Annotated in this window: 55 protein-coding genes (1 of these 55 running past the window's edge); 14 read left to right on the top strand and 41 right to left on the bottom strand. The window is 37.5% G+C overall.

The window, feature by feature from the left end; all coding sequences use genetic code 11:
- The 4 genes from murA to T323_RS0107825 all read right to left on the bottom strand — a co-directional run.
- On the bottom strand, positions 1-1,190 hold the 5' portion of the coding sequence (gene murA / locus T323_RS0107840; RefSeq protein ID WP_026672777.1) for a UDP-N-acetylglucosamine 1-carboxyvinyltransferase. Its footprint begins 97 nt before the window's first position; 1,190 of the gene's 1,287 nt are visible here — the first part of the coding sequence; its start codon is at positions 1,188-1,190; the stop codon falls past the left edge of the window.
- A 234-nt stretch (positions 1,191-1,424) separates the two neighbouring features.
- On the bottom strand, positions 1,425-2,066 hold the full coding sequence (fsa, locus tag T323_RS0107835; RefSeq protein ID WP_026672776.1) for a fructose-6-phosphate aldolase: 642 nt from the start codon (positions 2,064-2,066) through the stop codon (positions 1,425-1,427).
- A gap of 86 nt (positions 2,067-2,152) precedes the next feature.
- Complete coding sequence (locus T323_RS0107830) at positions 2,153-3,016, bottom strand: class II fructose-bisphosphate aldolase (protein WP_026672775.1); 864 nt, start codon at positions 3,014-3,016, stop codon at positions 2,153-2,155.
- A gap of 243 nt (positions 3,017-3,259) precedes the next feature.
- Positions 3,260-3,625 (bottom strand): response regulator, encoded by a 366-nt coding sequence (locus T323_RS0107825; RefSeq protein ID WP_035178140.1) that lies wholly within the window; start codon positions 3,623-3,625, stop codon positions 3,260-3,262.
- Between the two features lie 183 nt (positions 3,626-3,808).
- Between T323_RS0107825 and T323_RS0107820 the strand changes: the two genes are divergently transcribed.
- Positions 3,809-4,321 carry a DUF2529 family protein gene (locus T323_RS0107820; protein WP_026672773.1) on the top strand — a complete coding sequence of 171 codons (513 nt, stop codon included), beginning with the start codon at positions 3,809-3,811 and terminating at the stop codon, positions 4,319-4,321.
- 449 nt (positions 4,322-4,770) lie between these two features.
- Here the strand turns inward: T323_RS0107820 and pyrG are convergent, their stop codons facing one another.
- From pyrG to T323_RS0107770, 9 genes are all read right to left on the bottom strand, one after another.
- Positions 4,771-6,375: a CTP synthase gene (pyrG, locus tag T323_RS0107815; protein ID WP_026672772.1), complete on the bottom strand. Its 1,605-nt coding sequence runs from the start codon at positions 6,373-6,375 to the stop codon at positions 4,771-4,773.
- A 254-nt stretch (positions 6,376-6,629) separates the two neighbouring features.
- Entirely contained in the window at positions 6,630-7,151 is a 522-nt protein-coding gene (gene rpoE, locus T323_RS0107810; RefSeq protein ID WP_308417645.1) for a DNA-directed RNA polymerase subunit delta, read from the bottom strand.
- Between the two features lie 138 nt (positions 7,152-7,289).
- On the bottom strand, positions 7,290-10,553 hold the full coding sequence (icmF, locus tag T323_RS0107800) for a fused isobutyryl-CoA mutase/GTPase IcmF (protein ID WP_026672770.1): 3,264 nt from the start codon (positions 10,551-10,553) through the stop codon (positions 7,290-7,292).
- 94 nt (positions 10,554-10,647) lie between these two features.
- On the bottom strand, positions 10,648-11,268 hold the full coding sequence (locus tag T323_RS0107795) for a TetR/AcrR family transcriptional regulator (protein ID WP_026672769.1): 621 nt from the start codon (positions 11,266-11,268) through the stop codon (positions 10,648-10,650).
- A gap of 161 nt (positions 11,269-11,429) precedes the next feature.
- Positions 11,430-12,572 (bottom strand): acyl-CoA dehydrogenase, encoded by a 1,143-nt coding sequence (locus tag T323_RS0107790; RefSeq protein WP_026672768.1) that lies wholly within the window; start codon positions 12,570-12,572, stop codon positions 11,430-11,432.
- A gap of 13 nt (positions 12,573-12,585) precedes the next feature.
- A complete protein-coding gene (locus tag T323_RS0107785; RefSeq protein ID WP_026672767.1) occupies positions 12,586-13,725 on the bottom strand; it encodes an acyl-CoA dehydrogenase in 1,140 nt (379 codons plus the stop codon).
- A gap of 20 nt (positions 13,726-13,745) precedes the next feature.
- Positions 13,746-14,597: a 3-hydroxybutyryl-CoA dehydrogenase gene (locus T323_RS0107780; protein ID WP_026672766.1), complete on the bottom strand. Its 852-nt coding sequence runs from the start codon at positions 14,595-14,597 to the stop codon at positions 13,746-13,748.
- Positions 14,598-14,610: 13 nt separating this feature from the next.
- A complete protein-coding gene (locus T323_RS0107775) occupies positions 14,611-15,795 on the bottom strand; it encodes an acetyl-CoA C-acetyltransferase (RefSeq protein WP_026672765.1) in 1,185 nt (394 codons plus the stop codon).
- Positions 15,796-15,972: 177 nt separating this feature from the next.
- The gene (locus tag T323_RS0107770) at positions 15,973-18,075 is read right to left on the bottom strand and encodes a (Fe-S)-binding protein (RefSeq protein WP_026672764.1); all 2,103 of its coding nucleotides are present in this window, start codon (positions 18,073-18,075) and stop codon (positions 15,973-15,975) included.
- 251 nt (positions 18,076-18,326) lie between these two features.
- Here T323_RS0107770 and cls point away from each other — a divergent pair, with 251 nt between their 5' ends.
- Positions 18,327-19,523 carry a cardiolipin synthase gene (gene cls, locus T323_RS0107765; RefSeq protein WP_051556440.1) on the top strand — a complete coding sequence of 399 codons (1,197 nt, stop codon included), beginning with the start codon at positions 18,327-18,329 and terminating at the stop codon, positions 19,521-19,523.
- Positions 19,524-19,849: 326 nt separating this feature from the next.
- On the opposite strand, the gene T323_RS0107760 is transcribed toward cls, so the two are convergent.
- The 5 genes from T323_RS0107760 to speE all read right to left on the bottom strand — a co-directional run bounded on the left by T323_RS0107760 (position 19,850) and on the right by speE (position 24,107).
- A complete protein-coding gene (locus T323_RS0107760; RefSeq protein WP_026672762.1) occupies positions 19,850-20,644 on the bottom strand; it encodes an alpha/beta fold hydrolase in 795 nt (264 codons plus the stop codon).
- Between the two features lie 17 nt (positions 20,645-20,661).
- The gene (locus T323_RS26295) at positions 20,662-20,835 is read right to left on the bottom strand and encodes a XapX domain-containing protein (RefSeq protein WP_035178136.1); all 174 of its coding nucleotides are present in this window, start codon (positions 20,833-20,835) and stop codon (positions 20,662-20,664) included.
- A gap of 93 nt (positions 20,836-20,928) precedes the next feature.
- On the bottom strand, positions 20,929-22,599 hold the full coding sequence (gene argS / locus T323_RS0107750; protein ID WP_026672761.1) for an arginine--tRNA ligase: 1,671 nt from the start codon (positions 22,597-22,599) through the stop codon (positions 20,929-20,931).
- Entirely contained in the window at positions 22,592-23,023 is a 432-nt protein-coding gene (locus T323_RS27880) for a YwiB family protein (RefSeq protein WP_051556439.1), read from the bottom strand. The genes argS and T323_RS27880 overlap by 8 nt, the downstream gene beginning before the upstream one ends.
- A 253-nt stretch (positions 23,024-23,276) precedes the next feature.
- Entirely contained in the window at positions 23,277-24,107 is an 831-nt protein-coding gene (gene speE, locus T323_RS0107740) for a spermidine synthase (protein WP_026672760.1), read from the bottom strand.
- Positions 24,108-24,309: 202 nt separating this feature from the next.
- On the opposite strand from speE, the gene T323_RS0107735 reads away from it, so the two are divergent.
- On the top strand, positions 24,310-26,370 hold the full coding sequence (locus T323_RS0107735; protein ID WP_026672759.1) for a transglycosylase domain-containing protein: 2,061 nt from the start codon (positions 24,310-24,312) through the stop codon (positions 26,368-26,370).
- 361 nt (positions 26,371-26,731) lie between these two features.
- Here T323_RS0107735 and T323_RS0107730 read toward each other — a convergent pair whose 3' ends face one another.
- The 4 genes from T323_RS0107730 to T323_RS0107715 form a co-directional block, all read right to left on the bottom strand.
- A complete protein-coding gene (locus tag T323_RS0107730; protein ID WP_026672758.1) occupies positions 26,732-27,259 on the bottom strand; it encodes a YwhD family protein in 528 nt (175 codons plus the stop codon).
- Between the two features lie 124 nt (positions 27,260-27,383).
- Positions 27,384-27,887: a YwgA family protein gene (locus T323_RS0107725; RefSeq protein ID WP_026672757.1), complete on the bottom strand. Its 504-nt coding sequence runs from the start codon at positions 27,885-27,887 to the stop codon at positions 27,384-27,386.
- Positions 27,888-27,899: 12 nt separating this feature from the next.
- A complete protein-coding gene (locus T323_RS0107720) occupies positions 27,900-29,195 on the bottom strand; it encodes an HD domain-containing protein (RefSeq protein WP_026672756.1) in 1,296 nt (431 codons plus the stop codon).
- A 124-nt stretch (positions 29,196-29,319) separates the two neighbouring features.
- Complete coding sequence (locus tag T323_RS0107715) at positions 29,320-29,541, bottom strand: DUF1450 domain-containing protein (RefSeq protein ID WP_026672755.1); 222 nt, start codon at positions 29,539-29,541, stop codon at positions 29,320-29,322.
- 152 nt (positions 29,542-29,693) lie between these two features.
- On the opposite strand from T323_RS0107715, the gene lipL reads away from it, so the two are divergent.
- On the top strand, positions 29,694-30,533 hold the full coding sequence (lipL, locus tag T323_RS0107710) for an octanoyl-[GcvH]:protein N-octanoyltransferase (RefSeq protein ID WP_026672754.1): 840 nt from the start codon (positions 29,694-29,696) through the stop codon (positions 30,531-30,533).
- Between the two features lie 88 nt (positions 30,534-30,621).
- Here the strand turns inward: lipL and pta are convergent, their stop codons facing one another.
- Positions 30,622-31,611 carry a phosphate acetyltransferase gene (gene pta / locus T323_RS0107705; protein ID WP_026672753.1) on the bottom strand — a complete coding sequence of 330 codons (990 nt, stop codon included), beginning with the start codon at positions 31,609-31,611 and terminating at the stop codon, positions 30,622-30,624.
- A 340-nt stretch (positions 31,612-31,951) separates the two neighbouring features.
- Between pta and T323_RS0107700 the strand changes: the two genes are divergently transcribed.
- From T323_RS0107700 to gerQ, 5 genes are all read left to right on the top strand, one after another.
- Positions 31,952-33,877 carry an oxidoreductase gene (locus T323_RS0107700; RefSeq protein ID WP_026672752.1) on the top strand — a complete coding sequence of 642 codons (1,926 nt, stop codon included), beginning with the start codon at positions 31,952-31,954 and terminating at the stop codon, positions 33,875-33,877.
- A 20-nt stretch (positions 33,878-33,897) separates the two neighbouring features.
- Positions 33,898-34,641 carry an enoyl-CoA hydratase/isomerase family protein gene (locus T323_RS0107695; RefSeq protein WP_026672751.1) on the top strand — a complete coding sequence of 248 codons (744 nt, stop codon included), beginning with the start codon at positions 33,898-33,900 and terminating at the stop codon, positions 34,639-34,641.
- Positions 34,642-34,967: 326 nt separating this feature from the next.
- Positions 34,968-35,717, top strand: a complete 750-nt coding sequence (hemQ, locus tag T323_RS0107690) for a hydrogen peroxide-dependent heme synthase (RefSeq protein WP_026672750.1) — start codon at positions 34,968-34,970, stop codon at positions 35,715-35,717.
- A gap of 205 nt (positions 35,718-35,922) precedes the next feature.
- Positions 35,923-36,354 carry a cell wall hydrolase gene (locus tag T323_RS0107685; protein ID WP_026672749.1) on the top strand — a complete coding sequence of 144 codons (432 nt, stop codon included), beginning with the start codon at positions 35,923-35,925 and terminating at the stop codon, positions 36,352-36,354.
- Between the two features lie 30 nt (positions 36,355-36,384).
- Positions 36,385-36,879, top strand: coding sequence for a spore coat protein GerQ (gene gerQ / locus T323_RS0107680; protein ID WP_035178132.1), 495 nt, complete (start codon positions 36,385-36,387; stop codon positions 36,877-36,879).
- Positions 36,880-36,937: 58 nt separating this feature from the next.
- Here the strand turns inward: gerQ and T323_RS0107675 are convergent, their stop codons facing one another.
- The 13 genes from T323_RS0107675 to T323_RS0107615 form a co-directional block, all read right to left on the bottom strand.
- Positions 36,938-37,306 carry a DUF423 domain-containing protein gene (locus T323_RS0107675; RefSeq protein ID WP_026672747.1) on the bottom strand — a complete coding sequence of 123 codons (369 nt, stop codon included), beginning with the start codon at positions 37,304-37,306 and terminating at the stop codon, positions 36,938-36,940.
- Positions 37,307-37,326: 20 nt separating this feature from the next.
- The gene (locus tag T323_RS0107670; RefSeq protein ID WP_026672746.1) at positions 37,327-37,581 is read right to left on the bottom strand and encodes a DUF5327 family protein; all 255 of its coding nucleotides are present in this window, start codon (positions 37,579-37,581) and stop codon (positions 37,327-37,329) included.
- Between the two features lie 30 nt (positions 37,582-37,611).
- Complete coding sequence (locus tag T323_RS26285) at positions 37,612-39,189, bottom strand: ATP-binding protein (RefSeq protein WP_051556438.1); 1,578 nt, start codon at positions 39,187-39,189, stop codon at positions 37,612-37,614.
- A gap of 252 nt (positions 39,190-39,441) precedes the next feature.
- A complete protein-coding gene (locus T323_RS0107660; protein ID WP_373279330.1) occupies positions 39,442-41,226 on the bottom strand; it encodes a M3 family oligoendopeptidase in 1,785 nt (594 codons plus the stop codon).
- 583 nt (positions 41,227-41,809) lie between these two features.
- Complete coding sequence (locus T323_RS26280; protein WP_180320840.1) at positions 41,810-42,169, bottom strand: MerR family transcriptional regulator; 360 nt, start codon at positions 42,167-42,169, stop codon at positions 41,810-41,812.
- Positions 42,170-42,218: 49 nt separating this feature from the next.
- Positions 42,219-42,950, bottom strand: coding sequence for an exonuclease domain-containing protein (locus T323_RS0107650; RefSeq protein ID WP_026672744.1), 732 nt, complete (start codon positions 42,948-42,950; stop codon positions 42,219-42,221).
- Positions 42,941-43,915, bottom strand: a complete 975-nt coding sequence (locus T323_RS0107645; protein WP_026672743.1) for a DUF294 nucleotidyltransferase-like domain-containing protein — start codon at positions 43,913-43,915, stop codon at positions 42,941-42,943. The genes T323_RS0107650 and T323_RS0107645 overlap by 10 nt, the downstream gene beginning before the upstream one ends.
- A 40-nt stretch (positions 43,916-43,955) precedes the next feature.
- Positions 43,956-45,218: an ammonium transporter gene (locus T323_RS0107640; protein ID WP_026672742.1), complete on the bottom strand. Its 1,263-nt coding sequence runs from the start codon at positions 45,216-45,218 to the stop codon at positions 43,956-43,958.
- A 324-nt stretch (positions 45,219-45,542) separates the two neighbouring features.
- Positions 45,543-46,220 carry a uracil-DNA glycosylase gene (gene ung, locus T323_RS0107635; RefSeq protein WP_026672741.1) on the bottom strand — a complete coding sequence of 226 codons (678 nt, stop codon included), beginning with the start codon at positions 46,218-46,220 and terminating at the stop codon, positions 45,543-45,545.
- A gap of 37 nt (positions 46,221-46,257) precedes the next feature.
- On the bottom strand, positions 46,258-46,956 hold the full coding sequence (locus tag T323_RS0107630) for an endonuclease/exonuclease/phosphatase family protein (protein WP_084309184.1): 699 nt from the start codon (positions 46,954-46,956) through the stop codon (positions 46,258-46,260).
- A gap of 5 nt (positions 46,957-46,961) precedes the next feature.
- Positions 46,962-47,462, bottom strand: a complete 501-nt coding sequence (locus T323_RS0107625; RefSeq protein WP_026672739.1) for a hypothetical protein — start codon at positions 47,460-47,462, stop codon at positions 46,962-46,964.
- A 293-nt stretch (positions 47,463-47,755) separates the two neighbouring features.
- Positions 47,756-48,439 carry a Na-translocating system protein MpsC family protein gene (locus T323_RS0107620; protein ID WP_035178125.1) on the bottom strand — a complete coding sequence of 228 codons (684 nt, stop codon included), beginning with the start codon at positions 48,437-48,439 and terminating at the stop codon, positions 47,756-47,758.
- Positions 48,440-48,502: 63 nt separating this feature from the next.
- Positions 48,503-49,183 (bottom strand): Na-translocating system protein MpsC family protein, encoded by a 681-nt coding sequence (locus T323_RS0107615; protein ID WP_026672737.1) that lies wholly within the window; start codon positions 49,181-49,183, stop codon positions 48,503-48,505.
- A 272-nt stretch (positions 49,184-49,455) separates the two neighbouring features.
- Between T323_RS0107615 and T323_RS0107610 the strand changes: the two genes are divergently transcribed.
- The 4 genes from T323_RS0107610 to bshB2 are packed head-to-tail and all read left to right on the top strand — an operon-like array spanning position 49,456 to position 52,502.
- Positions 49,456-50,973 carry a GGDEF domain-containing protein gene (locus T323_RS0107610; RefSeq protein WP_026672736.1) on the top strand — a complete coding sequence of 506 codons (1,518 nt, stop codon included), beginning with the start codon at positions 49,456-49,458 and terminating at the stop codon, positions 50,971-50,973.
- On the top strand, positions 50,970-51,452 hold the full coding sequence (locus T323_RS0107605) for a hypothetical protein (protein ID WP_026672735.1): 483 nt from the start codon (positions 50,970-50,972) through the stop codon (positions 51,450-51,452). The genes T323_RS0107610 and T323_RS0107605 overlap by 4 nt, the downstream gene beginning before the upstream one ends.
- A gap of 23 nt (positions 51,453-51,475) precedes the next feature.
- Complete coding sequence (locus T323_RS0107600) at positions 51,476-51,823, top strand: DUF1806 family protein (protein ID WP_026672734.1); 348 nt, start codon at positions 51,476-51,478, stop codon at positions 51,821-51,823.
- A 19-nt stretch (positions 51,824-51,842) separates the two neighbouring features.
- Positions 51,843-52,502, top strand: a complete 660-nt coding sequence (bshB2, locus tag T323_RS0107595; RefSeq protein WP_026672733.1) for a bacillithiol biosynthesis deacetylase BshB2 — start codon at positions 51,843-51,845, stop codon at positions 52,500-52,502.
- A gap of 267 nt (positions 52,503-52,769) precedes the next feature.
- On the opposite strand, the gene T323_RS0107590 is transcribed toward bshB2, so the two are convergent.
- The 5 genes from T323_RS0107590 to T323_RS0107570 form a co-directional block, all read right to left on the bottom strand.
- Positions 52,770-54,194, bottom strand: coding sequence for an amidohydrolase family protein (locus tag T323_RS0107590; RefSeq protein ID WP_035178120.1), 1,425 nt, complete (start codon positions 54,192-54,194; stop codon positions 52,770-52,772).
- A 101-nt stretch (positions 54,195-54,295) separates the two neighbouring features.
- Positions 54,296-54,835 carry an LOG family protein gene (locus T323_RS0107585; protein WP_026672731.1) on the bottom strand — a complete coding sequence of 180 codons (540 nt, stop codon included), beginning with the start codon at positions 54,833-54,835 and terminating at the stop codon, positions 54,296-54,298.
- A 106-nt stretch (positions 54,836-54,941) separates the two neighbouring features.
- Positions 54,942-55,256: a DUF5634 family protein gene (locus T323_RS0107580; protein ID WP_026672730.1), complete on the bottom strand. Its 315-nt coding sequence runs from the start codon at positions 55,254-55,256 to the stop codon at positions 54,942-54,944.
- A 24-nt stretch (positions 55,257-55,280) separates the two neighbouring features.
- Positions 55,281-55,940: a beta-phosphoglucomutase gene (gene pgmB, locus T323_RS0107575; RefSeq protein WP_026672729.1), complete on the bottom strand. Its 660-nt coding sequence runs from the start codon at positions 55,938-55,940 to the stop codon at positions 55,281-55,283.
- Positions 55,941-55,988: 48 nt separating this feature from the next.
- The gene (locus T323_RS0107570) at positions 55,989-56,858 is read right to left on the bottom strand and encodes an SDR family oxidoreductase (RefSeq protein WP_026672728.1); all 870 of its coding nucleotides are present in this window, start codon (positions 56,856-56,858) and stop codon (positions 55,989-55,991) included.
- 392 nt (positions 56,859-57,250) lie between these two features.
- On the opposite strand from T323_RS0107570, the gene T323_RS0107565 reads away from it, so the two are divergent.
- The gene (locus T323_RS0107565) at positions 57,251-57,562 is read left to right on the top strand and encodes a transposase (RefSeq protein ID WP_026672727.1); all 312 of its coding nucleotides are present in this window, start codon (positions 57,251-57,253) and stop codon (positions 57,560-57,562) included.
- Positions 57,563-57,671: the final 109 nt, after the last annotated feature.

Genomic DNA, 57,671 nt, shown 5'->3' with positions numbered 1-57,671 from the left:
CCTCTGTCAATATGCTCTAGGCCTGAGATTTCGGTTACACCTTCTGCTAACAAGCCAGCAATGACTAAGGCCGCACCTGCCCGTAAGTCACTTGCTTTCACTTTTGCCCCTTGTAACTTCGTTGGTCCAGAAATAATAGCAGAGCGCCCTTCAACTTTAACATTCGCACCCATTCGTCTTAATTCATCAATATGTTTAAAACGGGCATTATAAATCGTATCGGTCACAATACTCGTCCCTTTGGATTGTGTTAGTAATGTTGAAAATGGTTGTTGCAAATCTGTTGGAAACCCGGGATAAACAAGTGTTTTAATATCAACCCCTGTTTTGTCGCCTTGGTTATGTATCAATAGTTTGTCATCATACTCTTCGATTTTCACACCCATTTCGCGAAGCTTTGCAATTAGAGACTCAACATGGTACGGTATGACGTTATCGATAATCATTTTTTGACCAATCGCTGCTGCCATAATCATATACGTTCCCGCTTCGATTCGATCTGGGATAATCGTATGTCGACATCCATGAAGTGTTTCTACTCCTTCAATACGAATGACGTTAGTACCCGCACCTTTAATTTTTGCACCCATGCTTGATAATAACGTTGCAACATCAATGATTTCAGGCTCTTTTGCCGCATTTTCAATAATTGTTCTTCCCTTTGCTTTTACTGCAGCAAGCATAATGTTAATCGTTGCCCCAACACTTACGACGTCTAAGTATATTTTTGCACCCCGAAGCTCGTCTGCCCGTAAGTATATCGCACCTTGTTCATTTGTTACTTTAGCACCTAATGCTTCAAACCCTTTTATATGTTGGTCAATCGGTCTTGGCCCTAAATTACATCCGCCAGGTAACCCGATGACGGCTTTTTTGAATTTCCCAAGCATAGCACCCATCATATAATAAGATGCTCGCAATTTTTTTACTCTACCATTAGGAAGAGGCATTGCAATCATGTCACTTGGATCAATAACCATTTCTTGATTGTCTAGTGTTACTTTTCCACCAATTTCAGTTAGAAGTTCACCTAATAATTGAACATCAGAAATTCTCGGTAAATTATCAATTGTTACTGTTGAATCTGCTAATATAGCCGCAGGAATGAGAGCAACTGCACTATTTTTCGCACCGCTAATTTGTACAGTACCCTCAAGTGGGTATCCGCCTTCTATTAATAATTTTTCCATTCTGCTCACTTCCTCTTCCATTCCATCACAAGAAGTAATGTAAATGTGAATAGTTATCCATCATTATAACCAATATTATAAAAGTTTAAATGATAGAACGTAGAAAGTATAACATTATTCGAACGTTTTTTTAAGATTGTTTTTCTTTCAATAATTTCATTTTCAAATCATTCTCTTATAAGGGATAACTTTCCAAAGGAAAACAACTTTCACAAAGCAAATGGAATTTTGTCCTTATTTTTTATTCCAATCTGCTAAAAACTTTTCAATTCCTTGATCCGTAAGTGGATGTTTCACAAGCTGTGTAATGACATTGTATGGGATCGTTGCAATATGGGCACCGCGAGCAGCTGACTCAAATACATGGAGAGGGTGTCTAATCGAAGCAGCAATAATTTCTGTTTGAATCTCATGAACATTGAAAATTTCAGCGATATCTGAAATTAAGTCGAGTCCATTATGGCCGATATCATCCAATCTTCCTAAAAACGGTGATACATATGTAGCTCCAGCTCTAGCCGCTAATAAGGCTTGAACAGCAGAAAATACTAACGTTACATTCGTTTTAATGCCATGTTCAGCAAAATAATGAACCGCTTTCAATCCTTCAATTGTTAAAGGAACTTTCACTGTAATATTATCTGCGATTGAAGCTAGTTGTTTTCCTTCTTCAATCATTCCTTTTGCGTCTAATGCAATCACTTCGGCACTTACTGACCCTTTTACTATAGCTGTAATTTCACGCAAACGTTCATGAAAATCAACGCCTTCTTCTTTTGCAACTAATGAAGGGTTTGTCGTCACTCCAGCTAAAATTCCAATTTCATTTGCTTCACGAATTTCATCAATATTGGCTGTATCAATAAAAAATTTCATTAGGTACACCTCTCCTTAATTATGAGCAAATTTTTTACAAAAGGAAGAGTTAAAAGTACTAGACTTTTAACCCTTTCCCCTTATTATTACGCTTTGTTAGAAGAACCAAATTCACGCATTTTGCCTTTTACTGTTTCTTTAATAGCATCACGAGCTGGTCCTAAGTATTTACGTGGGTCATATTCATTTGGTTTTGCTGCTAACGTTTCACGAACTGCTTTTGCCGAAGAAATCTGGCTTTCAGTGTTAACGTTAATTTTTGCATGACCAAACTCAATGGCTTTCTGGATATCTTTTGTTGGGATTCCTGTTCCACCGTGTAATACTAATGGAATTCCTACTAACTCATCAATTTCTTTCATACGGTCAAACCCTAAGTTCGGTTCACCTTTGTAAGGACCATGAACAGATCCAAGTGCTGGTGCAAAACAATCTACGCCTGTTTCACGAACTAATTGCTCACATTCAGATGGAATCGCATAGGCTGCATCTGCATCGTCTACGATTAAATCATCTTCTTGTCCACCGATACGACCAAGTTCAGCCTCAACTGATACTCCAAGTGTATGAGCAACAGCGACAACTTGCTTTGTAATCGCGATATTTTCTTCAAGCGGGTGGTGAGAACCATCAATCATGACAGATGTAAATCCAGCATGAATCGCTTCCACACATTTCTCAAAGCTTGAACCATGGTCTAAATGGATCGCAACAGGAACAGTAATGTTGTAATCATCCATTAGTGCTTTTACGATTGCAACAACTGTTTTAAATCCTCCCATATAACGTGCTGCACCTTCTGACACACCACAAATTACAGGTGATTTCTCTTCCTCTGCTGCTTGAAGAATAGCTTGTGTAAACTCAAGGTTGTTTAAGTTAAATTGACCCACTGCATAACCTTCTGCTTTTGCTTTTTGTAACATTTCTTTCATTGAAACTAAAGGCATTTTTGTTCCTCCTTTTACAAAAATAACAGATATTATCATCAATAAATGGAAATTGTATCATTCACTTAAAAGATTCCCTAACAAAAACGGAAATATCCTTTTTTCTTTTGTGATATGTATCTCTCCAACTCTACCCATTTTGATGACCATGTTCATTATAGCACAAAGAAACGTAAAAACACTTGAAAATCCTATGAATTCTCATGTTTTTACGTGCAAGCGCTTTCTATCTCTCTGTTTTGCTTATTGTGTTACTTCAAAATTTTCTTTTATGACTTTTCTCACATCGTCTATATCAAACGGTTTCGCAAAATGTGTAATCGCTCCTAAGTTCATTGCTTCATTGATCATATTTAATTCTCCGTAAGCTGTCATCATAATAACTTGGACTTCAGGTTTAATTTCTTTTATTCTGCGTAAAATTTCCAGTCCATCCATACCAGGAATTTTCATGTCAAGTAAGACTAAATCAGGTACTTCCTTTTCTACAATAGTTAATGCTTGTACACCATTTGCTGCTTGAAACATTTTATACCCATCTTTTTGCAAAATCTCATTTAATAAAACACGAATTCCATACTGGTCATCTACTACTAATATCTTTTTCACGTTAGAACCTCTTTTCCATTTTTTGTGTATAATAGGCCATTTTGGCTATGAGCTTGTTTCGTCACACGTAACACTATTCGATGTTATCCTTAGTTTTCCTGCTTTTTCTTCCAATTTTATATTCCTTTTCAGACGAGTAATTTCTCGGTATAATCGACAGAAATGAGAGAAAGAGGTAAAGCTATGTTACAAATTTTCCAAACTCAGTTTATTGGCGTATTAAAACAAATCAAAGATCAAGAAGAAACAATCGAAGAATGTGGCCGTGCTTTGGCCCAAGCCGTTGTTGGGGAAGGCACGATTTATATTATTGCAGACAAAGAAATGACCCCGATTGCTTCTGCAATTGTTCATGCTGACAAAACGAATCAAATGGAAGCTCTTGATAAAGAAAATATCGCTATTATTACACCGGCAGACCGAGTTGTTTATTTTACCTCTTATAGTTCGGCTGGGGATATGGCTATGATTGAATCTTTACTCGAACGTCATATTACCGTTATTGGAATCGCAGGCAAAGACCATCCTGGTATCGATCAGATATGTGACTTTTTTATTAATATGTTTCTTGTTCATGGGCTTGTGCCAACCGATGAGGGAGAACGAATTGGTCAACCTTTTGTTAGTGTTGGTTTGTATGTGTTTGAGCTATTATCTTTGGCATTAACAGATATATTGTCGGAGTATGAAGAATAAAAGGATAAATATGGCCAAATAGATTGTAGAAAATCGTTCGCTCCCAGATTCGGTGAGGGGTGCTGAACTTCACAACGGACATATATTCCGCTATTTCATGAAATATAAGGTGTTTTCATTTGTTATCGGACATACGTTCCGCTATTTGCCCAAATCAACAGAGAATCTTGCTAGTTTTACTGATTTAACGGAACAGATGTCCGATAGCTTGTAATAAACTTCATTTTTTCAGCAATTAGCGGAACCTATGTCCGTTAGAATGAAGATTTCAATTAAGAAAAACGCGGAGCGTCTTTTCTTTCAAGCGAAGTGCGGAGCATTCGCTCTTCTTGAAATAGCTTTCAAAGCTTCACTGCTTATCAAAATTTTTCATATCTTATCTTACAAAAGAGTGCACGACAACATACGAAAGGGAGCGAAAAGAATATTCTTTTCGCTCCCTTCTCTTTTTATTTTTGTTCTTTTAAAGAAGCTTGAATGAAATCACGGAATAACGGTTGTGGTCTTGTTGGTCTCGAGACAAACTCTGGGTGGAACTGTGATGCCACAAAATATGGATGGTCAGCGACTTCGATAATTTCTACAAGTCTGCCATCAGGGCTTGTCCCAGAGAAGATGAATCCTGCTTCTTCCATTTGTTGACGATATTCATTGTTAAATTCATAACGATGACGATGACGCTCGTAAATGACTTGGTCATTGTATGCTTCATGAGCTACCGTCCCTGCTTGTAATTTACATGGGTATAAACCGAGTCGTAATGTTCCTCCCATATCCTCAACATCTTTTTGCTCTGGTAGCAAATCAATAATTGGGTAGTTTGTTTGTGGATTAAGCTCTGCTGAATTCGCGCCTTCTAATCCTAATACATTTCGAGCAAACTCAACGGAAGCTAATTGCATACCAAGGCAGATTCCTAAAAACGGTATTTTTTGTTCACGAGCATATTGAATCGCATGTATTTTCCCTTCAATTCCACGGTCACCAAATCCACCTGGAACAAGTATGCCGTCTACATCTTGAAGCATTTCTTCAACGTTTGCTTTTGTTACTTCTTCAGAATTGATCCATTTAATTTCAATGTCAGCATCAAACGCATATCCTGCATGGCGAAGTGCCTCAGCTACTGATAAATAAGCATCAGGTAATGCGACATATTTTCCAACTAAGCCAATCGTAACTTTTTCCGAAAGATTCTTCACTTTATCAACGAGAGAAATCCACTCGTCCATGTCTGCACCACTGCAGTTTAAATTTAAATATTCACAAACGATACTATCTAGCTTTTGTGCCTGTAAGTCTAACGGCACTTGATATAGTGTGTCTGCATCACGACACTCAATTACGGCGTTTTTGTTAATGTCACAGAACAAAGCAATTTTTTCTTTCATGTCTTGTGGTACTGGCTTTTCTGTTCGGACAACAATGACATTTGGCTGAATTCCAAGACTACGTAGCTCTTTTACACTATGTTGTGTTGGTTTTGATTTCATTTCACCAGCAGCTGATAAATAAGGAATCAGGGTACAATGGATATACATTACATTATTTACACCGATATCGCTTTTAATTTGGCGAATCGCTTCAAGAAATGGCAAACTTTCAATATCTCCAACTGTCCCACCGATTTCAGTAATGACAACATCTGCATTTGTTTCTCTACCTGCACGGAAAACACGTTCTTTAATTTCGTTTGTGACGTGTGGAATAACTTGGACTGTACCACCTAAATAGTCACCACGACGTTCTTTTTTAATAACGGTTGAGTAGATTTTTCCTGTTGTTACATTGCTATTTTGACTTAAATTAATATCGATAAAACGCTCATAGTGACCTAAGTCCAAGTCGGTTTCTGCTCCATCATCTGTTACAAACACTTCTCCATGCTGATAGGGACTCATCGTTCCTGGGTCCACATTAATATATGGGTCAAATTTTTGGATTGTCACTTTTAGCCCACTGTTTTTTAACAAGCGTCCAAGTGAGGCAGCTACTATCCCTTTACCTAAGGAAGACACTACTCCTCCTGTCACGAAAATATACTTCGTTGTCATCTCATCTACCCCTTTTATCCATTAATTTTATCTCTTTCCGCATTCCATGCAACGACCAAATATGTATGGTTTATAGTATACCCTCGTCATATGGGTGCATGTACAATTGGACGATTAAAAAAACAAAAGCAAAAGCGACACCACTCCCTAAATAGGGGGCGCACTTTTGCTTGTACGTTATCTGTTGTTGGCATTTTTTAAAGAAGCCCAAAAATGATTTTACCTATTTCGACATCAAAAGTCAATATGAAGGTTTATAAATCATCCTCTTCTTCAAATTCTTCTTCGTCTTCTAAATCATCCTCTTCGGTGTCTTCTTCACTATCATCAAATCCGTCTAAGTCTTCTTCAAACTCTTCTTGATCCTCTTCACCGGAGATTTCATCGAGTTCATCTTCTAAATCTTCGAACTCATCTTCGTAGTCTTCAAATTCTTCCTCATCCTCAAACTCATCTGCTGCTTTCGCTTTTGCTTTTTTACGAGTTTTCGGTACCACTGTAAAGTCTTCCTCCATCTTTTCAACTGGATACCAGCTTCTAAGACCCCATGTGTTTTCACCAACACAAATAAAACGACCGTCTATATTCAAGTCAGTATACAGAGAAGAGATACGTCTGTTTACTTCTTCTTCTGTCATACCTTTAATGTCCGCAACTTGCTTTAATAAATCATGGTAGGTGAAAGGGTTTTTATTTTCTTTCATAACCGCATATGCAATTTCAACCATTGATGTTTCTGCTAACTCTTCTTTATTAAGATTTTTAATACTAATCACTTCACGCACTTCCTTTCACAATCGTCCGCTGTTTGTCTAAAATCATACTTTTCATTATAAACATATTTCTCTCAATTATGCCAGAATTGTTCAGAATTTCATCTAATATCATTCGTTCTTTCTCTTAAATATTCCTTCTTACATATTCCGACGATATTGACCACCGACTTCATACAAAGCAGCAGTAATTTGTCCAAGGCTTGCTACCTTAACAGTTTCCATCAATTCAGCAAAAACATTACCACCTGACAAAGCGGTTTGTTGTAACTGCTGTAATGCTTGTTGTGCCACATCTTTATGTCGTTCTTGAAAAGCGCGAAGGTGTTTAATTTGTTGTTCTTTTTCCTCTTTTGTTGCTCGAGCTAGCTCAATTGTAAATTCCTCATCTTCTTTGACATTTGGATTAATATACGTATTCACACCAATGATCGGAAGTTCTCCACTATGCTTTTTCATTTCATAATGCATCGATTCTTCTTGAATTTTTCCTCGTTGATATTGGGTTTCCATTGCCCCGAGGACGCCACCACGGTCATTAATTCGCTCAAGCTCTTCTAACACCGCATGTTCTACTAATGCCGTTAACTCTTCAATAATAAATGAGCCTTGCAACGAGTTTTCATTTTTAGCTAACCCTAATTCTTTCGTAATAATCATTTGAATCGCCATCGCACGACGTACCGATTCTTCTGTCGGTGTTGTTATTGCTTCATCATACGCATTTGTATGCAAGGAATTACAGTTATCGTAAATAGCCATTAATGCTTGAAGGGTCGTACGAATATCGTTAAAATCAATTTCTTGAGCATGAAGAGACCGCCCAGAAGTTTGAATATGATATTTCAACTTTTGACTGCGCTCATTAGCCCCATACTTATTACGTAACACCGTAGACCAAATTCGACGTGCTACTCTTCCAATAACAGTGTATTCTGGGTCTAAGCCATTACTAAAGAAGAAAGACAGATTAGGTGCAAAAGCGTCGATATCCATGCCTCGGCTTAAATAATATTCAATATACGTAAAGCCATTTGCTAATGTAAACGCAAGTTGGCTGATTGGATTTGCACCTGCTTCTGCAATATGATAGCCAGATATTGAAACGGAATAATAATTTCTTACCGAATGGTCAATGAAATATTGTTGAATATCACCCATCATCCGAAGCGCAAACTCTGTTGAAAAAATACATGTGTTTTGTCCTTGATCTTCTTTTAAAATATCTGCTTGAACCGTTCCCCGGACAGAAGCCAATGTTTTTTGTTTAATTTGTTCATACTCTTCTGTCGTTGGCTCCTTCCCTGTCTTCTCTTTGAAAAATTCGACTTGTTGTTCAATGGCAGTATTCATAAACATCGCTAGAATGATTGGAGCTGGACCATTAATTGTCATCGATACCGAAGTTGAAGGGGCGCAAAGGTCAAACCCGGCGTATAATTTTTTCATATCATCTAACGTACAAATGCTTACGCCACTTTCTCCAATTTTTCCGTAAATATCTGGACGATAATCTGGATCTTCTCCGTATAGCGTTACTGAATCGAATGCTGTACTTAAGCGCTTTGCTTCATCATCCTTTGATAAATAGTGGAATCGACGGTTTGTCCGTTCTGGTGTCCCTTCCCCTGCAAACTGACGTTTCGGATCTTCACCTTTGCGTTTAAACGGAAAAACACCAGCAGTATATGGAAACACACCAGGTACATTTTCTTCATAGGACCAACGGACGATATCACCCCAGTCTGAATACTTCGGTAGCACTACTTTTGGAATCTTTAATCCAGACAAACTTTCCGTTACAAGCTCTGTTACGATTTCTTTATCTCTAATTTTGGTTGTAAATGATGTTTGCGAATATTTTTCTTTCACGGTTTCCCATTGGTCTAACATTTTCTTTGTTTCCGGATGAAGAGTTGATTCTATATATTGCTTTGTTTTTTCAAGTTGCTCTAGTACATTGGCTTCCGTTTCAACCCCTTGCTGTAACACCTCGATTGTTCCCGTTACTTGAAATAATTTTCTGGCTTTTGTTGCTTCTTCATCTGTATATTTTTTATAGTCTTTAATCGTTTGAGCAATTTCTCTTAAATAGTGTGTCCGATCCGGCGGAATAATGAGATTTTGGACAGTGACCGTTTCATCACTAGGTTTTTCAACTTCCCATTCCACACCACACTTGTCATTCAAAGTTTTAATTAATGCATGAAACAATCGATTTGTTCCACTGTCATTAAATTGGCTGGCGATCGTACCATACACAGGCATCGACTCTAATGGTTCTGTAAATAACATATGACTTCGTTGATATTGTTTTCTTACATGCTGAAGGGCATCTTCAGACCCTTTCCGTTCAAACTTATTAATGACGATTAAATCTGCGTAATCAATCATATCAATTTTTTCTAGTTGAGTTGGGGCTCCGTACTCACTCGTCATGACATACATAGACACGTCCGATACTTCTGTAATTTCAGCATCACCTTGGCCAATCCCACTCGTTTCAACAATGACCAAATCAAAGCCGGCTGCTTTTACAATTTGGATCGCATCTTTTATACTTGCTGAAATCTCTGTTTTTGATCCTCTTGTTGCTAAACTTCTCATAAAAACACGTGGATGATGAATTGCATTCATTCGAATCCGGTCTCCTAGTAACGCTCCCCCGGTTTTTTGTTTAGTCGGGTCTATCGACAAGATCGCAACCGATTTATTCTCAAACTGCATTAAGAATCTCCGAACAAGCTCATCCGTTAATGAACTTTTTCCTGCTCCTCCTGTTCCTGTAATCCCTAGGACAGGGACGTCCTTTGCATATTCGGCTATCTTTTGTAACACATCATTTGCATTTTCTACTTGTTCTATATGAGTGGCGACTTGTTGCTCGGCTAACGAAATTAACCTTGCAATCGCTCTTGTCTTTTGTTCTTTCGCTTCTTCCATTTCTGTTGTTACACTTTTTACTGTTGGAACATCACATTCTTGCAACATTTGATTAATCATGCCTTGAAGCCCATATTGTCGTCCGTCTTCAGGAGAAAAAATACGTGCAATTCCATACTCATGTAGCTCTTTAATTTCGGCAGGGATAATGACACCACCTCCACCACCATATAGACGAATATGACCTGCTCCTTTTTCATGAAGTAGGTCATACATATATTTAAAATATTCGACATGACCTCCTTGATAAGATGAAATCGCAATGCCTTGAACATCCTCTTGTATGGCAGCGCTTACAACTTCTTCAACAGAGCGATTATGTCCTAAATGAATAACCTCTGCTCCACTCGCTTGCAAAATTCTCCTCATAATATTTATCGATGCATCATGACCATCAAATAAACTACTTGCTGTAACAAAACGAACAGGGTGTTTCGGACGGTAGATATCATGTAAATCCATCTTAACTCCTCCTTTATTAAATCGTATTGACAAGAATCTGAACGACCGCTCAGTTTTTGGTTGAAAGCTTATCTATTCTTTAAATTGGTTATTTTTACCTCTTTAATCCAGTTAGAAGAAACTTAAGTTGTAATTGTGTATATTGCTCTAATGTAAATTCTTTTTGCAATGCCCAACGGCGAAACGTCCACATTTGCCCTTTTACTAATATATTATGAGCGAGCATTTTTATTTCTTCATTCGTTAATGCAATTGCATCTTCTTCCACACAATCACGAACGATTTGTTCAATCATATCATTCATTTCCATTTCTTTTTGAAGCACATATTTTAATGCTTCTTTAGGCAAAGATTTTGTTTCTTGGTACATGACAAGAACTTCATCTTCCATTTCGTCAATGACTTTAAAATAAGCAGCAACAGCTTCTTTTAAGCGTTCCACTCCTGATGTATTTGTGCCTAAATATTGCTTTAGTCTGTCTCGTACTTCTTCATAAATTGCATCACAAACAAGGTATAATACATCTTCTTTTGCACCGATGTATTCATATAATGTTCCGATACTAAAACCTGATTGTTTAGCAATTTCTCTTGTTGTCGTTCGATGAAATCCTTTTTCTGTAAAAAGAGAAACGGCCCCTTTAATCATTTGTTCCCGGCGTTTTTTAATTAATTGCTCGTCTTTCACCATAGAAGGAACTTTTTTCTTTTGAATCAACGAAAATTCCTCACTTTCTTGTCAATAGATTCATTTCTAATCACGTGGCTAAAAAGAGGAGAAAGACTCTCCTCTATGCCATTACGTGAACAAAGCAAGTTTGACCTCACCTTAATTCTCTATTGTAACTGAACATATGAAAATCGTGAATGAATTTTTTAGTCAGCTAATAACATTTTTGCAATAACGAGACGTTGAATTTCATTTGTTCCTTCGTAAATTTGGGTGATTTTTGCATCGCGCATATACCGTTCAACTGGATAATCTTTTGTATAGCCATATCCACCAAACACTTGAACTGCTTCCACTGTTACTTCCATCGCTGTATCACCTGCAAGAAGCTTTGACATAGCTGATTCTTTCCCATATGAGAGGCCTTCACTTTCTCTCCATGCTGCTTGATATGTTAATAGTCTTGAAGCTTCAATTTTTGTAGCCATATCTGCTAGCTTAAAGCCAATTCCTTGTTGTTGTCCGATTGATTTTCCAAATTGCTTTCTCTCTTTTGCATATTGAACCGAAGCATCTAACGCTCCTTGCGCAATTCCAACCGCTTGTGCCGCGATTCCATTACGTCCACCATCAAGTGTCATCATCGCGATTTTAAAGCCTTCTCCTTCTTTTCCTAGCATGTTATCTTTTGGAACGCGAACATCTTCAAAAATAATTTCCGTTGTTGGAGACGAGCGAATTCCTAGTTTCTTTTCTTTTTTTCCTACAGAGAAGCCAGGCATATCACTTTCCACAATAAACGCTGTAACACCTTTATGCTTTAACTCTGGGTTCGTTACGGCAAAGACAATATAAATATCCGCAATGCCACCATTTGTAATAAAGATTTTCGAACCATTTAAAATATAGTCGTCACCGTCTAGCTTCGCAGTTGTTTTCATGCTTGCTGCATCAGACCCTGAACCTGGTTCTGTCAGTCCATACGCTCCAATTTTGCGTCCTTCCGCTAATGCACGTAAATACGTTTGCTTTTGTTCTTCTGTTCCAAATTTATATAAAGGCCAGCTTGCTAATGAAATATGAGCAGATAATGTTACCCCTATCGATGCACATACTCGTGATAGCTCTTCCACTGCGATGACATAACTTAAATAATCAGCACCAATCCCACCATATTCTTCTGGCCACGGAATTCCTGTTAAACCAAGTTCTGCCATCTTATCAAAAATTTCACGGTCAAAACGTTCTTCTTCATCTCGTTCTTCTGCTGTTGGTTCTACTTCATTTTTAGCAAAATCTCTGACCATTTTTCTAATCATTTCTTGTTCTTCTGTTAATTGAAAGTTCATAATTGTTCCCCCACTATTCTTGTAATGTTTTCATAATCACTAGCTTTTGAATTTCACTCGTTCCTTCGTAAATCTCGGTTACTTTTGCATCTCGGAAAAAGCGTTCAACAGGATAATCTTTTGTATACCCGTATCCACCATAGATTTGAACCGCCTCTGTTGCTACATCCATCGCAGTTTTTGATGCATATAATTTCGCCATCGCTGCCTCTTGTTTACAAGACTTTCCTTGTTGACGTAAAGATGCCGCCCGATAGGTTAATAGTTTTGCTGCTTCAATAGCAGTCGCCATATTAGCTAGCTTAAATGCAATGCCTTGTTGACTTGCAATGGAGCGACCAAATTGTTTTCGTTCTTTTGCATAGTTTGTGGCTGCTTCTAGAGCCGCTTCGGCAATACCTAATGCTTGAGCCGCAATCCCAATACGACCGACCTCCAAATTAGCCATCGCAATTTTAAAACCTTCCCCTTCTTCTCCTAGGCGGTTTTCAACTGGGACTTTCGCATCTTCAAATAATAACTGTGTCGTATTTGAACCGTGTAACCCCATTTTTCGTTCTTTTTTTCCGACGCTAAAGCCTTCAGTATGTTTATCGACAATAAAAGCTGTAACTCCTTTAGCACCCGCATTTACATCGGTTTTTGCAAAAACAATATACGTATCCGCTTCCCCACCATTTGTAATAAACGCTTTTGTTCCGTTTATTCGATAGTGGTCACCATGTAATACGGCAGTTGTCTTTAATCCCGCAGCATCCGAACCAGCATTCGGTTCTGTTAATCCAAAAGCTCCTAAATATTCACCACTCGCGAGTTTCGTCACATACTTTTGTTTCTGCTCTTCGGTACCGAAATATAAAATTGGGTTTGTGCCTACTGAAGTATGCACCGAAAGAATGACACCGACTGTTGCACTTACTTTCGATAATTCATGAATCGCTAAAATATAGGAAATGAAGTCCATACCAGAACCATTGTATTGTTCTGATATAGGAATTCCCATTAAGCCTAGTTCTCCCATTTCTCTAATTATCTCTTTTGGAAAAACATCAGATTCCTCCATTTTCTCTATAAAGGGAGCGACTTTATCTCTAGCAAAGCTTTGAACCATCTTTTGCATCATGACCTGTTCTTCTGTAAAAAGAAGATTCATTTTTCTCACGCCCAATCTTGTTAGTTATATTCGTAAAATCCTCGTCCTGTTTTCTTTCCAAGCCAACCTGCTTTAACATACTTTCTTAACAGTGGACAAGGTCTGTATTTGTCATCTCCAAACCCTTCATGAAGTGTTTCCATAATATAAAGACACGTATCAAGACCGATAAAGTCTGCTAATGTAAGTGGTCCCATTGGATGGTTCATCCCTAACTTCATCACTTCATCAACCGCTTCTTTCGTTGCAACTCCTTCATAAACGGTATAAATCGCTTCATTGATCATAGGCATTAAAATCCGATTTGAAACAAACCCAGGGAAATCATTAACTTCCACAGCTGTTTTTCCTAACGTTTCAGAAACAGCAGAAATCGCTTCATATACTACATCACTCGTTTGCAACCCACGAATAATTTCGACGAGCTTCATAACAGGAACAGGATTCATAAAGTGCATCCCAATGACTTGTTCTGGTCGTTTTGTTGCTGCAGCAATTTCCGTAATAGGCAATGATGACGTGTTTGTTGCTAAGATGGCATGGCTCGGTGCTTGTTCATCTAATTGCGTGAAAATTTTCGTTTTGATTTCCATGTTTTCAACCGCTGCTTCAATAATTAAATCAGCTTTTTTCGCGTTTGTGATGTCTATTGATCTTTCAATTCGACTTAAAATTTTTGTCTTACCCTCTTCTTCTAAGCGTCCTTTGTCCACTTGTCTTTGTAGGTTTTTCTCAATTCCAGCTATCCCTTTTGTTACGGCCTGTTCATTCACATCAAGTAAAATAACGTAAAAGCCAGCTTGAGCATGAACTTGAGCAATTCCAGAGCCCATTTGTCCAGCTCCGACAACCATCACTGTTTTTATCTCCATTTTTTCATCCTCCTTATTTCTCCACTTGTATCATGACTGCATCACCTTGACCGCCACCACTACAAATTGCAGCAATCCCAATACCGCCGCCTCTTCGTCTTAATTCATATGCTAAAGTTAAAATGATTCTTGTTCCACTAGCACCAATCGGGTGTCCTAGAGCAACAGCTCCTCCATTTACATTGATTTTCTCTGACGGTAGGTTTGCAAGTGATTGACTTGCTAGAGCTACTGCGGCAAACGCTTCATTTATTTCAAATAACTCAATGTCTTCGACTGTTTTATTCGTTTTTTCAAGAAGCTTATTAATAACAAGCCCAGGAGTTTTCGGAAAGTCTTTAGGCTCGATTGCTAGTGATGTGTGAGCTACTATCGTTGCTAATGGCTTTAATCCTCTTTCTATTGAATTTTCTTCTGAAGTTAATACAAGGGCACACGCTCCATCATTTACACCAGGAGCATTTCCCGCTGTAATCGTTCCTTCTTTTGAAAAAACAGAAGATAATTTCGCTAATCTTTCTACCGTTGTATCAGAGCGTGGAGCTTCATCTTGAGCAATGGTCGTAATATTTCCTTTTCGGTCGGTAATTTCAACCGGTTCAATTTCTTCAAGTAATCTCCCATTTTCAATCGCATCTATTGCTCGTTTATGACTTTGTAATGCCCATTCATCTTGTTTATCACGACTGATGTTTAATTCTTTTGCTACATCATTTCCGTAAATACCCATATGTTGATTTGTAAATGAGCATGTTAGACCATCATGAGTCATCGCATCTTTGATTACACCATTTCCCATTCTCAATCCAAATCGAGCTTGCTCTAAAAAGTAAGGAGCATTACTCATCGATTCCATTCCACCTGCAACAATGACCTTTGCATCACCAAGACGAATCATTTGGTCTGCGATTGTTACACTTCTTATTCCGCTCGCACAAACTTTATTAATCGTTTCTGTTTCAACGTCCCATGGTAAATCTGCATAATAGCCTGCTTGTCTGGACGGAATTTGGCCTTGACCTGCCTGCAAGACATTTCCCATTATTAAATAATCTACTTGAGTTCCATCTAAGTTCGCTCTTTGTAATGCGGCTTTAATAGCATGACCACCTAATTGTGAAGCCGTCTTTGATTGTAATCCCCCACCAAACTTACCAAAAGGCGTCCTTGCCCCTTCAATAATGACTGTTTTCTGCAACATTTTTCCCACCTTCCTTGAATAGACCGAACGGTCGCTCAGTTTTCATCTTGAAAAGCTGCTCTTTTTTGAATACGCTTACAATAAGTGTACCTGATTTTTAACATTTGTCTAGTATGTATGAAGAGTTCAGTAGCAATTGCTCTGAACTCTTCATGGTGTCGAATACATTATATTCTAGTGTACAAGCTCCTTTTCCTGTTGAACTAAAGATTTTTCTAAAATTTCAACAAGGTCAAGCGTTTGTACGTTTTCTTCAACCTCTTTTGCTTTTGTTCCATCACTTAACATCGTTAAGCAATATGGACATCCGCTTCCAATGACGCTCGGATTGACTTCTAACGCTTGCTCTGTTCGGGCAACGTTCACACGTTCTCCTGCATCTTCTTCCATCCACATTAAGCCACCACCGGCTCCACAGCACATTCCTTTTTCACGATTACGTTCCATTTCTACGAGTGTCACTCCTGGAATTGCTTTTAAAATTTCACGTGGAGCATCATAAACATCGTTGTAGCGACCTAAATAACAGGAATCATGATAAACGATTGTTTCATTCACTTCATACTTCGGTGTAATTTTACCTTCTTGAATTAATTTAAACAACAATTCAGTATGATGGTAAACTTCTACTCCTTCTAAACCAAACTCAGGATATTCATTTTTAAAAGTGTTGTATGCATGCGGGTCAATTGTCACGATTTTCTTTACATTGTGTTTTTGGAACAATTCGATATTTGCTGTTGCTAACTCTTGGAATAAAAACTCGTTTCCAATACGACGTGGTGTGTCGCCTGAGTTTTTCTCTTTGCTTCCAATAATCGCAAATTTCACGCCTGCTTCATTTAACACTTTCGCAAATGATTGAGCAATTTTTTGGCTACGCTTGTCGTAAGAACCCATTGAACCAACGAAGAATAAATATTCAAATTCTTCTCCTTTTTTCTCAAGCTCTTTAACTGTTGGTACAACAATATCTTCACGGCCATCGCGCCAGTTTTCACGTTCTTTACGGTTAATTCCCCAAGGGTTACCTTGACGCTCGATATTTGTAATGGCACGCTGTGCATCTGCGTCCATTTTTCCTTCTGTTAACACAAGATATCTTCTCATATCGATAATTTTATCTACATGCTCGTTCATAACTGGACATTGGTCTTCACAGTTACGGCACGTCGTACAGGCCCAAATTTCTTCTTCTGTAATAACATCTCCAATTAAGCTTACATCATATCCTGCAGCCACTTCTTGGTTGCCTCCTGATTGCATTGCTAGCTGGTTCGCTTTCGTATTCGAAAAGGCGTATGCAGGCATCCATGCTTGACGCGATGTAACAGCTGCCCCTTTTTCAGTTAAATGATCACGGATTTTTATAATAAGGTCCATCGGTGATAACATTTTTCCTGTTCCTGTAGCTGGACACATATTTGTACAGCGTCCGCATTCCACACAGGCATATAAATCAACGAGTTGTTTTTGATTGAAATCTTCTACTTTACCTACCCCAAACACTTCTTGTGACTCATCCTCAAAATTAATAGAAGAAAGACGACCCACTTCATGTGTACGACCTAAAAATACATTGTATGGTCCAGCAATTAAATGCGCATGCTTAGATTGTGGAACATAAACTAAAAACGTTAATAAGAATAATAAATGCATCCACCAGAACACATAAAATAATACCGCTGCTGCAGTCGGTCCAATACCGGACGCAAGCCATGCAATACTAGAAGCAATCGGCTCAAATCCTGTTAAAGATTTATCTAGCCAGATTTTTTCCATTCCTTTTGCACCAAGTTTCGATACCATTAAACCGCCAATGAACACTAGCACAAGTCCAGCTTTCCATCCTCGTTTTAATCGAACAAGTTTTTCAACATAACGACGGTAAAATGCCCAAACAACGGCGATTAAAATCATGATAACTACAAGTTCTTGGAAAAATGTAAAGTACGGATAAAGAGGTCCAAATGGTAAATGAGAGCCAGTAGCTAACCCTTTCCAAATGACATCAATCGCACTAAACTGAACAAGTAAAAATCCGTAGAAAAACATTAAATGGATGATCCCACTTTTTTTATCTTTTAATAATTTCTTTTGCCCAAATACATTAACTAATACCGCGTTCAACCGCTCTTTTAGTGAGTGATCAAATTCTACCTTTTTCCCTAATTTGATGTACGTATAACGAGTCATAACTAAAGTTACAAACAAGTATACTGCATAGCCTGTAATTGCTAAAAAAGCAATGAGGTTAATCCATCTAAGCGCTTCCATTTATAAGCATCCCCTTTCATCCTTATCCTTTTTGTGAATTTCTTTGAGGCAAACACATTCTCTCCTCTAGAAATGCATTATCAGAAAATATTTTATTTTTAGGTTGTCATCATTATAACACAATTTTTAAATGAATGAGTATTCACTCATTAATTTTTTTATTTTTTTTATCAGTAAATATTGGCTTTTGTATTTTCATTAGAAACGGAAACAATAAATAACAAGATAATATATCTAAATAGGAGGTAAATATGATACTTGCACTTACTGTATTAGCTGTTGTCATTCTAATATTAGTTTGGCTACGCCTTGATTTTATCGGTGGCATGAAAGTTCAAAAAAGTGAAGCTCACAAACGAACTCAACACACGAGGCAAGGTCATGTTTCCCTTCTTCCAACTGGGGACGAGTTATTTCGAACGATGTTTCAAGAAATCGAACAAGCAAAAAGTCACATTCATGTGTTGTTTTATATTTTTAAAGACGATAGCATCTCCACAAAAATGGCCAATTTATTAAAAGAAAAAGCAAAACAAGGGGTCGAAGTCCGACTACTTGTTGATCGAATGGGGTCAAAACTGTCGAAAAAGTCGATTCAACAATTGAAAAAAGCCGGTGTCTCCTTTGCTTACTCTCATCCGATTCAATGGCCGTATTTGTTCTTTACTTTCAACCGAAGAAACCATCGGAAAATTACAATTATCGATGGGAAAATCGGCTTTGTTGGTGGGTATAATGTTGGTGACGAATATCTCGGACGCGATCCGAAATTTGGCCCTTGGCGAGACTTCCATTTACGAATTGAAGGGGATGGAGTCCAAGATTTACAAGAACAGTTTCTTGAAGATTGGCGCGTCGCTACGAACAAAGAACTTAAAAGCGACCGGTATTATCCTAACTTAAAACAAGGTCCTATTTCGCTTCGAATTTTACCAACTGATGGTGTATTTCTTGAAGAAGCGTTTATCGATTTAATTCGCCAAGCTAAAACAACAATAACGATTGGAACCCCTTATTTTATTCCTGGTAAAGCGTTACAAGGTGAATTAATGGCTGCTGCCAAGCGCGGTGTTGCTGTCCGCTTACTCGTTCCAAAGCAAGGCGATCACCCCCTTGTGAAAGAAGCGGCTTTTCCTTACTTTCAAGAACTATTAGAAGCCGGGGTTGAAATTTATCGATACTACCGTGGATTTTTCCATGCAAAAGTTGTTATTATTGACCGGCAAGTATGCGATATCGGTACAGCAAATTTTGATAAGCGCAGTTTTCATATCAACCATGAAATTAATTGTCTTATTTATGACGCTGATTTTATTAAAGGCGTCGAAAATGAAATTGAACACGATTTTTCAATCTCTGAACGATTAACAATGCAGCAACTTGAAAAACGCTCCCTTTTCCATCGGGGAAAAGAGCGTGTCGGAACAATGATTTCTGGTTTACTTTAATGCATGGGGTGGTGCTCGGCTTTTGGACATCAGTTCCGCTATTTTATAAAAATGAACTATTTTCCAAAGGCTTACGGACTTTGGTTCCGTAACATTAAAGATTAAATGTATTTTTGTCGCTGTTTTCGCCCATTAACGGAACAGATGTCCGTTAGCATTAAAAAAAGCGGTGTTTTCTATCTAATAGCGGAATAGATGTCCGTTCAGTTTGAGCGCATAATCTATATTGCGTCCTCTCCATGATGTGAGGACGTTTTTTGAATTTAACTGACCCTCTTACTATAATCGATTCTCCGTTGAAAAGCGATAACTAAAAAACCCCATCTTTATGATGAGGTTTGGACATTTACTTTTTTCTCAATAAAGCTTTTGATAATACAATTAAATTCTTGTGCATGTTTTGTCGGAACTTGGTGTGTCGCTTTTTCTACTAATACAACAGTTACATCTTCCAACCTCTTTTTAAACATGTCAATATAATGGTGGAGATAAAATGAGAGCGACCCGTATATTAACAACACAGGCACTTTAATTTCATGCAAATGTTCTGTCGAGCGATATTGTAACCCCGCTTTATACATTCTGCTTAATACATCCGGGTTTGTTCGTTTTATATGCTCTGCCAATTCATGACGGAACGCTGTCTCGTGTTTTTTACAATGGGCTGTTGCTAATACATTAGCGACAAGATTTATTGCATTTAGCTCGGTTGCCCATATCCCTAACTTAAACTCATTTCGTAGAATAAAATTATTTACTTCAGGAAAGCTTCCACTCATAATTAACGCAATAGCTCGCTCAGGATAAGATAAGACGAACTCTTGTGCAATTGACCCTCCATTGGAATACCCTAAAATAATCGCTTGATCAATTTTTAACTCATCCAACACTTGCTTTATATCTTCAGCTAATAAAGACATTGTGATTCGTTCTTTCCCTGCTTCACTTTTCCCATTCCCACGTAAATCAACAAAAATTAACTGATAATCCTTTGCTAACGGCAACTGTTTATAAAACGTTTTATACCCCATTCCAGGTGGATGAATAAAAACAAGCGGTGTTCCTTTTCCTTTGGATTCATAATAAACGGCCCGCTCATAACGACATTGAACATAAGGCATGTATATCCCTCCTATAGTTACCCTTGGTTAATCAACGGAAGAATCCATTGATACACTTTGTATCCTATATAAATCCCAACAATCCCCATGATACCGGGCAATGCTGGGGGAGCAGGGATTGGTAATTTTAAAAAACCAAATACAAGGCCTACGATTAACCCTGCTAGTAATGCGAGTGCGATTTCTTGCATACAATCACGTCCTTTTGTCTTTTTTATTTTCTCATTAAAACAACCCCACTATTTATTGTAAATAGTGGGGTTGTTGTTAACAATTCCTAAACGCTACATTTGCTCTGGTGCTTTTACACCGATTAGCTTTAATGCATTTTGTAATGTAATTTGTACAGCCTTAATTAATGCAAGTCTTGCTTTGCTCTTTTCATCATCTTCTGGGTCAATGACACGCTCAGCATTGTAAAACGAATGTAATGCTTGAGCCAACTCAAATACATAATTCGTAATGCGATGTGGAGATAGCTTTTGGGCCGCTTCAGCCACTGCTTCAGGAAATTCTCCAATTTTTTTCAGAAGCTCATATTCTTTCTCAGATTGAATCGCCTCTACTTTTGTTTGTTCATCATATTCAAAACCATGTTGCTCACCTTGACGTAATATACTCGAAATTCGAGCATGTGCATATTGTACATAATACACTGGATTTTCATTCGATTTGGAGACCGCTAAATCCATATCAAAATCCAAATGCGTGTCTGCGCTTCTCATTGCAAAGAAATATCTTGTCGCATCAATTCCAACCTCTTCCATTAAATCACGCAATGTAACAGCTTTACCTGTTCGCTTACTCATTTTCACTTTTTCACCATTTTGGAAAAGTGATACCATTTGGATGATTTCGACTTCCATCTGTTCTTTCTTATACCCTAGTGCTTGAAGAGCGGCTCTCATTCTTGGAATATACCCATGGTGGTCTGCACCCCATATATTAATGAGCTTTTCAAAACCTCTATCCATTTTATCTTTATGATAAGCGATATCAGGGGTTAAGTACGTATACGTTCCATCATTTTTAATTAAAACACGGTCTTTATCGTCTCCGTATGTCGTTGAGCGGAACCATGTTGCACCCTCTTCTTCGTACGTTTCACCTTTTTCTTCCAGTACTTGAAGCGCTTCTTCTACTTTACCTGATGTATAAAGAGAAGTTTCTGAATACCACTCATCAAACTCTACACGAAACTCCGCTAAATCAGCTTTGATTTTATCTAATTCTTTTTGCAAACCAAATTGTCTAAAGAAGTCTAGTCGCTCTTGTTCTGGCACATGAATAAATTTATCCCCATGTTCTGCAACAAGTTGTTGTGCAAATTCAATAATATCGGCACCATGATACCCATCCTCTGGCATGTCCATCTCCATGTTTAACGCTTGGAAGTAGCGTGCTTGGAGTGATAAGGCCAAGTTATGAATTTGATTTCCGGCATCATTTATGTAATATTCTCTCCCTACTTCATAGCCTGCTTTTTCTAAAATATTGCAAAGGGAATCTCCAACTGCAGCGCCACGAGCATGTCCTAAATGAAGAGTTCCTGTTGGATTTGCCGAGACAAACTCCACTTGTACCTTTTCATTTTGCCCAATATTTGTTTTTCCATATTGTTCTTTTTGTGTTAACACTTCTTTAATGATTTCAAGTAAATATGAATTGTCCATATAAAAATTAATAAACCCAGGTCCTGCAATGTCGACTTTCGATATCGATGCTTTTTCTTTGTCTAAATGAGCAACGATATCTTCTGCAATCGCACGCGGAGCTTTTTTCGCTACTTTTGCTAATCGCATCGCCATATTCGTCGCATAATCTCCATGCGCTTTATCTCTCGGCAGTTCCAGAACAACTTCAGGAATCTCGTTCCCTTTAGCTAACCCTGCTTTTTCAATGGCCGAGACGATCTCACTTTTTAATGCTTCTTTTTTTTGTTCCACACTATTCATGTGACCCCTCCTCGATTTCTAATAGTACTTCATGTGTTCTTGCCGTTTCTTCGTCAAGAATGGTCTTAAACACAGCTTCAATTTTGCCTTCTCCGTTTAATCCCCACATCACTTTTAAACGGGTTGTTTCAATGTAATGATTCAATGTTCCATACGGTGTTGAATAAGACCCTTCTGTTTTTGCATGAATATGTAACGGTTGCCTGACTGACACTTCTCCATTACGAAGAATCGTCATATGACCTGTTCCAATTTTCCAAACATTTGTCACTTGTCCAGAATCCGTTTTTTCAATATAGCGTAAGTACTTAATATCATCCTTACTCGTTAATTCTCCAACAGCCTTTCCTTTATATGTATTTCGCTGATTTTGTTCGGTTATGGAAATAACAAATGACACTTGGACTTGTTTTTTTTCAACCATGGAATCCCTCACTTTTTCTAAAAGGCTCTTTTCGATGTTGTTTTTCACTCATTTTCATTATCGGTTTCCATCACTTTATTGCCTTCCTTTACTAGCAAGCAACAATTCTTTCGAAAACAGCCTTCTAAAAACAAGTGTATAGTCAATAAGCTAGTCTTGCAAGAAATAGCAGGACCATAGCATCATTCATTGTTGATAGGAGAAGGGTGACTCAATAAATTAACACTCGCGTTTGAGTCACCCCGGTTGTGCTTTATTTATTTATAAGACGTTCGACAAATCGTGGTAACACAAAGGCAGCTTTGTGAATATCCTTTGTATAGTATTTCGTTTCAATCTCATGGAATCTAGCATCTTCTACTTGAAGCGGGTCATATTTCTTCGACCCAATTGTAAATGTCCATAACCCACTTGGATATGTTGGAATATTTGCTGTATATAACCGTGTGATTGGGAATGTTTCTTTCACATCTTGAAACACTTTTTCGATTAAATCGCTATGAAACCAAGGGTTGTCCGTTTGAGCCACAAAGACACCATCTTCTTTTAATGCTTTCGATATTCCTTCATAGAAACCTTTTGTAAATAAATTCACAGCTGGTCCAACCGGCTCTGTTGAATCAACCATAATCACATCATACTTATTTTCGCTTTTGGCGATATGCATAAAGCCATCATCAACTTGAACATCAACGCGTGCATCATCTAGCGCTCCTGCGATCGATGGTAAATATTTTTTCGAGTATTCGATTACCTTCCCATCGATTTCAACAAGCGTCGCTTTTTCTACAGAAGGATGTTTTAATACTTCGCGAATGACACCTCCATCGCCTCCACCTACAACTAAAACTTGTTTTGGATTCGGGTGTGTAAATAGCGGGACGTGGGCTACCATTTCGTGGTAAACAAATTCATCTTTCTCTGTTGTCATAACCATACCATCAAGTACAAGCATATTCCCGAACTCTTCTGTTTCAATCATATCTAGCTTTTGAAATTCGGTTTGTTCTGTATGTAATGTTTGTTTTATTTTCGCGGTAATACCAAACCGTTCTGTTTGTTTTTCTGTATACCATAATTCCATGTTCTTCACCTCTACATCGTATTCATTATCATTATTTTACCCTATTAATCCTACCTCTTATTCTTATCGAACAAAACAAAGTATAAAACATCAGCTAAAAAAAGCAAGAGATATTTTTAAAAAGTCTATTGTCTACGTTTAAAAACTTAGATTGATGACCAAAATTAGTAGAAACAAAGTCTCGTAAAAGAAGGTGACTAACATGGAGGTCATCCAACGCCGTGCAAGAAAAAAAAGACATTGGTTTCGTACATTATTTCGAATTTTCCTTATCGTTTCCATCTTAGCGATGAGTGGCGTCGTCTCGCTATTACTGTATACAAAAGCACAAGGTCCCCCACCTTTACAAGTCGCTCAAACAACACGATACTTCGGTGCAAATGATACAGTCATAGGAGAAAACCGGATGGGTCAAAACCGTTATTGGGTACCGATGGAGAATATTTCTGATGATTTAATTCATGCGACATTATCCATTGAAGATCGAAAGTTTTATCAACATTATGGTTTTGATTTCACTAGAATTGGTGGGGCCGTTGTTGCAAATGTCCGATCCGGTTCGATGGCACAAGGAGCAAGTACGATTACACAGCAATACGCACGTAATTTATATTTAGGCCACGATAAAACGTGGCAACGAAAAATTAACGAGGCATTATATGCACTGCGATTAGAAATGAACTATTCCAAAAAAGATATTCTCGAAGGTTATTTAAACACAATTTATTATGGGCATGGTGCATATGGTATTGAGGCTGCCGCTCTACATTATTTTGATAAAAATGCAAGTGAGTTATCCCTTGCAGAAGCGAGTATGCTTGCTGGAATACCAAAAGGGCCGAGCTATTATTCGCCTTTAAACGATTTAGAAAGAGCAACGAACCGGCAACATTTAATTTTACAAACGATGGTTACATCTGGTTATATTACTCAAACTGAAGCAGATGCAGCGAAAGCAGAGCCATTGGTTTTTGTTACCGATGAAGAAGATGCAACCACCAGTACAGGGTTATATTTTCAAGCGGTTGTTAAGCAAACATTAATGCAAGAATACGGACTTGATGAAGAGATTATCGAAAATGGCGGCCTACAAATATACACAACTCTAGACCCAGAACTTCAACAGTTAGCCGAAAAATGGGTAGAGAAGGAATTAGGTCCTCATGAAGAGTTACAATCGGCACTCATAGCAATGGACCCAAAAACAGGTGATGTACAAGCATTAATTGGGGGACGTAACTATTTTGAGAGTCCCTTTAATCGAGCAACACAAGCGAAACGGCACCCTGGATCTGTGTTTAAAGCTTTTTTATATTATGCTGCACTAGAAAAAGGCTTTACTCCGGCATCAACGCTGTTAAGCGAGCCGACAACCTTTTCATTTGACGATGGTCGTGTTGATTATACACCAAGTAATTTTGGTGACCGGTATGCCGAAGATTTCATTACTTTAGTTCAAGCGATGGCATTATCAGACAATATTTATGCCGTTAAAACACATTTATATTTAGGCACAAATGTATTACAAGAAACCGCAAGAAGGTTTGGAATCCATAGCCCTCTACATGACTTACCTTCTCTTGCTTTAGGTGCAAGTGAAGTAACGTTACTAGAATTAGTTACAAGTTACTCTGCCTTTGCGAATGGCGGGAGCACGGTTGAACCTCGCTTCATTCGAAAAGTAGTGGACCAAGAAGGAAATGTCATTATTAATAATGAACCCGAAGTGAATCAAGAATTTGATGAACGATTAATCTACATTATGAATGATGTAATGAAAGCGATGTTCGAAACGAATTTAGATGGTTATGCAAACGGAACTGGCCAATCCATTGCCCATATTATCAATCGCCCAGTTGCGGGAAAATCAGGAACAACAGATACCGATAGCTGGATGATTGGGTATACTCCGCAATTAACAGCAGGCGTTTGGGTTGGACCTGACACTGGTGATATGAACCAAAGCTTACACGGACAACATGCCAAACGAATTTGGGCGAACTTTTTGGAAGAAGCGCTTCAAGATGAACTAAAACTTGCCTTTCATGTACCAGATGGGGTAAAAGGTGTTTATATTAATCCAAATAACGGCATGCTTGCAAGTGAGGGGTGTCCCGCTAAACGGTTAACTTATTTCATTGAAGGGACGGAACCAACGGAAACATGTCCGGTTCATTCCGAAGAAGAAGTAGAAGAAATGATTGATGAACAAGAACATAAGAAAGAGCGCTTCCTAGATCGATTTATTAAATGGTTTAACTAATAAGAAAAACGCGTTGGGCGTCTTTTCGTTTCAAGCGAAGTGCGGAGCCCTGCCCGCTTTTGATAGTGAACCCCAAGTGTTCTTCTTTGGGTGAAACGCGCAGGTGCAGGTGCGCAGTCTTCACTCTTCTAGAATAAGCTTTCAAAGCTTCACTGCAACACCAAAATTTTTCCTTCTTATATGTAAAAAAGCGCATTAGACTTTGTCTAATGCGCTTTTTTTGTCCTAGTATAAATGTGTGGTTTATACTATTTTTTAGTTTAATTTGATTTTCATAAAAGCTCAAGCGTTTACATCAGAGTTCATAAATCGTTCATAGTTTGTAAATTTAAGGGCTAGACAAATGCTACACTTGTTGTTCTCATCCCTCATTCAATTCTTGATGTAGCTTTTCTTCAGAGCGTTCCCACATCTCTTGGCTATGGTCTTGCAAAAATGATTTTAATAATTGTTTTGATTTTGCATCCATATGGTCGACGATAATATGGCCTTTTAATGATTTATCCATACGGTTTACATGTTCCGGTAAACTTTTATATCCACGGCGCGCCTCACTATCGACCGTCATTTCACACCCTGCAACCCCTGCATAATAAGGCTTTCCATCTTTGTGTTTAATCGTTACCCACACAAGCCAATATAATTTTCCATTTGGTACATCTTCCCGATTAGCAGAGAACTTTATTCGTTTTTCTACAGCAGATCGCGCATGTAGTGCACCCATATCAACATATGACTCATTTTCTTCTGGGTCGATAATAACAGGGGAAACATTATCTAAATTTAATACTCCGGCTCCATACCCACCATGACCTGACGTTGAATCACCAGAAAGGATCGTGAAGCCTGTTTTTGATTTTTTCTCATTGTCTTTTTTAAAGAGATCCAATTTAATCCATCCCTTTCCTTTACTTGTTGGTTGGTTATAGTTTACCACAGACTTTGAAACAATACAATTTACAACAATGATAAAGAAAAGCAAACACTATTTCTATTTTTTTACTTTTGTCGTTCTAATGGGCAATCGACTTTAATTGCCGAATATAATCATACGCTTTATGTATGTCATCTTCTGTATAGTTTTGCTTCTTTTTTATTGTAAATACTTTTGTTTTCACTTCTTCTTGTGGTAATTCTTCGAAATATAAGATCGTTGAGACAAGTTCTAGAAATTTAGAACTTTGTTCGTTCATGCTTTTCACAACACCGTTAATTTCAGGTAATTCAAGCTGATACATTTGTAAAAACGTTAAACCCTCATCTGTTAATGTATACCGATATTGAGAGTATCCACCTTTATGCTCTTTCGTTTCCTGTAGAAATCCTAAATTGCATAATTCCTCTATACGTAATGTTAGTTCTTCAGAATAAGGACCAAACATATGAAAATTAAACTTTTCCGAAAAAGGAAATTTCAGTTTTTTACTAATGTACACAATTTTTTGCAGTTTCTTTCGTCCGATGATTTCCCCTGCAAACTCGACCATTGTTAATAGTTTGATATGCTCCTTTAGCAACCCCTTCTCCCCCTATTTCTCAAGCAATTCTTTAATCTTTTGTTTTACATCGGAAAATTCGTCTGGATTTTCTAGAAAATCCAGTGGAAAATACAGTTTATGGTCTGTTCTTTTTTTCCCTGATATCGCTTCAACGACATCGGACTCTCTTGACAGCTCTCGTATTTTCCCATTCGGTAATAGCAAATGAATCGGTAACCGCTCTTCTTCTTCCCCAGGCCGATAAAAATCGTAAGGTAAATCCGAAGAAGAATCAATGACTAAATAATATGTTGGATCAATGTTGGCGTCTTTAAATAATTGTTGTAGCACTGGCCAATCATTCATTTGCTGATTTGGATTAAACTCGACATATTTAAACAGTCTTCTGTTTAAAAATCTATCACAAAGATCCTGTAATATGCGATCGTCTTCTTCTAGCCAAATTTGAAAATAATAAAGGATTATCGACTCATCTAACCGCAAATAATCGTCTAAGCTTAGTTTTTCGCAAAATAAAGAATGGAAATGAATTGGGTCTTGTTTAAATACGTATCCGGTGTTATATAATTCTTTTGAGCGTTGTAAAATTTTACTTAGAATCACTTCTGCACTTCTCGTGACAGGATGAAAATACACTTGCCAGTACATTTGATACCGGCTCATAATGTAATCCTCAATCGCATGCATTCCACTTTGTTTTATGACAACTTGATCTTCTGTCGGCCTCATTACCCGTAATATCCGTTCCATATCAAAGTGTCCATAACTCACACCGGTATAATAAGCATCCCTCTGTAAATAATCCATCCGGTCCGCATCAATTTGACTGGAAATTAACGATACGACTAGCTTGTTTGTATATGTTTTTTCAATGACATCAGCTACTTTTTGCGGAAAATCACTAGCTACTTTTAATAACACTTCGTTAATTTCCGTTTTCCCTAAGATAATTTCTCTTGTCCATTCCTCATGGTCTGTATTAAATACTTTTTCAAATGAATGGGAAAATGGCCCGTGTCCAACATCATGTAATAAGGCAGCGGACAAACATAGGAGTCGCTCCTCATTATCCCAATGCGGTCGACCTTGAAACACATCAATTATTCGTCTTGTAATTTCATATACGCCAAGAGAATGATTAAAGCGAGAGTGTTCCGCACCATGAAACGTCATAAAAGTCGTTCCTAACTGCCTTACCCTTCGCAACCGTTGAAATTCTTTTGTTCCTATCAACTCCCAAATTAACTGGTCTCTTACATGTATGTATCGGTGAACAGGGTCTTTAAAAACCTTTTCCTCCTCAAGCTTACCTAAAATCGCTGTCATGCTCTTAGCCACTCCCCATCCAGAAATTTTCACTTTTCTATTGTTAGTATACATGATTTATCATTTATGGTGGATTATGAAACATAGGAAAAAGCGACCTATCGCTAAGATCGCTTTTGTATGTTTATTTCAATCGTTTGCTTATTTTAGGAATCAATTCATCTTCTGTTGGAGCAGTAACAGGTCGACTATTTACAATCGTAAAAGACTTCTTTCTTCCTGGTCCACAATAGGATTGGCAGCCAATATGAATTTCTGCTTCTCCATCTAACTTCTTTAGCTTTGGAAGCAGTGTTTTTATATTCGTCGCTTGGCAAATATCACATATCCTAAATTCGTTTGCCATCATTCGACTTCCTTTCATCATGCATTGAAAAATAGTTGTTTATCCATTTGTTAGTATACCATATTTACTATTGTACGCAATGTATCACCTACGCAAAAGTGGGAATTTCTTGGTCTGTTTCTGTTATAATGCTAAAAGAAAGGGAGATATAAATGGATTATGAACTTACAGTTATAAAAAATAAAACATGGCGTTATATTGACCAAACTTCTTTTGGAACACAGTTTTTTGCGCTACAATCTTTTGCGTATGATGATGCTCTATGTACATCAGTTGGTCAAAATGAACAATCTCACTCTGTCATTCGAACGTGGGTTCATCCGAAAACAGTTGTACTAGGGATACAGGATAGTCGCTTACCGTTAGTTACTAACGGAATTCAGTACCTACAAGAACTGGGGTATGACACGATTGTTCGAAATTCTGGTGGGTTAGCTGTTGTATTAGATGCGGGAATATTAAATATTTCTCTCATTATGAAAGAACAAAAGAAGTTTTCCATTGATTCAGGGTATGAGCTCATGTTGTCGGTCATCAAACAAATGTTCAAACCTTATAATGTCGTGATTGAGGCAAGAGAAATTGTCGGATCCTACTGTCCTGGAAGTTATGACTTAAGTATACGCGGAAAAAAATTTGCTGGTATATCGCAACGACGAATTCGTGGTGGTGTCGCTGTTCAAATTTACCTATGCCTTCAAGGAAGCGGTCAAGAGCGAGCCTCTTTAATTCGAACGTTTTATGAAAAAGCAGTAGGAGAAAAGATGGTTTCATTCGATTACCCACGAATTCAACCAGAAACGATGGCATCACTTACTGACTTACTTCAATCAAACATCTCTATATCCCATTGTCTTCAACGCTTATTAACGGTTTTTACCGAAGCAGGTGCCGAGCTTCAGTCTGATTCAGTACATGGTGATGAAATAGATTTGTATGCGTATTACCTTGATCGAGTAATCAAACGGAATGAGAAAGCTCTTCAAGGGTAAAAAAACTTCTTTTCATACATCAAAAAAGCCTGTCAACTGTCTCGTGTTACGAGGTTTTTATTGACAGGCTTAAAGCTCTTTATTTACATTAACCAATTACTTTTTGATTAATCGATTGCATCGCTGTAATTAAAGCAAGCTTATATACATCTTTCACATTACAACCACGAGATAAATCATTAACCGGTCGATTTAACCCTTGTAAAATTGGCCCAATTGCTTCATAACCACCAAGACGTTGGGCGATTTTATAACCTAAATTTCCTGACTCCAAACTTGGGAAAATAAACACATTCGCTTCCCCTTTTAACGGAGAGTCTGGTGCTTTCTTTTGTGCCACAGCTGGAACAAACGCTGCATCAAATTGGAATTCACCATCAATGACTAAATCTGGACGAGCTTCTTGAGCTAGCTTTGTCGCTTCTGATACTTTTTTTGTTTCAATTGATGAAGCCGAGCCTTTCGTCGAAAAGCTTAACATTGCTACTTTCGGATCGATGTCAAAAACTTTTGCTGTTTCCGCTGTTGCAATAGCAATTTCAGCTAACTCTTCACTTGTTGGTGAAATATTAATGGCACAATCGGCAAAGACAAACTTTTTATCTTCTTTCACCATGATGAAGACACCTGATGTTTTTTTAATGCCTTCTTTTGTTTTAATGATTTGTAAGGCTGGACGAACCGTATCCCCAGTTGAATGAGCCGCTCCACTAACTAAACCATCTGCTTTATCTAAATAGACAAGCATCGTACCAAAATAATTCGGGTCCACTAATTTTTCTTTCGCCGACTCTTCGGTTTCTTTTCCTTTTCTTCTTTCTATAAAAGCCTTTACCAATTCTTCAAATTGAGAATAGGTTGTCGGATCTATGATTTGAACTTGTTTAAACGAAACTCCGATCTGTGATGCTTTTTCAAGGATAGCCGTTTCATTACCTATCAAGACGGGTTGTAATACTTCATCTTGTGAGAGCTGTGCAGCAGCTTCAATAATACGTTCATCTAATCCTTCAGGAAACACTACAGTTGGAAAATGACGTTTTACCTTATCCTTTATTTCACTAAAGAGATCACTCACTTGTCATTCCTCCTAAAAATGTAAATCACCCTTATATTCCCATTGACTTATTGGAGAATACTTGATGTTCATCTCTATTATACAAAAATTAAAAGGCACTGTATCGAAATTTGTTCACTTTTTCACTTATTGTTCATATTCCCGTTTTTAACTAATAAAAAACAAATTGATTTTCTTTTTATAAATTTTCCTATAACGAGCAATCTCATACTACATAACGGTTTATCAATATTTAGCAGTTATAATTTTTCAGAATTTTTGAATTAAGGATTGAAAGAATGAACATTCATTCATTATAATAAAACCAAGCATTACCATTTTAAAGGGGAGAGGTGTTCAATTGAACTATCCGCATTTATTTACACCGATAACGATTAATTCATTAACGTTAAAAAACCGAGTCATCATGGGTTCCATGCACGTAGGTTTAGAAGGTGAAGAAGATGGTATGAACAAACTTATCGCCTTTTATGAAAGACGAGCCAAAGCAGACGTCGGATTAATTGTTACAGGCGGGGCAGCAGTTTGTCCAGAAGGGAGCGGCGGCCGTAACTTTATGTCCATCTCCAACGATGAAGATATTACGCATTGGAAACCTTTAACCCAAGCGGTTCATCAACAAGGCGGTCGGATTGCTCTTCAGCTTTTCCATGCAGGACGGTACGCCTATAAAGCAATGACAGGCCATGATCCAGTAGCTCCTTCTGCCATTCAGTCACCTATTAATCCTGATGTTCCTGTTGCGATGTCTGAAGAACAAATTATCGATACTATCGAAGCTTTTGGATTAGGTGCAAAACGGGCAAAAGAAGCTGGGTTTGACGCTGTTGAAATTATGGGTTCTGAAGGATATTTAATTAACCAATTTCTATCGCCTGCTACAAACAAACGAGAGGATGATTGGGGAGGCTCGTTTCAGAAGCGAACTACTTTTGCTCTTGAAATAATCAAAGCCGTCCGTGCACAAGTTGGCGCTAATTATCCGGTTATTTTCAGAATGTCCGGCCTTGATTTAGTCGATAACAGTACAACGGAAGAAGAAACAGTGGCCTTTGCTAAGCTTTGTGAAAAAGCAGGTGTTGACTTATTAAATATCGGAATCGGTTGGCATGAATCACGTGTACCTACCATCTCGATGAAAGTGCCACGGATGAAGTTTGTTCCTATTGCACAAATGATTCATCAAGCGGTCTCAATCCCTGTTGTGGCAAGCAACCGCATTAATAATCCTGAAGATGCTAAAACAGTTATTAAAGAAAATAAAGCCGATCTTGTCTCAATGGCAAGACCATTTTTAGCTGATCCTGATATTCTCATCAAGGCAAAGGAAGGGCGTACAAACGAAATTAACACATGTATCGCCTGTAACCAAGCTTGTTTAGACCATGTGTTCGAAGGAAAATCAGCTACATGTTTAGTGAATCCTGAAGCCGGAAGAGAACTAACTCTTTCAATGGAAGCAGCTACAACAAAAAAACACATCGTCGTGGTTGGTGCTGGCCCAGCTGGACTTGAAGCCAGTCGTGTTGCCGCAAAACGTGGACATCACGTTACGCTCATTGATGAAAAGGCTTACATTGGTGGGCAGTTGAACTTTGCAAAGTCTGTCCCAGGTAAAACTGAGTTTAATGAAACATTACGTTATTATGATGTACAGCTTGAAAAATATGGTGTCACTCGTTTGTTAAATACAACAGCTACGGTGGACACTCCTGTTATAAAAGAAGCCGATGAAGTGATTTTAGCGACTGGCATAATACCTAGAACGCCTGAAATACCAGGAATCGAGCAAGATTATGTGTTAAGTTACCGTGATGTTTTTACAGGAGATATTCCAAAAGGAAAAGATGTTGTCATCATTGGTGGTGGTGGCATCGCCTGTGATTTAGCTTCATTCTTATTGGATAAAAAAGACTACTCCATTACATTATTGCAACGCGGAAAGTCGTTTGCACGAGGAATTGGGAAAACGACGCGCTGGGCGACTTTGCTTAGTTTAAAAAAGAATGGTGTTCAAATGATTGGTGGCATTGAATATGAGAAGTTAGAGAATAAAACACTTACGATAAAAAAAGATGGTGAGTCCATTCAAATTAGCGCTGATACGTTTATTACCGCAAGTGGGCAACTAACAAATGAAATTTTATTTAAAGAGCTTGAACATAAAGGAATTCCTGTTCATCTTATTGGTGGAGCAAACCAAGCATTTGGTCTTGATGCAAAACGTGCGATTTACGAAGGAACAAAAATTGGACGCTCTGTCTAAAACTATTAAGGAGTGATACTATGTCTGTAACGACTTATACTGTAAACGAATCGATTGCCACGATTACAATGAATCGACCTGAGGTAAAAAATGCGATTGATGAAGAAATGCACCGTGAACTTTATGAAGCATTCACAAAAGCAAATGAAGATGACACTGTACGAGTTATCGTGTTAACAGGTTTACCTGGATCATTTAGCTCTGGGGCAGATTTAAAGAGCATTCCTGTCGACAATTTAGCTTCAATGGATTATGGTGATTATTTGCACCGCACGTATAATCGGTTACTTCGTTATATGGATACAATCCAAAAACCAATCGTCGCTTATATTAATGGTGTTGCTGCTGGAGCCGGCTTAAGTATTGCCTTAGCATGTGATTATCGCATTGCTACGTCAGAATCGAAATTTGCACTAAGCTTTATGAAAATTGGTCTTGTTCCTGATGCAGGTGCCTCATATTATCTTCCTCGCTTAATCGGCTTAGGAAGAGCTATGGAGTTTGCTTTAGGAGAAGTCATTTCAGCAGAAGAAGCGTATCGGATTGGGTTAGTGACAAAATTAAGTGATGACGCAAATGAATTTGTCGCACGTTTATCAAAATATCCAACGTTAGCATTTGGATTAATGAAAGAAAATATGAAAAAAGGGTTCGAACAACCGTTATCAGACGTATTAGAATTAGAAGTAACAGCACAACGACAAGCCGGGCAAACAAAAGAGCATCACGCTGCCGTCCAAGCTTTTTTACAAAAACGAAAATAATAGAAAAGCAGTGAACATTGTTTATGTTCACTGCTTTTCTCCCGTTTCGGACATAGGTTCAGCTATTCACCGATAAATAACGACTTTTTCATTTTTTTGGACACCATTTCCGCTATTTCCACTATGTAGTAAGAAAATACCCCTATAGATAATGCTACTATAACGGAACGTATGTCCGGAACAGTTATATTTGTATGGTCGTCGTAACCATACCAACGGGCTGTCACAAAATCGTACAACTCAAGTTTTTGGTACTTTATTTTTCTTATGGTATAGTATGTATTGATTAGAATACTATGAAGTTCAAGTTAAAGGAGTGTTACATAATGAGTGAAGCTGCGGTTACTTTAGATGGTTGGTATTGTCTTCATGATTTTCGTACGATGAATTGGCCAGCTTGGAAAACATTGCCGACTGAAGAACGTCAACAAATCGTAAATGAGTTCCTTCAAACGATAGAAAAATGGTCAACAGCGGAAACAAATGGCGAAGGAAGTCATGCAATTTATTCAATTGTTGGACAAAAAGCTGATTTTATGATGATGTTGCTACGTCCTTCAATGGAAGAGTTAAACAACATCGAAAATGCATTTAATAAAACACGCTTTGCCGAATTTACAATCCCTGCTTTTTCATATGTTTCTGTTGTTGAGCTAAGCAACTATCTTGCTGGTAAAGACGGAGGTGACCCATTAGAAAATCCTGAGGTCCGAGCACGTTTATTCCCTACATTACCAAAAGCAAAACACGTTTGCTTCTATCCGATGGACAAGCGTCGTGCAGGTAACGACAATTGGTACATGTTACCGCTTGATGAGCGCCGAACATTAATGCGTAGCCATGGTATGATTGGTCGTCAATATGCAGGTAAAGTAAAACAAATCATTACAGGCTCTGTAGGCTTTGATGATTGGGAATGGGGCGTCACATTGTTTGCTGATGATGTTCTTCAATTTAAAAAGCTTGTGTATGAAATGAGATTTGATGAAGTTTCTGCTCGTTATGGTGAATTCGGCTCATTCTACGTTGGAAACATCCTAAAAGAAGAAACAATCCCTAGCTTTTTTCATATTTAATCCAAAATCCTCTTCTCTATTTTTTTAGAGAAGAGGATTTTTTAGAATACAACCTCACCTTTGTTCATATAGTTGAAGTAACTGCTTGCATAAGCATATGAAATAGGTTGACTATCCTTGTGCGGTTAGGAACCTACATAGCTCTGAACTTTCACGATTCACCTTAGTTCACGTGCAGCTAGAATTTTCTTTGGAGGTGAGGGCTTTGGCAGTCATAAAGACAACAGAAAGTGATGTGAGGTTATTAGCTAGACTGATGAGAGCGGAAGCAGAAGGTGAAGGAGACCTCGGTATGCTTATGGCAGGAAATGTAATGGTCAATCGAGTTCGTTCCGCTTGTTTAGATTTTGTTCATATTGACAATGTTGAACGCATGGTTTGGCAGTCACCCGGTGGATTTGAAGCGACACAGAAAGGGTACTTTTACCAAGGTGCTAGAGAGCGAGAAATGAATTTAGCGAGAAAGCTCATTCGAGGAGAAAGACACCACCCCGCTGAGTTTTCACTATGGTTTTTCCGACCGACTGGTTCTTGTCCGGCACAATGGTGGGGACAATGGAACACTGGTCGTTATAAGCTCCATTGCTTTTATAGCCCTACGTCACAAGATTGTCCACAAGTGTACACGGTCTTTTAAATTTTACATCTAAGAAGGAGTGACATCATTATGTATCAACAGCCACAATTTCAACAACCTGAGCAACAGCAACACCAACACCAACAATCTACTGCAGGGCAGCAACCTCATCAACTGCCTTATCCTCAACAATTACATCCACCAGCTGGACAGCAACAACCACCAATGTTTTATGCGCCACAGCCGCAATTTCAGTTGCCGCCAATGCAACAATTCCCACAAATCCCAGGAATGTTGCCAATGGAACAATCCTACATCGAAAACATTCTCCGCCTAAATCGCGGAAAACAAGTAACGGTTTATATGACATTTGAAAACAATGTTCAATGGAATGCACAAATTTTTACTGGCATCATTGAAGAAGCAGGGCGCGATCATATTATTTTGCAAGATCCTGAGTCAGAAGTTCATTATTTGCTTCTTATGGTTTATTTAGATTATATTGTGTTTCAAGAGCATCCGGAATACGATTATCCATTTGGTGCTGCTGTTACTGGTCAAATTGCAACATACTCACCTCGATAAAAAGACAACAGGCTGTCATAAGGGATTCTCCCTCTTTGACAGCCTTGTTTTTTCACTTCTAGCCTCGTAATACGGCAACGATTACTAACACCCAGCCAATAATAAACGCTAGGCCACCAAGAGGTGTAATCATCCCTAATTTCGTTATCCCAGTCATACTCATGACATACAAACTACCAGAAAACAAGATGATTCCGGAAAATAAGAACCAACCTGCTACATGAAATAAGCCGACATCAGGAAAGCGACTTATTAAAAAACCGACGATAAGGATGCCAATTGCATGATACATATGATATTGAACACCAGTTTGATATATTTTCATAAATCGCTCAGATAATCTTTGCTCTAACCCATGGGCACCAAATGCTCCTAGACCAACAGCTAATGCCGCCAGAGCGGCTCCTAATACGATAAATAGTTTCATTCTTTTTCTCCTTTTTTACGTTAAAAATCAAATAAACTTTCTTTTTCTTCTTTAACTAAGGGTTGTGGTGGAACTTTTGAGATTGGTTTTGCCTCCCCTACCTGGACCTGGGTAGGGAGAAGCGTTTCTTCGGTGTCTTGCAATAACTCAGCATAGGCTTTAATGACAGCGGCATGTTCACGAATGGCTTGTTGATTCCCTTGTTCGGTTGTTTTCTTTAATTTTTCAACTTCAATTTCTAATCTAGCTACAATCGATTGGATCGAAATGTTCATAAGACCCCTTCTTTCCTCAAGTCGTTCCTTTTATTCTACAACTAGAGGCAACCTCACATCAACTGTAGTCCCTTTCCCCACTTTACTGTCAAACGTAATACTCCCTTTATGAAACTCAATGATTTTATGACTAATCATGAGACCTAATCCCGTTCCTTGCTCTTTTGTCGTAAAAAAAGGCTCTCCTAGCTTTTTTAATTTTGACTCATCGATCCCGATTCCATTGTCGACCACCCTGATCGATACTTGTCCATTCGTTGGTTGTTTCAGAATAACCTGAACTCTCCCCCCAGATTCCATCGCTTCCATTGCGTTTTTTAATAAATTAATTAACACTTGTTTAATTTGGTTTTTTTCCCCTTTTATTAGTGGAGCATGTAGTTCATAGTTTGATGTAATAAGTACATTTTTTATAATAGCGGATGTATTTAATAATGTAATGACTTCTTCAATAACCGTTTGTAAGTTGACGAGTTCCATTTTTTCGGCTTGCGGTTTAGCAAGAAGTAAGAATTCACTAATAATCACATTAATGCGCTCTATTTCTGAAAGCATAATTTCAATATGACTCGTATCTTCACGTTTTTGTTTTTTCATCACTTGTAAAAAACCTGATATGACCGTTAAAGGATTTCGGATTTCATGTGCTACACCTGCCGCAAGTTGACTGACAACCGATAATTTATCAGAACGTCGAATTAATTCATCTGTTTTGTTTTTCACGGTTATATCACGAGTTAACGTTGCCAATGCGACAACATTCCCCGTTTTGTCTCGGATTGGTGTTACAGAAAGAACAACATCTACATTTGAGCCGTCTTTACAAATGCAAACGATTTCAACTTCTTTTTCTTCAACACCTGCACGAACATTTTCCCACATCTTATATAATGTTTTTTGATTTTCACCCGTTACAATCGGAATTTGCTTATGGATGATTTCTTCCTCTTTCCAACCATAAAGCTCCAGAAACGAATGATTCACCATAATGACTTGTCCACTTACATCATGGATGACCACACAGTCTGTCATATGATCAAAAAGGGATTCTAAATATTCCTTCGTTTGCCATAACATATTTGTTACTTGTTCTTCTTGTTGTTCTGCCTGTATTCTTAGCTTTTCTGTATTACGACTAGAAACAATAAAGAAAAGCATAACAAGCACCGTAAACAACAAAAAGTAAACAACATCCTCTTTATTTAAATTAGGAAACATAACTGATTTATATTGAAAGAAGAAAAATGAAATCGAACCGAGAGTTAAAACTCCGGCTACAATAATTGGACCTGCTTTATGATAAATTGAACTTGAAATAAGAGCAAACCAAAGAAAAATGAAGTTTATTAGCAACGGTTCATATAGAATTAAAAAGATAAAATAGCCATATATAACAACGATCACACTATACATCGTTTGTTTAACGTAATTCATAGATGATGATAAATAAAAGAGCACACCAAACAATACAATTCCGATTGGACCAATAATAGGAATAATTATAGGATCGATAAAAGCATTAATGATTAAACTTATTAAAAAACATACAAATAATAGTTTAATCATTAACTTGTTTCGGCTATGGATGATGGCCGTTTGTTTATCCATCGCTTCTCCTGCCTTTCTACACCATTATGTTTCAAAATTCGACATATACAGCCAAATTATATCATAAGTACCAGATCAAGTATGTACAATTATTGTAAAAAAAGTAGGTTTAGAAAGAATATTTAAATACAGGTGATAACCGTTTTGGGAAAGTGACCTTTCATTCCAACACAAATTCCGTAGGAGTTGTATTCCTTACTGACATACAAAAATGCCTTTGAGTGTCATTTCTCAAAGGCATTTAGTATTTGCTTATTTAACAATACTCATAAATTCGTCCACATCACGGCACACAATATCAATTGCTTCTTGCCAAAATTGTGGAGAGGTTAAATCAACTTGCAGATGTTTTGTTGCTAACTCTTCTACCGTCATGCTTCCTGTATCTCGTAAAAGCGCAATATAATCATCTTCAAAGGCTGTGCCTTTTTTCAACGCTTGGGCATAGACACCTAAACTGAACAAGTAGCCAAACGTATAAGGGAAATTATAAAACGGAACTCCTGTAATATGAAAATGAAGTTTTGCTGCCCAGAAATGAGGGTGGTACTCACTCAACGCCTCACAATAAGCTTCTTGCTGTGCAGATACCATTAATTCATTTAGTTGGTCTGCCGTTAATAAACCTTCTTTTCGTTTTTCATAAAATCTTGTCTCAAATAAGAACCGGGAATGGATATTCATGAAAAACGCCACTCCACGCCCAATTTTATTATCAAGCAATGCTAGTTTCTCCTCACTTGATTTTGCTTCATTTACGGCAGCATCAGCAATAATCATTTCCGCAAACGTCGAAGCTGTTTCAGCGACATTCATCGCGTAATTTTGTTTAAATTGTGGCAAATCATTCATCACATGTTGATGATACGCATGCCCTAGCTCATGCGCTAACGTCGCCACATTTGATGGTGTTCCATCATACGTCATAAACACACGTGTTTCCTCACTAGCTGGAAACGATGTACAAAATGCGCCTGGTCGTTTTCCAGCACGATTTTCCGCTTCGATCCAACTTTTATCAAACGTCATTTTCGTAAATTCTGCCATTTTCGGGCTGAATTGACCGAATTGAGCAATAATCGTTTCTGCTGCTTCTTCAAAGCTAACAAGGCTTTCTGCTTTTGAAATTGGTGCATGCACATCATACCAAGCTAATTTTTCAACACCAATTAGCTGTGCTTTTTTCTCTAAATAAGGAAGAAAACGATGTTTGTTTTCTGTAATCGTACCCCACATCGCATCAAGTGTCTTTTCTGACATTCGATTATAATCTAGCGGTTCTTTTAGTACATTTGTCCAGCCCCGCTTATTGTATAAGTTCAACCGAAATCCAGCTAAATGATTTAATGTAGCCGCAAACAACTCTTCCTCATTTGACCATGCTTGTTCCCAACGAGAAAAAGCGTCTTTTCGTACGTCACGTTGACCACTGTTCATTTTGTTTTCTGCTTGACCTACTGAAAGCTTTACTGTTTCTCCATTTTCTTCAAAAGGAATTGTCAATTTTCCAACAAGATGGTTATACATGTCACCCCATGCGTGATAACCGTCAATTGAAAGTGCCTGTGTTAGCTTTTCTTCATTTGTAGATAGTTTTTCCCTTGCACGTTGTCTCCGCTCTTCTAAGGAAAACTGAATCTCTTGAATTGCTTGTTCCTTAACTAATTCTGCCCATTCTGTCTCACTCATTGAGACTAATTTTTCATCCACAGATGTCATAACTGTAATATATGCCGTTGACACTTCTTTCACTTTTCCATTTAACTGCTTTGCTTGTGTATCATGAATATTTTGAGCATTTAAACAACCTACAAACGCTCCAGCTTCCCGAACTTTCTTCGCTGTTTCTTGTAATCCTTCTAGTACAGATACCCACTCTTTAGGGTCATGACGTAACGCAGAAACTTCTTGTTCTTTTTGTTCCAATGTTTGTGATAATTGTTGTAAAAATTGTTTGAATTCTTCTGATTGACTTCCGCCTTTGAAAAACGATTCTAAATCCCAATTTTGATTATATGTATGGCTCAAACGGTTCACCTCTTTTAAATATTTCGACTCTCGTAATAAATGTAACAAATCTAGTCTTTCATGTAAATCAATATCCTCACTTACTTTTATTATTACCGGTTTTACACTTTAAACAACGTGGTGAGATAAATATAATATACTTGAAAATTAAATACCCACTGAGAAAGGAAACGCCCTTTTTTTTAAGGACATATTATTTTCGCGGTCAGAGCAGCCGTTATTTGTGAACATGATACGGGTTTCCGTTTTTCAGAGGACACAGGAGCGCTTATTCACGCAAAAGCAACACTATTCTAGCGATATATTATAATTAACTGCTCCTGTGTCCCACAACGTTCCAAAACGCTAGCAATGTTCACAGATAACGGTTTTCATGGCCGCTTAATTATCATAAACAACAAAATCGCTTGTCTTATAGTACCCCAAACCCCTAATTTATTCTAAGAATATAAAAGCGCAATGTTATCGACAGGTCGACTATTTTATAGTTTCCTAAACAATAAGAAAAACGCGGAACGTCTTTTCGTATATAAAAAAGACCAAGTTCGTCAATTGAACATGGCCATTTCTTTCAAAGTTATTGTATTCTTTCTTATTCTTCTTTTGTTGGATAATCTTTATATTTATGTCGTGCCAACTGCACTAACTCATCCCATCCTTTTGTTAGTTCCTCTTTTTCGTCATAAGATGGTAAAATGCTTGTTTGTTGTATTTTCGAATCAAACACTGCTTTAATTCCTGCAATGTTTACACCTTTATCAATAAGTGATTTTATTTCTATAAAGCAATCAATATCATTTAATGAAAATAACCGCTGATTTCCATCATTACGAGCTGGCTTAATTAAACCTTGCTCTTCATAATAGCGAATTTGCCTTGCAGTTAAGTTTGTCATTTCCTTTACAACGCTAATTGGGAATAGGGCAATATCGCGTGGAACATCTTTTTTCAAAGCCCTCCCTCCTTTACGCATCATTCGGTGAAGTGTTATTTTTTTACTTTTATTTCAGTTTTGCTAAAGCCGCATAAACATCTCCTAAATGCTGAAAACCAAGTTGTTGGATATGTTGAATGTTTTCACCCCAAAGTTTTGCTGTCATTAACGCGTCAGACAATGCATGATGACGATTTTTCACTTCAATTCCAAAATGCTGACAGCAATCATCCAATGTCACTAACTCTGAATCGGGTGTTACAATTTTTGTTAAAAACGCTGTGTCCACGATACGGTGCTGAAAACTCGTTCGTGTCACTGACCATGTCGCATGTTGCATAAAGCTTCTTTCATGCTTGGCATGATGGGCTACTAATGTGTCTCGCTGTACAAACTTATAAAATTTTTCGAGGACTTGTTCAAGTGGCGGCGCCTCTTGTAACTCTTCTTTTCTAATCCCTGTTAACTGTTCGATTTCTGCAGAAGGCTGGTCTTGACTGTGTACAAGTGAATAAAAGGTTTCCTCTAACGGAGTGGCTCCCGTCATTTTCACCGCACCAATCGATAGGATTTTATCTCCCTTATCAGGGTAAAATCCGGTTGTTTCTAAGTCAAAAACAACGACCTGAAGCTCATCTAACGGAATTTCCAATACATCTTCTCGTTTCAATTCTCGTTGTAGCTGACGTAAAAAAGCGACTTGTGATGCACTATTTTGCTGTTGAACAGAGGCATACACATTCGGACTGATCTTTCCTGAAAGCTGTTTCATCAATTGAACCATTTGATTCATGACCATGTTGAACACCCTTTTTCGATCTTTCGTTTCGCTTCTTCATATAATTTTCGTCCACCTTTCACATAACGCTTTAGCTCCTTTTTTTCTTCCTTTGAGAGCTTTTCTAGCTGTAAATAATGGACGTCATCGTAATTTTTTGCATCTTGCATAAAACGCAAACGGAACTGTAATAACTTTGAAAACTCTTTTTCGTAATGTCTCATCTCATTGTTGTAATTAGGCATTTTTCTCATTCGCGATAGAGTAGATGGTGATTCTACCTTTTCTTTAATCGCTAAAAGTCTCATAGCATTTACATATGGAAAGAGCACAGATTGTTTAATCTGAATGCTTCCCGTATGTTCACCATATTGCTCAGGTAGAAATTGCCCGAATAAACCGATTGTTTTTTTTATATGACCAACATTTTCTAGTAGTCGTACCATTAAATATGGATTTGTAGCGATTCGTTCAAAAATAGTCGTTTTAACTTTAGACAAGTAGTCTCGCTTTCCCACTAGAACACGAGAGTCAAAAAACGTGAGTAAATAGCGTAATGATTCCCATGATTCTTCATCCACCCAGTCATTGATTTGTTGTATCCATCCTTCACAACTCTTACACCATCTAGGGTTTGATGCCATGACCTGCCCATCACAAAGATCATATCCTACTTCCTTTAGACCAAAAGAAATTTCTTTACCTAATGCTAAAAAGTACTTTTGTGTTTGTTCAGAATCACTTTCAAAAATAATCCCATGATCTTGGTCACTCCAAATCGCTTGCTCAAATCTTGCTGCGCTCCCCATCATAAAGAAAGCAAAGTGAGCAGGAGGTGCGTCCCACTCACTTTTGATTTCATCTACTGCTTTCAATACAACCCGTTCAATGATGTCATCATGCAGAAGATTGAGCTTCTCATGATCGGTAGAAACGCTAGATATATGTTGTAACCGATATTCCTTTAGCTCATTGTAACCGCTCATGATGACCCCCTTCTTTCTCTATCATACGGGTTAGTTTCTATTATGCACCAGCTTTTTTTGAAGGCATGCTTTCTGGGTAACCATAGCTACCATGCTCACTCATATCTAAGCCAATAATTTCTTCTTCTTCTGTAACACGAATTCCTTTCATGACAGCTTTCATTGCATAAAGAATAATGAATGAAATAACAAATGCATATAGACCTGAAGACACAACTCCAATTGTTTGTACGCCTAACTGTGTAAATCCACCGCCGTAAAACAGACCAGCAAGACCACCATTCATTTCAGCTAATTCAGGTGTAGCAAAGAATCCCGTTGAAATTGTTCCCCATACACCCGCAACCCCATGGACTGATAGTGCAAAAATCGGGTCATCAATTTTTGCTTTGTCAAAAAATTTCATACTGAAGAATACGATAAGTCCACCAATCAAACCAATTACAACAGCTGCCCATGGCGCTACAAATGCACAAGATGCTGTAATTGCAACTAAACCTGCTAGTGCACCGTTTAACATAGTTGGAACATCGGACTTACCAGTTGCCATCCAAGCAATAAATAGAGCGGCTACTGCACCAGCTGCTGCTGCAAGCTGAGTATTCAATGCAACATAACCAAAGAATGCATCATCAACACCTAATGTACTACCTGCGTTAAATCCAAACCAACCTACCCAAAGGATAAGAACACCTAATGCTGTGTATACTTGGTTATGACCTGCTAAATCATTTGATGAACCATCTTTATTATATTTACCAATACGAGGTTTTAAGATAATTGTTGCGGCTAACGCTGCCATCGCACCTGTTAAGTGAACAACTGTTGATCCAGCAAAGTCTTGCTTACCAAGACCACCTAACCAACCATCACCCCAAATCCAGTGTGCTACAACCGGATAAACGAAAGCTGAGAATAGAACAGCAAAGATGATATAGGCTGAAAGCTTAGCACGTTCAGCAAATCCACCAAAAGCAATTGTTAATGCAATTGCAGCAAATGCTAACTGGAAGAAGAAATCAATCGAACCAGCTAATCCGTCAATTACTGTTTCAAAGTCTCCAAAGAAAAAGTCCGTTGTTCCAAAAATCCCATTGGATTCACCGTAGATTAATCCATAGCCTACTGCCCAGAATACTAATGAGGCAATACCGACAGTGAAAATCGTTTTACCAGCGATATGACCAGCATTTTTCATTCTTGTTGAACCAGCTTCTAAAAGAATGAACCCCCCTTGCATTAAAAGTACTAATACGGCACAAATCATGATCCACACATTGTTCATTAAATAAATCGGATCCATTATAATTCCCCCTTATGATTGCTTTTTTCAGTGTTAACTTAACTAACATCTGATGTTAAGTTTATTATAGCTTGATTTTCAGAACATTCTATCTTCTTGTTAGGTTATCTAACACTGTATTTAAACTGTAAATTTCTACTTGTTCGAAAATTTAAAATATTCCCCTATCAATTCAACATATCAGGTTTTGCAACTTGTTCCCCCACAAGCGGATCAATGGAAAGGCACGGATAGTATGGAAAGAACGTGTCATTCTCAAACCGATAAAAATAACAAGCATTGAAAAATAGGAAATAAAAAAAGCCCAAATTTTGATTGGACTTTTTATTGCATTATATTGTTGATTTTCCAATTAATTGGTTTTTTGCCCCAATGGATTAACCATTCATTACATTTTGAAAATGGACGACTACCAAAGAAACCTTTATTTGCAGAAAACGGACTAGGGTGTGGTGCTTTTAAAATGGCATGATGATCTTGCGTAATCAAAGCCTCTTTTTCAATTGCATGGTTTCCCCATAGAATAAATACAATTGGATCTTCGCGCTTATTTAATGTTTCAATGATATGGTCTGTAAACAAATGCCATCCTATACGTTTATGGGAGTGAGGTTGCTTTTCTCTTACTGTTAACACTGTATTTAATAACAACACTCCTTCTTCTGCCCATGATAGTAAGCACCCATGGTTCGGAATTTCAATGTTTAAATCTGATTGTAATTCCTTATACATATTTTTCAAAGACGGAGGAATTTTTTCTGATGGTCTAACAGAAAAGCTTAAGCCATGCGCTTGGTTTGGGCCGTGATAAGGGTCTTGCCCAACTATAACGGCTTTCACTTTTTCATAAGGCGTGTAATAAAACGCATTTAGGACATCGTCATATGCAGGATAAATGGTATGAGAATCATATTCTTGATTCACTTTATTAAGTATCTCGGAAAAAAAAACCGTCCTCCACTCATTACTTATATAAGAAGACCAACTTTTAGGTATTTTCATTTCATCCACTTCTTTCACATTTTCAAGAGATTTGTTTCTATATCTCTATCGTTGCTATGATGGGGAGATGATCAGATGCTGTAGTTGAGAATACTTCCACGTCTATCGGCTTGAACTTTTGGCTTACATAAATAAAATCCAAGCGGAAGAGCGGATAAATGGCAGGGAAAGTATACCCTTTTCCATACCCAGCACGTGACCAAACATCAGTAACATATTGTCTCATTTGTTTTGAAAACCTTGATTTTGGTAGTTGGTTGAAGTCACCCATCACAATTATATTTTCTTGGCTCATTTTTACTTTTTTTAACATCGTTTGTTCATGTTTTTTTCTCAATAATGAGTGAAGGGCAAAATGGGAAACGAAGACTTTGATTGTTTTTTCATTAATTTCGACATCACATTCCAATATTGAACGGTTTTCAAACGGTGGTATAGTCGTGATAATATCGTTTTTCGAATGTCGGATAGGAAATTTCGATAATAGTAAATTTCCATAATTTCCTTTTATCGCTGGACCAAAACGCCAATCCATATTTAACGCTTCTGCAAGCCAACGCGGTTGATCAACATATTCACTTCTTTTTGAAAAATGGCAATCGACTTCATTTATGCCTACAATGTCAGCTTTTGTTTTAACAATTGTTTCTTTGATTTTTTCAAGATTCAATTTGGAAAAGCTTCCTTTTCCATGCCGTATATTAAAAGTGACTATTTTGATTTTTATAATTCTCATTCCTTTTATAATGGTCGAAGAGAAAGAATTTCTTTTATCATTTTACTGACATACTGAACTTGAAGCTGGATATGATGAAAGTGCTCTCTATCAAAATCCTGATGTTGCTGCATCGTCGGATAACTAAGACGCATTTTTTCTAACAACCGTTCTAGTGACAATAATGTATCACATAAACATTCAACAATAGCTCGTCCAACAAAGATGATTTCATGGTACTCATTTTTCCAAGCAGAAACAACTTCCTTTTCATTCACAGTATGCCTTTTTTCAATAGTTAGTAATCGTTTTTGTAGCGCGACTAATTCATCATATTCAATTGAAATAGCCTTTACCATAGTGAGTGTTTCAGACGCATGAAAAAGCTGAACAAGACTTTCAATCCGGGGCAATAAATCTTTCAATTCAGCCATACAGCCTTCTGATAATTTAGCCACTAATGATAAGCTGTTAATGTATTCTAAAAATGAAAGATTTTGTTTATAAAAACTTTCTTCTGTCCCCATAATCTTTTCTCCTTTCTCCATCACATCTAACGAACCTTCTTATTCCTTTATACGTTTATATTTATTGAAATACTAGTTACTCAAGTCATTTTATTTTCTTATACCCTAGAAAGTAGATAAAAAAACCGACATAAAAAGCAGCTTCACTTCAGCTTTTCATCTCGGCTTTTATACTCTATATCCATTCTTTTGCTTTACTTTGCAAGTCCCTACACACCTTTGGGTCAGAAACAATGAGCGTAGCCGTTGCTCTTTTAAACACCCTTAGTATAACACATAACATTATTCTCCGGCTATTCAAGAACAAAACAAAGAACAGATTTATCTTTGCTAAAATCCCAATCGACAAATATATTTTGGATTTCTTCGCAGAACAGTTTTTTGAATTCATTATGGTGAAAATGGGTTTTTTCCAACTCCGCTTTCGTAATTCGTAACATCTGTTCAAATCCCTTTTGAATAAATGCCTGTTCAATGAGAATGAGTATTCCTTCACGTTCACATAAAAACACTTTGGGTGAAAGTTGATAAACAACCGTCTTTTCTGGTGCTTTTTGCACATAGGCACTAATCCGGTTAATAACTGAAATTAACTCAACCTGATTGTACTGACGTTTTTCAAATGGTGCGCCCTTTACTTCTTCGGACATTTTCATCGTAATCATGCCTGTATCATTTTCATAATTCCAGTCTGTGTAACATTCCTCCACTTCACATTGAAGTATTATTTGAATCATCCCTCTTAATTCAGATAAAAGTCCACCCATCACATTTAATCGGGATTGCACCATCATGTCTGTTTGTTTTTGTTCGCGTAATGAAACTTCCAAAGGAGAGATAAACCCTTTTATAAATAAAAATAAATAGCCATGATTGCATACAGCATAACAAAGCTGTGGACCTCTTCCAAACTTCATCCTCATTACTTTACTCGTATAACTGCTTATCGTTTTTAACTTTTCCTGTATGGTTTCCATGTCAATCTCTCCTTAGGAAGGATATTTTAGGATAACCGATTTTTCCCGAATTTATGAAACCACTTATTTATGAAAAAAAATAATGTAACAACGATTTAACTCGTAATGCCAAGCTATAAATATATCTTGAATTTCTCTTTTTAGAATGGATTCAAGCTTTTGTTGTTGTTGTTGCACACATTGTTTCATTATCATTTGGCGGTTAATGACAAGATCCTTATACCCTTTATTCACTAATGTTTGTTCAAGCGGTAATAATATCCCATATTGAACAACAATATTTATATCATGAGCCGGTTGTAGTACTTCTATATATTCTGGCTTTTTTTGATATTGATTTGTGTGTTGTAATATTTCTTCCACTACTGGTTGCTCAAAAAGCACATTATGATCCTTCTTGATTTTCTCTTCTTCTGAAAAAAGGAGAAAAAACCCTGTTTCATTTTCAATATTCCAATCATAAATAAATTTTTCTATTTGTATACCCCCATATTTCCGTAACCAATCTTTCATTTGTAAAAAAACTATTTCCACTGTTCGTTGTCGGATATCTGCGATCATCTCTTCTTCTTTTTGTATGTACAATGTTTTTTCGATCGGTGACAGCCATTTTTTTATATATATAAAGATGCCATATGATGTACATTCTATTATACATTGTTCTGAAAGTACCCCGTAAGTATCATAGAAAACATTGTCAATGTACATTCTAAACTGTTGTAATATTTCTTGTTCTTTTACCATATTGTCCCCCTTAACAAATAGAAAAAGACCTAGCCCCTTTTTTTTAGAAGCTAGGTCATGAAAAGACATTTGACTTTCATTTACCACGTCATATACTTATATAAACTTTTTGAATTGTTAATCAACAGGGTAGTTGTTGACTCTTGTCCAACAGCCTTCACTATTTTAACATAACATTTAATTATTTTACAACAAAACTTTTAAATTTCTTTTCTGCGCCCATACTACAAAAGTGGTATAATATATTCAATACTATATTACTAGGTGATATTATGAATTTCATTATTTTAACACTTTGTGTTGTTATTGTAGCATTCGTCATTAACGCTTGTCGGTTCTTTCTTCAAGACAAATTAAACCGCTTACTTATATGCTTATTTATGCTAGGGATTACCCTTTTTGTAGGTTTTTTTACAAGTGTTACTTATTTACCTTTACTACTTTTATTTTTTATTATTGTTGCAACTTATAGCTTTCCATTGTTCGGAACGATCGTTTCTCCTTTTATCGCCTATGGTTTTCTATACAAACTATCAGAACCAGCTTTCATCACTCTTTTATATTACATAGTGTTCTCCTGGTTTATTTTCTTTTGCGCTAACCAAATTATAAAAAGTAAAAAACTAGAATTACATTGGCAAACGAAATTCATGAAAAAAGAAAAGCAGCTTCAAATCTTTCAAGAAATCAATACAGCAATGCAACAAACCTTTGATTTAGACAAATTGCTTCACACAATCCTTACCGCTGTTACTGCTGGAAGGGGATTTAGATATAATCGTGCGATGATTTTTATGTTCTCAGAAGATAATCAAAGTGTAACAGGGAAAATGGCTGTTGGTCCGATGAATGTAGAAAAAGGATATGAAACATGGGAAATGATTTTAGAAAATAAATATAAACTCCGAGATCTTGTTGAAATGTCTCGTGATGAACATAATCAAGATGGTGACTTAAACCAAATTGTTCGTTCCTTAACGATTCCTTTACAAGCCAACTCATCAAACATCTTTTGGCAAGCACTTACGCTGAATAAACCACTTCATATTAAAGAGATCGATACAAAGGATAGCATCCAGCATACATTGAAGAGTCTTTTTTCTATGGAGGAGTTTGCGGTAATTCCATTAGCGAATCAAGGGAAACGAATTGGAGTCTTAATTATTGATAATATTGTAAACAAAAATCCGATTTTTTTAGAAGAGGTTGAAGCTGTCATTCCATTAGCAAACCAAGCTGCCATCGCCATTGATCAAGCTAACCTTTATCATAAAACCGAGGAGATGGCATTAAAAGATGGGTTAACAAATTTATTTAATCAACGGGCATTCCAACATAATATTAAAGAGCTTTTTTCTAGAAAGGAAAACACTATCGTATCACTAGCCATTTTGGATATAGACTTTTTTAAGCATTATAACGATACGAATGGCCATTTAATTGGAAATGAATTATTAATTCAATTAGCAACAGTTCTAGCCAACTCTATTCCTAATGACGCTACACCTTATCGGTTTGGAGGCGAAGAGTTTGTTATATTATATCCTTCCGCTTCATTAGAGGTAGCCATGGATGTTGCTGAAACGGTAAGAAAAGCAGTAGAAGCTTACCCATTTCCATTTGCAGAAAGTCAACCTCTTAAGAAACTGACGATTAGTATTGGAGTTTCTTCAACAGAGGATAACACTGCTATCTCAGAGAGCGATTTAATCCAAAAAGCGGACGAGGCGTTATACGAAGCAAAACGAGCAGGTAAAAACAAAGTGGCAGCTTGGAGGGATTCGGTATGAGTATTCATTACCCCTTATTTCTTATTCTTTTCATCTTGGTTTTATTAGCGGTAACGAGTAAATTCTTTTATCGACTTTCATTGAAAGCTTTTATGAATAAAATAGCTTCTCGGCACCAGTTTACAAAAGACGATTTATATTTATCGTTTGATGAAATGGTTTTTTTAACAAAGCTGTATAACGATAATGGAAAAATGACATCCTTCCATAAGGAAGATCTCGTGATAAAAGTGCACTACTTTGGTATACTGTTTCCAAAAGTAAAAGGTGTTCATGTATTTTTCAAACAAAACCATGAGCAAACCTTACTTGCTTATATTCGCGTTGTTGATTTTAGAATTCCTTTGTTTGATAAGCTTGAAAACAATGCTATGATTACGCAAAAAGAATATCTTATGTTAAGCTCTTATACTTTAATACATCCAGCAACATTAGCCTTTATGAAGGAAGAAGTGTATCATTTGCTTCAATCATCTTAAATTAAGAGAGGAGGTTTCATTTATTGAACCTCATTAACCTTTCAGCCGTACAAACGTGGTTACATTCCCACCAAGATAAAGAACTTTACTTACATTTAGAAACAAGCAATGGCTCCTACACCGCTTATCGAAATGGGACAAAAGCTTCTGCTGGTGCTTTTGTAAGAAATGCCAATATTTGCTATAAGGTAGGTAAAATTACCGGAGAGGGCCCTTATCGAGTCGGGCTAAAAACTGAATTAGGCTGGGTATATGCAGATGGACTCACTCATGCTGAATTCGTTAACGATAACCAATTATTATTAGCCGGATTAGATGAAAAAGGGAAACTTGCTGTTGCCTTACAGTTAAGTGAAATCCCCTTTGGCTAAATGAGAAAGGAGGCTAATTATGGAAAGACATGTGCTTGTCATCCTACCCCATCCCGATGATGAATCATTCGCAGCAGCCGGTACGATTTTAACCCATAAAAAAAACGGGACACCCGTCACATACTTTTGCCTAACGTTAGGTGAAATGGGAAGAAATTTTGGTAACCCACCGATTGCGACACGAGAAACATTACCTTCGATTCGAAAAAAAGAACTTGAAGAAGCTTGCCGTATTCTTGGTGTAGACAACCTAAAATTACTTGGACTTCACGATAAAATGGTAGAGTTTGAAGATTTTGATAAATTATCAAAACAATTAGCCGGTATGATTGCTGAAGTAAATCCTTCGTTAATTATTACATTTTACCCTGGATTGAGCATTCATCCTGATCATGACGCTTGTGGTGAAGTTGTCATCAAAGCCGTTCAACAGATCCCTAAAGATAAGCGACCTGTTGTTCATGCCGTTGCCATCACAAATAATTGTGAAGAGATTATTGGAAAGCCAGATGTTGTCCATGATATTGACGAATATCTTCCTATAAAATTAGAGGCCTTAAAAGCCCATGCAACACAAATGCAAGAAGTTGTAGCCGTTACCGAACAAAAGCTAAAGGAAGGTCGTTCACCATCAGCCGCTTGGTTACGATACGAACGATTTTGGGTGTATTCTGTTTAGTTGCTAACCCCCACCGAATCGGTGGGGGTTAGCCGTTTTTGGCGTAGCTGTTGTTTAAGTAAGAGGAGAAAACTGTAACGGACATACATTCCGCTATTTTAACAAAATGAACGTTTAACAAATAGCTAATGGACATTTGTCCCATTAATGCAGAAAAAAGACCTGCTTTTATTGTTTTTTGTTGGAATAACGGAACAGATAGCCGTTACATAATAAAAGAAGCTTGTTTTTCTTGAAATACCGAATCAATGTCCGATACGATACCTATTATAATTCATCCTTTTTCATTCGCTCTAACAATGTACTATTTGGAAAAATCTCACCTTGCGCTTTACTACTAATTCGATTCGCTGCCTCTTGAGCTGTTGTTACAACTTCTTTTTCATCCACGGTTAACAACTTCTTTTTATAGTATATAAATTTACCGTCGACCATAACAGATTCGACTTCATTCCCTTTTGCAGAATAAACAAGGTTTGGAACGATATTTCGGATTGGCAATGTGATAACTGGAGACATGGAAGGCTCTTGAAGGTCAATGATTAGTAAGTCTGCTTTCTTCCCTTCACGAAGTGACCCAATTTCATGATCTAATCCTATCGCTTTAGCTGCTTCAATTGTTGCCAGTCGGACAGCTAAGTGAGCGGGGAAAATGGATGGATCTTTTCTTTTCACTTTATTTAAAATCGAGACAAACTTCATCTCATTAAACATATTATTGCAATTATTCCCTGGTGCTTGATCAGAGCCGAGTGCTGCCGTGCCACTGGCTTCTAAAAATTCCAAGATTGGAGGAACAATTCCGTCAATAATTCCGATGCTACCGGAGCAATTTATCATTGCCGCACCGCTTTTGGCAACTTGCTCTGTTTCCTCCTTTGTAGCTTCCGTTAAGTGCACGGCTAATAATCGTTCATTTAAATAGCCAATGTCCTCTAAAAACGGAATGCTCCTTTTTCCATATCGCTTAAGCATTTGGTCAATCTCGCGGTCACCTTGTGCGACATGCATATGAAGCTTTGTATCATACTTTTCCGCTAATGCTTTCATTTCTTTCATTAATTCAAGACTCATCATATCAGGACCATGTGGACCAAACATACATGTAATCCGACCGTTTTCGGTTTCGTGCCAGCTCTCAAATAACTTTATATTATTTTGCAGCTTACGATTCCCGATTTCAGAATAAAATGGATACAGCTCTCCTACAGGAACATCACCAATGTCATCAGGAATTTCATTCACAAGTTCTGCCACTCGGGCACGGGCTCCGACCTTCACATAATTATTGACAATCTCAGTCATATTCCCATCATAATCACAAAACGTCGTCGTTCCAGCCTTTATACCCTCTATTATATTTAACATCGAACCTTTGACATTATCTTCAGGCGTGACGTGTTTCATAAATGGCCAGAGCCCTTCTTGCATCCAATTATGAATATCTTGAGATACACCTCGTAAAATGCCAAGTCCTGTATGAATATGAGCATCAATCAGTCCTGGCATGACTAGTTTATTATTTCCATCAATGATTTCTTCAGAAGAGTAATTTCGTATAATAACGTCTGAATTATCAACAGCAATAATGCGGTTGCCCTTTATTGCCACTGCACCATTATCAATAAAGCCAACTCCGGTTCCTTCCATAGTCATGACAAAAGCGTTCTTAATTATAATATCTACTTTCATTTTTTCCACTCCTTTACTTATTTAACTTTTTACAAGACATAAAAATGCTTGGGTATCTATCATCCAAGCATTTCATACGATGTATTTCTATCAATTAAGACTTACTCTCTCATCATCATTTCAACTAACTCTTTCGGGTTATTTGATACAACAATATTTTCACGGATTTCTGGCAACAGAAACTCCGCTTCTACCATGTGGTTAAATAGACGTAACAACGGATCATAATACCCATTCGTATTCATTAACCCTAATTTTTTCGCATGTTGCCCAATGGCACTCCACGTTAATACTTCTGCTAACTCTTCTAACGTTCCAATCCCACCAGGCAATGCAATAAACCCAGTGGAAAGCTCATACATTTGCGCTTTTCTTTCATGCATTGTTTCAACAACTCGCAATTCGGTTAAATGCTGTTGGGCTCTTTCTTGCTTCACTAATAATTGCGGAATAATACCTATCACTTCTCCATTTCCAGCCATGACCGCATCCGAAACGACACCCATAAGACCTGCACTCGAGCCCCCGTACACTAATCCAAGTTGATGGTGGAGGAGCTGTTGTCCAATTTTGTAAGCATCTTCTTTATAAGCCGGGTCATTTCCATCTCTGGAACCACAAAATACAGCTATTCTTTTCAACTTTTGTCTTACCTCCACGTATGTAATCCTTAACTATTTCTCTATTTTCCTGCATAATTCCTTTTCTTTTCTCCGTGAAAAAAGCCTCTACCCTCAAGGGGAGAGACTAATGTTTGATTCCATTACTCACATTATCCATCGCTTCGTCAAGGGAAGAAAAGCCATGGAAATCTTCCCCGTCTTCAAACTCCACTGTCCACTTTTTTTCATGCGGAGCTAATAACCCTTGCTCATCTTTATAAAATGGACGATGCACCATAAAGACAGCATCTGCTTTTCTAATTGTATACCCAATATAATATTCCTCAGCTTCTCCTTGCTCTTCGAATATACCAATGTCATCAACATCGTATTTATTCATGATGCGTTCTAATGAGTCATTCATTTCTTGTAAAATTGTTTCTCTTGTGACCGATTCCATCTTTGTGCACCTTCCTTTCTTTGTTCAACATTCTCTTTGAAATTTCTCCACCATTTTTTCATAAGTAATTTCATCAGTCCGGTCTACTTGCCAATTTGCATTTGGATGATTTCCAATCCCAATTGAAAACATTGGTGCTTCATTAATTGCCAATATCCCCGCTTCACTATCTTCAATTCCGATACAGTGTGCATAAGGAATACCTAATTCATCCGCAGCTTTTAAAAATATTTCAGGGTCTGGTTTTAATTCTTTGACCGTTGTAATGTCGACCACGTAATCACAAACACCTAGTAGCTGCAAGTTTCCTAATACCGTTTTTGCATTTGAACTGGAAGACGCTACAGCTACTTTTATGTCATTGTGACGTAGCTCATCAATTAGCACATCCATACCAGGGAGAACATCTTCTGCAGTAATCGTTTCAATCAACTCTTGATAATACTCATTTTTCTTTTCTCCTAACACTTGTTTCTCTTCATCTTTATATTCCTTTTGGCTTCCTTTAACTAACTCCTCAATTAATAGATTTCTTCCTCTTCCTTGCATTTGTAAATTTTGTTCTCTTGTAAATGGTACCCCTATTTCATCTGCCACTTTTTTTGTTGCAAGATAGTGGTATTCCACTGTATTGGCAAGTACACCATCTAAATCAAATATGACGGCTGCTAACGTCTTTTTCATCTATCCGTTCCAACCCCTTTTGCAAAATCCCATTTCCTATTCGTTTACTTAACCATTGATAATTTCTCCACCATTTATGTGAAGCATTTGTCCTGTCATATAGGATGAATCGTCACATGCTAAATAAACATACGCCGCTGCGAGTTCTTCTGGCTGCCCTGCTCGTTTCATCGGTGTTGTTGTCCCAAACTCTTTTACTTGCTGGGCATCGAAGGTTGAAGGGATAAGAGGCGTCCATATTGGGCCAGGTGCAACTCCATTTACTCTAATTCCTTTGTCAGCTAAAGATAAGCTTAATGAACGAGTTAATGTTGTCATCGCCCCTTTTGTTGCCGAATAGTCAAGGAGTTCTTTATGACCTTTATAGGCAGTGACAGAAGATGTATTAATAATCGTGTTCCCTTTTTCAAAATGAGGGAGTACCGCTTTTATTAAATGAAACACTGAAAAGATATTTGTCCGAAACGTGCGTTCCATTTGCTCTGTACTAATATCCTCGATGGACTTTTGCGGATGTTGTTCAGCTGCATTATTCACAAGAATATCAATTGTTGAAAATTGTCTGACTACGGTTTCTACAAGAGTTTTACAAAAGGATTCTTCACCTATATCGCCTTTAAGAAGCAAACATTGCACCCCTTCTTGCTCTACCTGCTGCTTTGTTTCATTTGCATCATTGTCTTCTGATAAATAGTTGACGACTACATTTGCTCCTTCTTTTGCAAATGCTATTGCCACAGCTTTTCCTATCCCACTGTCTCCTCCAGTAATTAATGCGACTTTTCCCTTTAATTTGTTACTTCCTTTATAGTCGCGGTCGTTTGTCACTGGTATAGGGTTCATATCCGATTCAATCCCAGGTTGAACATTTTGGTGTTGTGGTGGTTGACCTGCTGGGTATGATTGTTCTTTATTCACGTTAACGGCCTCCTTTCACAGATAATGATAATTTCTACGTTATGTTGTTGTTTTATTCATGTAATCCAACGTACTCCTATTTTAAAATCAATTTATTTTTCGTTGCAAGCGAGGTACGGTCACTGGCGTTGCAAATATATCCACAGGTTTAATTCTTACCTAGCTTCTAGTTAGCACAAATAACATATCCGTTCCATTGCGATACAGCCACTCGCTTTCCGCGGGGAGGTGGCTTCGCTCCATTTCACTCAGTGGAATCACTATATTTCTATGCTTTACATTTCAACTAACAAAGTGAAAATTTGAAGAAAACACTAGACCAATAAAAAAAATTCTCCTATTGTAAAAGCAAAGCCAAAGTTATCCGTGACTTTTACAATAAGGAGAATTTTATGGATAACAAAATTGTATCAAATCAATCTACACTAAGTAAATGTTTATCTCTATTACCATTCGATTCATTCCGTTCTAGCTTTCAAGATTGGGGAGTTAAAAAATTAACGACAGCTAATTTACTAAGAATTTGTGTCGCTTCTCAATTACAAAATTGGGAATCTTATACTCAAATAGAAGAGGAAATTAGGGCTAGAAAAGATTCGCAAGAATTATTTGGACTATCAAGTATTAGTGGTTCTCAAGTATCTAGACGCGTAAATACATTACCATCAACGATGGTAGAAAGATTATTTCAAATAGCTGTATAAAAAGTAAAAGAAGTTACCACACCAAATAGTTCGTTTAAAGGCTTCGGAAAGTTGCATATCATAGATGGTTCTTGCCTTCATTTAGGCCCAACATTTGGGAAATGGGCTT

Source organism: Alkalihalobacillus bogoriensis ATCC BAA-922 (assembly GCF_000621445.1).
Lineage (GTDB): Bacteria > Bacillota > Bacilli > Bacillales > Bacillaceae_F > Bacillus_AO > Bacillus_AO bogoriense.
Note: the sequence above shows the minus strand (reverse complement) of the source record. Positions and strands in the feature narration are given on the sequence as shown.

What these genes read in the sequence shown, in the direction of transcription:
- T323_RS0107605 (WP_026672735.1), top strand. Translation starts at nt 50,970, where the DNA reads ATGAGTATTCATTACCCCTTATTTCTTATTCTTTTCATCTTGGTTTTA.
- lipL (WP_026672754.1), top strand. Translation starts at nt 29,694, where the DNA reads ATGGATTATGAACTTACAGTTATAAAAAATAAAACATGGCGTTATATT.
- T323_RS0107715 (WP_026672755.1), bottom strand. Translation starts at nt 29,541, where the DNA reads ATGGCAAACGAATTTAGGATATGTGATATTTGCCAAGCGACGAATATA.
- T323_RS0107580 (WP_026672730.1), bottom strand. Translation starts at nt 55,256, where the DNA reads ATGGAATCGGTCACAAGAGAAACAATTTTACAAGAAATGAATGACTCA.
- T323_RS26285 (WP_051556438.1), bottom strand. Translation starts at nt 39,189, where the DNA reads ATGGATAAACAAACGGCCATCATCCATAGCCGAAACAAGTTAATGATT.
- T323_RS0107675 (WP_026672747.1), bottom strand. Translation starts at nt 37,306, where the DNA reads ATGAAACTATTTATCGTATTAGGAGCCGCTCTGGCGGCATTAGCTGTT.
- argS (WP_026672761.1), bottom strand. Translation starts at nt 22,599, where the DNA reads ATGAATAGTGTGGAACAAAAAAAAGAAGCATTAAAAAGTGAGATCGTC.
- pgmB (WP_026672729.1), bottom strand. Translation starts at nt 55,940, where the DNA reads ATGAAAAAGACGTTAGCAGCCGTCATATTTGATTTAGATGGTGTACTT.
- T323_RS0107640 (WP_026672742.1), bottom strand. Translation starts at nt 45,218, where the DNA reads ATGGATCCGATTTATTTAATGAACAATGTGTGGATCATGATTTGTGCC.
- T323_RS0107735 (WP_026672759.1), top strand. Translation starts at nt 24,310, where the DNA reads ATGGAGGTCATCCAACGCCGTGCAAGAAAAAAAAGACATTGGTTTCGT.
- pyrG (WP_026672772.1), bottom strand. Translation starts at nt 6,375, where the DNA reads ATGACAACGAAGTATATTTTCGTGACAGGAGGAGTAGTGTCTTCCTTA.
- speE (WP_026672760.1), bottom strand. Translation starts at nt 24,107, where the DNA reads ATGGAATTATGGTATACAGAAAAACAAACAGAACGGTTTGGTATTACC.
- T323_RS0107590 (WP_035178120.1), bottom strand. Translation starts at nt 54,194, where the DNA reads ATGAAAGTAGATATTATAATTAAGAACGCTTTTGTCATGACTATGGAA.
- hemQ (WP_026672750.1), top strand. Translation starts at nt 34,968, where the DNA reads ATGAGTGAAGCTGCGGTTACTTTAGATGGTTGGTATTGTCTTCATGAT.
- T323_RS27880 (WP_051556439.1), bottom strand. Translation starts at nt 23,023, where the DNA reads ATGGTTGAAAAAAAACAAGTCCAAGTGTCATTTGTTATTTCCATAACC.
- T323_RS0107645 (WP_026672743.1), bottom strand. Translation starts at nt 43,915, where the DNA reads ATGAGCGGTTACAATGAGCTAAAGGAATATCGGTTACAACATATATCT.
- bshB2 (WP_026672733.1), top strand. Translation starts at nt 51,843, where the DNA reads ATGGAAAGACATGTGCTTGTCATCCTACCCCATCCCGATGATGAATCA.
- T323_RS0107650 (WP_026672744.1), bottom strand. Translation starts at nt 42,950, where the DNA reads ATGGTCATGAATCAAATGGTTCAATTGATGAAACAGCTTTCAGGAAAG.
- T323_RS0107615 (WP_026672737.1), bottom strand. Translation starts at nt 49,183, where the DNA reads ATGGTAAAAGAACAAGAAATATTACAACAGTTTAGAATGTACATTGAC.
- T323_RS0107790 (WP_026672768.1), bottom strand. Translation starts at nt 12,572, where the DNA reads ATGAACTTTCAATTAACAGAAGAACAAGAAATGATTAGAAAAATGGTC.
- T323_RS0107785 (WP_026672767.1), bottom strand. Translation starts at nt 13,725, where the DNA reads ATGAATCTTCTTTTTACAGAAGAACAGGTCATGATGCAAAAGATGGTT.
- T323_RS0107720 (WP_026672756.1), bottom strand. Translation starts at nt 29,195, where the DNA reads ATGACAGCGATTTTAGGTAAGCTTGAGGAGGAAAAGGTTTTTAAAGAC.
- ung (WP_026672741.1), bottom strand. Translation starts at nt 46,220, where the DNA reads ATGAAAATACCTAAAAGTTGGTCTTCTTATATAAGTAATGAGTGGAGG.
- T323_RS26295 (WP_035178136.1), bottom strand. Translation starts at nt 20,835, where the DNA reads ATGCAAGAAATCGCACTCGCATTACTAGCAGGGTTAATCGTAGGCCTT.
- T323_RS0107820 (WP_026672773.1), top strand. Translation starts at nt 3,809, where the DNA reads ATGTTACAAATTTTCCAAACTCAGTTTATTGGCGTATTAAAACAAATC.
- gerQ (WP_035178132.1), top strand. Translation starts at nt 36,385, where the DNA reads ATGTATCAACAGCCACAATTTCAACAACCTGAGCAACAGCAACACCAA.
- T323_RS0107670 (WP_026672746.1), bottom strand. Translation starts at nt 37,581, where the DNA reads ATGAACATTTCGATCCAATCGATTGTAGCTAGATTAGAAATTGAAGTT.
- T323_RS0107770 (WP_026672764.1), bottom strand. Translation starts at nt 18,075, where the DNA reads ATGGAAGCGCTTAGATGGATTAACCTCATTGCTTTTTTAGCAATTACA.
- T323_RS0107630 (WP_084309184.1), bottom strand. Translation starts at nt 46,956, where the DNA reads ATGAGAATTATAAAAATCAAAATAGTCACTTTTAATATACGGCATGGA.
- T323_RS0107610 (WP_026672736.1), top strand. Translation starts at nt 49,456, where the DNA reads ATGAATTTCATTATTTTAACACTTTGTGTTGTTATTGTAGCATTCGTC.
- T323_RS0107695 (WP_026672751.1), top strand. Translation starts at nt 33,898, where the DNA reads ATGTCTGTAACGACTTATACTGTAAACGAATCGATTGCCACGATTACA.
- T323_RS0107625 (WP_026672739.1), bottom strand. Translation starts at nt 47,462, where the DNA reads ATGGGGACAGAAGAAAGTTTTTATAAACAAAATCTTTCATTTTTAGAA.
- T323_RS0107620 (WP_035178125.1), bottom strand. Translation starts at nt 48,439, where the DNA reads ATGGAAACCATACAGGAAAAGTTAAAAACGATAAGCAGTTATACGAGT.
- cls (WP_051556440.1), top strand. Translation starts at nt 18,327, where the DNA reads ATGATACTTGCACTTACTGTATTAGCTGTTGTCATTCTAATATTAGTT.
- T323_RS0107760 (WP_026672762.1), bottom strand. Translation starts at nt 20,644, where the DNA reads ATGCCTTATGTTCAATGTCGTTATGAGCGGGCCGTTTATTATGAATCC.
- T323_RS0107565 (WP_026672727.1), top strand. Translation starts at nt 57,251, where the DNA reads ATGGATAACAAAATTGTATCAAATCAATCTACACTAAGTAAATGTTTA.
- fsa (WP_026672776.1), bottom strand. Translation starts at nt 2,066, where the DNA reads ATGAAATTTTTTATTGATACAGCCAATATTGATGAAATTCGTGAAGCA.
- T323_RS0107830 (WP_026672775.1), bottom strand. Translation starts at nt 3,016, where the DNA reads ATGCCTTTAGTTTCAATGAAAGAAATGTTACAAAAAGCAAAAGCAGAA.
- icmF (WP_026672770.1), bottom strand. Translation starts at nt 10,553, where the DNA reads ATGGATTTACATGATATCTACCGTCCGAAACACCCTGTTCGTTTTGTT.
- T323_RS0107780 (WP_026672766.1), bottom strand. Translation starts at nt 14,597, where the DNA reads ATGGAGATAAAAACAGTGATGGTTGTCGGAGCTGGACAAATGGGCTCT.